This window comes from Streptomyces sp. NPDC058683 (assembly GCF_042716195.1).
Classification (GTDB): Bacteria; Actinomycetota; Actinomycetes; order Streptomycetales; family Streptomycetaceae; genus Streptomyces.
Genome location: NZ_JBHXSK010000006.1, coordinates 230,585 through 287,464 on the forward strand (window position 1 = coordinate 230,585; position 56,880 = coordinate 287,464).

The following is a 56,880-nucleotide window of genomic DNA, read 5'->3' on the forward strand; positions in this document are numbered from 1 at the left end:
TGGGTGGCCGATCTTCGACACGGCCGATGCGAAGGAAGGTGCTCGCGCCTTCGCGGAGAAGCGACCGGCCGTCTACAAGCGCGAGTGATGCCCGGTGCGTCGGACGCTGCGGGCCGTATGCGGCTGGTCGCGCCCGCGCGGCGGAGTCGCAGATGTGCGCGCCCCGCGCCCCTGAAAGAAGGGGCGGTCACCCGCACCGACCTTAAGGAGGCAAGCCCCCCATGCCCGAAGTCCTCAAAGCCCCCCTCGTCGTCGAGTTCCCCTTCACCCGGTCCCTCGGCCCGGTCCAGAGCGCCTTTCTCACCGGACTGCGCGAACGCGTCGTCCTCGGCGTGCGGACCGGCGACGGCCGCACCCTCGTCCCGCCCGTCGAGTACGACCCCGTCACCGCCGAGGAGATCCGCGACCTGGTCGAGGTCGCCGCCACCGGCACCGTCACCACCTGGGCCTGGAACCACGAACCCCGCCGCGGCCAGCCCCTGGACACCCCCTTCGCCTGGGTCCTGGTCCGCCTCGACGGCGCCGACACCGCCCTGCTGCACGCCCTCGAAGCCCCCGGCCCCGAGGCCGTCCGCACCGGCATGCGGGTCCGTGTCCGCTGGGCCGAGGAGCGGTCGGGCGCCATCACCGACATCGCCTGCTTCGAACCGTACGACGGCGAAGCGGCCGAACCGGCCGGTCACAGCGGCGAGTTCGAGGACGCCGTGCACGGCATCGTCGCCCACGCCCGCCTCGACTACACCTACTCGCCCGGCCGCGCCCAGTCCGCCTACATCGACGCGCTGTCCACCCGGCGGACCTACGGCGAGCGCTGCCCCTCCTGCCGGAAGGTGTACGTCCCGCCGAGGGGCGCCTGCCCCACCTGCGGGGTGGCCACAGCGGAACAGGTCGAAGTGGGCCCCGGGGGCACGGTCACCACCTTCTGCATCGTCAACATCAAGGCGAAGAACCTCGACATCGAGGTGCCGTACGTCTACGGGCACATCGCCCTGGACGGCGCCGGCCTCGCCCTGCACGGCCGGATCGGCGGCATCCCCTACGACCAGGTGCGGATGGGCCTCAGGGTCGAGCCGGTGTGGACCGAGGGGGCCCGCTATCCCGACCACTACCGGCCCACCGGCGAACCCGACGCGGACTACGACACCTACAAGGAGCTGCTGTGACCGCACCGACGCGGGACATCGCGGTCGTCGCCTTCGCGCAGACCGACCACCGGCGCACCAGCGAGGAGCTCTCCGAGGTGGAGATGCTCATGCCGGTGCTGCACGGCGTCCTCGAACAGACCGGGCTGCGCACCGCCGACATCGGCTTCACCTGCTCCGGATCCAGCGACTACCTGGCCGGCCGTGCCTTCTCCTTCACCCTCGCCCTCGACGGCGTCGGCGCCTGGCCGCCGATCTCCGAGTCGCACGTCGAGATGGACGGTGCCTGGGCGCTGTACGAGGCGTGGACCAAGCTGCTCACCGGGGACGCCGACACCGCCCTCGTCTACTCGTACGGCAAGTCCTCGCCCGGCTCCGTCCGGGACGTGCTCACCCGCCAGCTCGACCCCTACTACCTGGCCCCGCTCTGGCCGGACTCCGTCGCCCTCGCCGCGCTGCAGGCGCAGGCCCTCATCGACGCGGGTCACACCGACGAGCCCGCGCTGGCCGCGGTCGGCGCCCGCAGCCGCGCCGACGCCGGTGCCAACTCCCATGCCCAGCTGCGGGGTTCGGTACCGCAGGGCGACTACCAGGTACGGCCGCTGCGCACCGGCGACTGCCCGCCCATCGGGGACGGGGCCGCCGCGGTGATCCTCGCGGCCGGGGAGCGGGCCCGCGAGCTGTGCTCCCGGCCCGCCTGGATCCGGGGCATCGACCACCGCATCGAGGCGCACGGCCTCGGCGTCCGCGACCTGACCGACGCACCGTCCGCCCGGCTCGCCGCCGAGCGGGCCGGCGCCTTCGACCGGCCCGTCGACACCGCCGAGCTGCACGCGCCGTTCAGCTCGCAGGAGGTTGTCCTCCGCAGGGCGCTGCGGCTCGGCGACGACGTACGGGTGAACCCGTCCGGCGGGGCCCTCGCCGCCAACCCGATCATGGCCGCCGGGCTGATCCGCATCGGCGAGGCCGCCGCCCGCATCCACCGCGGTGACTCCGACCGCGCCCTCGCCCACGCCACCTCCGGGCCCTGTCTGCAGCAGAACCTGGTCGCCGTACTCGAAGGGGATCCGCTGGAGAGCCCCTCTCAGGAAGGGGATCCGCGATGAGCAAGGAGCCCGTGGCCGTCGTAGGGATCGGCCAGACCAAGCATGTGGCGGCCCGGCGGGACGTGTCGATCGCCGGGCTGGTCCGGGAGGCCGCACGACGCGCCCTCGACGACGCCGAGTTGGACTGGGCCGACATCGACGCCGTCGTCATCGGCAAGGCGCCCGACTTCTTCGAGGGCGTGATGATGCCCGAGCTCTACCTGGCGGACGCGCTCGGGGCGGTCGGCAAACCCATGTTGCGGGTCCACACGGCGGGGTCCGTCGGCGGCTCCACGGCGCTCGTCGCGGCCAACCTCGTCGCCGCCCGCGTCCACCCCACCGTGCTCACCCTCGCCTTCGAAAAGCAGTCCGAGTCCAACGCCATGTGGGGGCTGTCCCTGCCGATCCCCTTCCAGCAGCCGCTGCTGGCCGGAGCGGGCGGTTTCTTCGCCCCCCATGTGCGGGCCTACATGCGGCGCAGCGGCGCCCCCGACACCGTCGGCTCGCTGGTCGCCTACAAGGACCGCCGCAACGCGCTCAAGAACCCCTACGCCCACCTCCACGAGCACGACATCACCCTGGAGAAGGTCCAGTCGTCCCCCATGTTGTGGGACCCCATCCGCTACTCGGAGACCTGCCCCTCCTCCGACGGCGCCTGCGCCATGGTCCTCACCGACCGGGCCGGAGCCGCGCGCTCCCCGAAGCCGCCCGCCTGGATGCTGGGCGGCGCCATGCGCAGCGAACCCACCCTGTTCGCCGGCAAGGACGCCGTCTCGCCGCAGGCCGGCAAGGACTGCGCGGCCGACGTCTACCGGCAGGCCCAGATCGCCGACCCGCGCCGGGACATCGACGCCGTCGAGATGTACGTGCCGTTCTCCTGGTACGAGCCGATGTGGCTGGAGAACCTCGGCTTCGCCGCGGAGGGCGAAGGCTGGAAACTCACCGAATCGGGTGTCACCGAACTCGACGGAGACCTCCCCGTCAACATGTCGGGCGGAGTGCTCTCCACCAATCCGATCGGCGCCTCCGGCATGATCCGCTTCGCCGAGGCCGCCCTCCAGGTCCGCGGCCAGGCCGGAGAACACCAGGTGGACGGCGCCCGCAAGGTGCTCGGGCACGCCTACGGCGGCGGCTCCCAGTTCTTCTCGATGTGGCTGGTCGGCGCAGCGGCCCCCGACTCCTGAAAGGACCCCGTCACATGGCCTGTTGAGTGCCGGAACCGAAAGCTAGGCTGGCCGCGGACGACGAATTCGGGAGGAGCACGGACGTGGCCGAGAGCACCATCCAGCAGCAGTCGGTACTGGGCTGGGACAAGCCGGAGCTGGACCTCAGCGAGGCGGAGTGGCAGTCCAGCAGCCGTGGCCTGGGGGATGTCCAGATCGCCTTTGTCGAGGGATTCATCGCGATGCGCAACAGCGGCCGCCCGCAGGGCGCTTCCCTCATCTTCACCCCCGCCGAATGGGGCGCCTTCGTGTCGGGGGCCCGGGAGGGCGAGTTCGACCTGACCTGAGCGCCTGCCCCCGGTTCCGCGGCAGAGAGGCGAACCGGGGGGTGTTCCGCAAGGATTTCCGGACACGTGACCAGCAGCGCCCTTCCGGGGCCGCCGCCTGAGACAGGCTGGCCCCGGACAGGGAAGGTCGTATTCCGGAGGTGAGCAACGATGAGCACTGCGCCGGTCATCGCCGCGGTGGACGGTTCGGACGACAGCCTGCGCGCCCTGGACTGGGCCCTCGACGCGGCCCGGCGACGGGAGGCACCGCTGCGGGTGGTGCATGTGCGCCAGTACGCCGCCTGGGGACAGCCGGACGTCATGGTCGCCGGAGAGCCCGACACGGCCGGCGACCCGGTCCTCGACGAGGTCGGCCGCCGGCTGGCCGCCGACGCCGGGGGACCGGCCGTGGAGTACGTTGCCATGGAGGGCGCCCCGTCCGCGCTGCTGCCCGAACTGGGCTCCGACGCCCAGCTGTTGGTGCTCGGCTCCCGGGGCCGAGGCGGCTTCGCCGGCCTGATCCTGGGCTCCAACGGCATGGCCGCCGCCCGCGACGCCCAGTGCCCGGTGGTCGTCGTACCCAGGCCGGGGCGCGAGGTCCCCGACGAGTTCCCCGCGCGGCCCGGGCCCCGGGTCGTCGTCGGCGTGGACGTGGACAGCCCCGACGACGCCACCCTCGCGTTCGCCTTCGCGGAGGCAGCCCGGCGCGGCGCCCGGTTCCAGGTGATCGCCGCCTACCCGTGGCCGGTCCGGTTCTGGGCCACGGCCGGAGAACTCGCCCCGCCGACCGTCGACCAGGACGAGGTCGAGCAGGAGACCCGCACCCTGGCCGAGGGATTTCTCGCCCCGTACCTCAAGGAGCACCCGAACGTGCCCGCCGAGGTACTCGCGCTGCCCGGCGACGCGGCCGGCGCCCTGGTCGCCGCCTCCAAGGACGCCGAACTGGTCGTCGTGGGGCGGCACCGACGGCGCCTGCTCGCCCCAGCCCGCATGATGGGCTCGGTCACCCAGGCCGTCCTGCTGCACGCGGCGAGCCCGATCGCGGTGATCCCGCCGTCACCGTCCGAAGAGTCCTGAAGTGTCCTGTCAAGCCCCTTGGGTCAGTAACCGTCAGTAGGGAGCGGATCACGCTCATCGGGCGTACGCTGAGCTGCCTGCAAGCCACGGTGCGCGCCCGCTCCCCGCGCTCGCGCATCACCGTGGCAGGGGGTGGTCATGGGACAGCGGGTCCTTCGGAACCGACGGACACTCTACGAACGTGAGAGTGAACTCGCCGTCGTCGACGAGGCGTTGGCCGAACTCACCGGTCTGAGCACGGACGGCGCGGCACCCGCCGACCGGCCGCTCGGCGCGCTGCTGGCCTTCGCCGGCCGCGCCGGGATAGGCAAGACCACGCTCCTCGCCGAGGTCCGCCGCCGTGCCGCCGCCCAGGGCTGCACCGTGCTCTCCGCCCGCGGCGGCGACCAGGAACAGCGCGTCGCCTTCCACGTCGCCCGCCAGCTCCTGCAACCCCGCCTCGCCGGCGCACCGGAGGCCGAACTCCGCGCATCACTGGGCAGTTGGTACGACATCGTCGGCCCCGCCCTGGGCCTGTGCGCCCCCACCGAGGGCGCCCCGCCCGACCAGCAGGGCCTGCGCGACGGCCTCGACTGGGTGCTCACCCACCTCGTGGTACGCCAGGCGCCGATGGTCCTCGTCCTCGACGACGCGCACTGGGCCGACCCCGAATCCCTCGGCTGGCTCGCCGCGTTCGCACCCCGCGCCGAGCAACTCCCGCTGCTCGTCGTCGTCGCCTACCGGCCCGACGAACTCCCGGACCACGCCGAGTCGTTGCGCGGACTGCCCAGCCGGGCCGGCGGCCGCCCGCACGACCTGGAACCGCTCAGCGCCGGCGCCGTCGCCGGCCTGGTCCGCGAGAGCCTCGGCGCGCACGCCGACGACACCTTCTGCCACGAGTGCTGGGCCGTCACCGCCGGCAACCCCTTCGAGACCGTCGAACTGACCGCCAAGGTCCACGACCGGGGCCTCGACCCCACCGAGGCCGGCGCACCCCTGCTGCGCGACCTCGCCGCCGCCGTCAAGGGCAGCGGGCTGATCGCCCGGCTGGAACGCCTCGGCCCCTCCACCGTCCGGTTCGCCTGGGCCTGTGCCGTCCTCGGCACCGAGATCCATCCCGCGCTCGCCGCCGCCGTCGCCGGCCTCGGCCACGAGGAGGCCGCCGACGCCGCCGACGCCCTGCGCGGCGTCCGCGTCCTCACCGGCACCGAGACCCTGGAGTTCGTCCACCCGCTGATCGCCACCGCCGTTTACCGGGCCATCCCGCCCGGCGTCCGGGTCGCCCTGCACGGCCAGGCCGCCTGGTGCGTCACCGACGACGGTCAGAGCGCCGCCACCGCCGCCCGCCACCTCCTGGAAACCCACCCCGAGGGCGACCCCTGGGTCGTCCAGCGACTGCGCGCCGCCGCCGGTGAGACCCTGCGGGCCGGCGCCCCCGACGCCGCCTGCCGCTACCTCGCCCGGGCCCTGCGCGAGCCGCCGCCCGCCAAGGCCCGCGCCGCCGTCCTCTACGAACTCGGCAGCGCCTCCCTGCTCACCGAACCCGCCACCACCGTCAACCACCTGCGTGCGGCCCTCGCGGAACCCATCGCCGAGCCCGGGCTGCGCCAGAACATCGTCTACCGCCTCTCCCAGGTGCTCGCCCACAGCGACCGGCTCGCCGAGGCCTCCGAGACCCTCGCCCGGGAGATCCAGGTGACCGGCGACGCCCGGGTCCGGCTGCGGATGCTCTCCGAACAGTTCATGTGGGACGCCTTCCGCGCCGACGAACCCGACCACCCCTCCCGCTCCCGCCGGCTGGCCCGGCTCGCCGACCGGCTCCAGGGCCGCGACCTCACCGAGCGGTACATCATCGGCCTGCGTACCTGGGACGCCGTCCAGCGCGGCGAACCCGCGCAGGTCGCGCTCCAGCACGCCGAGCGCGCCCTCGCCGGCGGCCTCGGCTGGGCCGAGTCGGACCGCGGTTTCGAGGTGCCCGTCCTGGTCGCCCTCGCCTTCATGTACGCCGACCGGCCCGACCGCACCGAGGAACTCTTCGCCACCGGCACCGCCGACTTCGAACGACAGGGCTGGCGCGGCGCGCACCTCTCCTTCGCGTACACCCTCCACGGTTATGTCCGCTACCGGCGCGGACGCCTCGCCGAGGCCGAGGAACTGGTCCGCTCCGGACTGCGCCTCGCCGAACGGGTCGGCCCCGGCACCCCCGCCCACTGGTACGCGGTCGGCACCCTCATCCAGACCCTGCTCGCCCGCGGTCGCACCGACGAGGCCGCCCAGGTCGCCGAGGACCGCTCCTTCCACGAGCCCTTCCCGGCGGCCGTGGTCTTCCCCGACGCCCAGACGGTCTACGGCGAACTGCTCCTCGCCCGCGGCCTCACCCAGGACGCGGCGGCCGAGCTCGCGGCCGCGGGCCGCCGCCTCGAACCACGCGGTATCCGCAACCCCGCGTGGTGCCCCTGGCAGCTCCACCTGGCCCGCGCCGAGAGCCACGACACACCCGACCGCGCCCTGGCCACGGCCCTGGAAGCGGTGGGCCGCGCCCGCCAGTTCGGTGCCCCGTCGGCGATCGGCCAGGCCCTGCGCACCGCGGCGGAGGTCACGACGGGCCCGGCCCGCCTGACCTACCTGAAGGAGGCCGTGACCCACCTGGAACGCTCTCCGGCAGCCTACGAACTGGCTTGCGCGCTGGTAGCCCTGGGCACGGAACTCCAGGACGCCGACCACCTCCGGCGGGGTCTGGAGACGGCTGAGCGGTGCGGCGCGGACGGCCTGGCGGACGAGGCGCGAGCCAAGCTGGTGGCGACGGAGGCGGCGGCTTTCTAGCAGACGCCGGGCCGGCATGCCAAGGGGCGCGGGGCTGTATCTGATATGCGGCTCCGCCGCCAGGGCGCGAACAGCCACAACGCCGCCGCACCAGCCGCACCACCGCCACCTGCCCCGGCGCCGGCCCTCCACCGCACCACCGCCACCTGCCCCGGCTCCTTCGGCCCAGCCCGGCGCCGTCGACCCGTACCATGGACCGCATGTCGTTCCTCCGTCGCCGCAGCGCCACTCCCGCCGGCCCCGACTTCGACGTACTGGCCATGGACCCGGGCGACTGGCCCGGCAACCTCGGCGCCGGGCTGCTGCCCGCCCCCGACGGCACCTGCCAGGGCGTCTTCCTGCGCTACGACCTCTTCGGAGGCCGTGGCCCCGCGATGATCATCGGCAACCTCCCCGAGGGCTCCCCTGCCCGCGAGGTCGCGGACGACGAGGTCCCCTTCGAGGTCGGCCAGCTCCTGCTCGCGCTGGAGAACGACGAGGACGTCACCGTCGTCGGCACCGAGGACATGCCGGTCCTACAGGGCGACAACCTGCTGATCGTGCGCCGCCTCAAGCTCTCCGAGAGCCGGATCTCCTGCGTCCAGTTCGACCGCAGCGACGGCGTCCTCGTCACCATCGCCGCCTGGGACCGCCCGATCACGGACGACCTGTACGCCCTGCTGAAACCGCTCCCGGCGGAGCTGTTCCAGCAGGGCTGACGACGGTTACCTCCGCCCCCGCCGGCCGGCGGGGGCCACTGTCACGTCGGCCGCGCGGACGAACTCGACCCGGTGGCCGTACTGGATCTCGTAGTACAGGTCCTTGCCGACCACGACCCGGTGCGAGGCGGTGTCGAAGGTGACCGCGTAGTAGTACTCGCCCGGCACCGCGTCACCGACCACGTACTCCTGGCCCGCGGGGATGGTGTACGGCAGCGCCGACACCGCCTGCGCGGGTACCCCGGAGGGGTACGCGGCCGCTTCCGGATAGGCACGGCCGTACACCGGGATGCTGGTCAGGCCCGCCTTCGGCGTCACCACCAGCCCCGTCGCGGTCACCGCCGTCGGCGCCTTCGCCGGGTTCCTGAACCAGGCCTTCTGCCCCAGGTACCAGATCGCCGTCCAGTCGCCCCAGGTGTCCGCCACCGCGTACTGCTGGCCGGTGGAGACCCGCGAGGAGAGATCGTTCACGTCGGTCGTCGGCGTCCTGCCGAGGCCGATGTCCTTGATCAGGGCCGAGCTCTCGTCATGGTCGGAGTACAGCCGTACCTCGCCGGAACCGTGTGCGGCACACGGCTGGCCGCTGGTGACGCAGCCGGTGTACGTCGGCTGGTTCGTGGCGTAGTCCGGCAGGATCGTCACCAGACCGCCCTTCTTGCCCGCCGTGCGCTTGAAGGGGTGCTCGAGCAGCTCGAAGTAGTGCCGCCAGTCCCAGTACGGGCCGGGGTCGGTGTGCATCCCGGGGATGGTGGAGGTGGTCGGCCCCGGCACGTTCTCGTGGCCGAGGATGTGCTGCCTGTCCAGCGGGATCCCGTACTCGGTGGTCAGGTACTTCACCAGCCGGGCCGACGACCGGTACATCGCCTCCGTGTACCAGGCGTCCGGCGCGGCGAGGAAACCCTCGTGCTCGATACCGATCGACTTGGCGTTGATGTACCAGTTGCCCGCGTGCCAGGCCACGTCCTTCGCCTTGACGTGCTGGGCGATCAGTCCGTCGGTGGAGCGGATGGTGTAGTTCCAGGACACATAGGTCGGGTCCTGGACCAGGTTGATGGTCCCGTCCCAGGCGCCCTCCGTGTCATGGATGACGATGTACTTGATGCTCTGCGCGGCCGGCCGGTCGCCGACGTCGTGGTTGCCGTAGTCGTTGTCCCCGAACTCCTCGTAGGGCGCCGGGATCCATTCGCACGACACCGTTGTCGGGCATTCCGTGTCGTCCGCCGCCACCGTGCGCAGCCCGGTCAGCTTCAGCTGCGCGGTGTCGGCCTTCAGACCCGGCTGGGCGGCGAGGGCGACGAGCTCTCCCTCGTCCGTGGTGCGCTCCTGGCCCGTGTGGAGGACGTCGAAGACGTCGTTCGCGTACGCCGCCGCGGTCGCCGAGTCGTCGGCGCCGGAGAAGCGGGCGACCGCGCCGTACCAGTCGGCCGGGTCGGCGCTGAGCGGCTGGTGCAGGGACCGCTGGGCGGCCGCGAGCAGGGCGGCGCCGCCGGCCACGTTCGACGCCGGATCGGTGCGCAGTTCCCCCGCCGGGATGCCGGTCAGCCGGGCGGCCCGGAGGAGGGTCTTGAGACGGGCCGGGAGCGCGGAGTCCGCCGGCACCTTGATGCTGGGGTGCAGGGCCGGCCGGGCACTGTCGCCGCGGGCGTCCTCGGTGCCGTCGGCGAAGTGCTCGGTGGTGGTGGCCAGCGCGGTGTGCGCGTCGGTGAGGTGCATCGGGCCGTAGCCGCCCGTCACACTCGGCGCGCCGTCATGGGTGTCCCAGCGGGACTGGAGGTAGGAGACGGCCAGCAGAACGCTCTGCGGCACGTGGTAGTCGGTCGCGGCGGACGCGAACGCACGCTGGAGCAGTCCGGCGGACGACGCGGCTTCGCCGGGCGGCGGAGCGGCGCCCAGCAACGGCAACAGCAGTGCCGCGGAGCCGACGGCGGCGGCCGCCCTCCGCACAGGTCTGCCGCGACGAGTGGGCGCTGGCTCGGTGACGGATCCTCGCAATGCAGCCTCCAGGGGCGATCGAGCGCGGCGGGGCGTGCGGGGCTGAGCGTGGCTCAGTGGTACCGGCTTGCCGACGATCCGTCAATCATGCCCAGAGGAGGGAGAATTCCCATGTCATACGATGATCGTGGGAGTTTCGCGCCGGAGGCCCCCGGCCTGCGCGGCGTCAGTGGCGTACACCAGTGAGCGGTACGGCCACCCGAGAAATCCGCGGTGCGCGATTGCCCTGTGCGCACCGCGGATTCCTCGTCCCCGTCAGCGAGTGCCGACCGCCGCGCGCACGGCCCGGCGGGCCAGCTGGCAGTCGTCGTGCAGCCGCCGGAGCAGCAGCCGCTGTTCCTCGCCGGTCGGCGCGGCACCCGGGTGGGCCGTACCCTGTGCCGCCGGGGCCGCGTCGTGCATCGAACGCTGCACGGCGGTCTCGTAGGTCCGGATCTCCCGGGTGAGGACCAGCATCAGGTTCACCAGGAAGGCGTCCCGGGACGCGGGCCCCGCCGACTGGGCGATCTGGCTGATCTGACGACGCGCCACCGGGGCGTCCGCGAGGACCGACCAGAGCGTCGCCAGGTCGTACCCCGGCAGATACCAGCCCGCGTGCTCCCAGTCCACCAGCACTGGACCGGCCGGCGACAGCAGGATGTTCGAGAGCAGGGCATCGCCGTGGCAGAACTGGCCCATCCCCTGCCGGCCCGCCGCGACCGCGATGCCGTGCAGCAGCTTCTGCAGGTCACCCATGTCCCGGTCGGTGAGCAGACCCAGCTCGTGGTACCGGGAGATACGGGCCGCATAGTCCACCGGCGCGTCGAAGGTGCCCGCCGGGGGCCGCCAGGCGTTCAGTCGGCAGATCGCGCCCAGGGCGGCCCGGATGTCCGCCCGGGGCGGAGCCTCCGCCGGGTGGCGCTGTACCGCCGCCACCCGGCCGGGCATCCGCTCGATCACCAGTGTGCAGTTGTCCGGGTCCGCCGCGATCAGCCTCGGCACCCGGATCGGCGGCCGGTGCCGGACGAACGAGCGGTATGCCGCTATTTCGTGGCGGATCCGCTCCGCCCAGGCGGGGGAGTGGTCCAGTAGACACTTGGCCACGGCCGTGCTGCGCCCCGTCGTCCCGACGAGGATCACGGACCGCCCGGAGCGCCGCAGCACCTGCACCGGAGCGAACTCCGGGCAGATCCGGTGCACCGACGCGATCGCGGTGCGCAGCTGTGCGCCCTGGGGGCCGGACAAGTCGAGTCTCCCGCTGAGCGGTTGGGTGCCCGGACCCGCGGCGCGCCGCTGCCGGCCCACGACCGGTACGGCGGCCCCGGTACGTGCGGGGTCGAGATAGGGTCCGCTGCCCGCCGGGCGGGGGCGCAGCGTCCGGGGCGGGGCGGACACGGAGGACGATGCTGCGTACATGGGCGATACAGATCCCTTCGTGTACCTGCGGTGCCTGCCTGAGAAGTCCTGCGAGAGGTCCTCGGCGCCCACCCGGCCCGGCCGCCCGGACACACCCTGGGGAGTGTGCCCGTCGAGTGGTGACCGGGTCGGGGTGGCGCGTTCCTACCTGACACCCGTTGCCCAGTGGCACACCATCTGGCGCACCCTGGCGAACCGTGGCGAATAGTCGCCCGGCAATCGTCACGGGGCTACTGTCAAGTCAGCCGAGAACCTGGGGGCTTGACGTGAGCGGACAATCCAACACCCGCCTCTCGGACCTGTTCGGCCTGGCCGGCTGGTCCAAGGGTGAACTCGCGAGGCTGGTCAACCGGCAGGCGGCGGCCATGGGCCACCCCCAGCTGGCGACCGACACCTCCCGGGTGCGGCGGTGGATCGACACGGGAGAGATCCCGCGCGATCCGGTGCCGCGGGTGCTGGCGGCCCTGTTCACCGAGCGTCTCGGCCGTGTCGTGACCATCGAGGACCTCGGTCTGGTACGGCACGGGCGTACGGGAAAACGGCCGGACGACGGGAACGTGGAACATCCCGACGGCATGCCGTGGGCGCCCGAACGAACCGCCGCGGTCCTCACCGAATTCACGGGAATGGACCTCATGCTCAACCGACGCGGCTTGGTGGGCGCGGGTGCCGCGCTCACCGCGGGATCCGTACTCAGCAGCGCCATGCACGAGTGGCTGCACACCGACCCCACCCTGAAGGCCGACGCCCCCGTCCTCGACGACCCTCTGCACGCCGACCCCGCTGGGTTCGACCGTTACGAGGCCGCCCCCATCGGGTCCGAGGAGATCGAGGAACTGGAGATCTCCGTCGAGGTGTTCCGCGCCTGGGACGCGGCCCGCGGCGGCGGGCTGCAGCGCAAGGCCGTGGTGGGACAGCTCAACGAGGTGGGCGGCATGCTCGCCTACCGTCACCCCGACCACCTGCAGCGGCGCCTGTGGGGCGTCGCCGCCAACCTCGCCGTGCTCGCGGGCTGGATGTCGCATGACATCGGCCTGGAGCCCACGGCCCAGAAGTACTTCGTCATCGCCGCTCACGCGGCCCGTGAGGGTGGTGACCGGCCGCGTGCCGGGGAGGCGCTCTCCAGAGCGGCTCGCCAGATGGTGCACATCGGCCGGCCCGACGAAGCACTCGACCTGATGAAGCTCGCCCAGTCCGGCTCGGGCCACGAGGTGCTGCCGCGCACCCAGGCGATGTTCCACACCATCGAGGCGTGGGCGCAGGCGTCGATGGGCAAGGGCCAGGCGATGCGCCGTACCCTCGGCCAGGCGGAGAGCCTCTTCGTCTCGGACCGCAGCGATGTGCCGCCGCCGAGCTGGATGCAGATGTTCAACGAGGCGGATCTGTACGGCATGCAGGCCCTGGCCTACCGCACGCTGGCCGACCATGACCCGAGCGCGGCCGTACACGCCCGGCACTATGCGGAGAAGGCCCTGATGCTCAGGGCCGACAGCAAGCAGGAGCGGTCGAAGATCTTCGACTTCCTCTCCATGGCCTCCGCCTGCTTCATCGCGGACGACCCCGAACAGGCGGGTCACTACGCGCGGTTGGCCCTGATGTCGATGGGGTCCAACTCCTCCCACCGCACCTGGGACCGGCTGCGTCAGATGTACCGGCTCACGGCCGAGTACGCCGGCTACCCGAAGATCCAGGAACTGCGGGAGGAGATCAAGCTCGTCCTGCCCAAGACCAGGAACAGGGGGACGAACAACAGCGCACAGGCATAGGGAGCCTGTGCGTGTCCAAGTGCACCGGTTGATCCGGGTGGCGGCAGCCGCCCTTATTCACTCACCTTGGCGATGAGCACGCAGGCCTCGTCCTCGCGCTCGGTCTCGCCGAATTCCTCGATCACGGCCCTGACACAGTCCTGGGCGGTGCGTGCCGTCCCGAACCGCGGGGACAGGCCGAGGAGCCGGTCCAGGGAGTCCGCCGCGCTGTGCCCGGGCAACAGCCCGTCGGTGTGCAGCAGGAGCAGGTCGCCCGGTTCCAGGGTCACTTCGGCCTGCCCGTAACCGGCTCCCGAGGTGGCGCCGAGCAGGACGCCGTCCGGCGCGCTCAGCACGCACCCCGTCCCGTCGCGGAACAGCAGCGGGGCGGGGTGCCCTGCCTGCGCCCAGGTCAGGGTGCGGGTCGTGGGGCGGTAGCGGCAGCAGACGGCGCTGCCCAGCGCGGGTTGCACGGTGGCGTCGAGCAACTGGTTCAGCAGGGACATGAGTTGCCCCGGCTGGGAGCCGGCCATCGCCATGCCCCGTACGGCGCCGAGGAGCATCGTCATGCCCGAGGTGACGGCGACTCCGTGCCCGGTGAGGTCGCCGACGCTGAGCAGGGTGTCGCCATCGGGCAGCTCCAGCGCGTCGTACCAGTCGCCGCCGAGCAGGGCGCTGGCCCCGGACGGCAGGTAACGGGCGGCGGCATCGAGGGTGCCCGGGCCACGGCAGGGCAGCCGCAGCGTGCCGCGCCCCGGCGGCAGCACGGCTTCCTGCAGTTCGGCCGCGAGCCGCTGCTCGGTCTGGTCCCGCCGGCGCCGGTGCCGCATCGAGTCGCGGGTCTCGCGCACCGTGCGCTGGCTGCGCCGCAGTTCGCTGACGTCCCGCAGCACGGCCCACATCGAGGCGGTGCTGCCGTCGCCGCCGAGTACGGGCTCGCCCATCATGTGCACGGTCCGCACGTTCCCGTCGGGCCGCAGGACGCGGAACTCGCCGTCGATCGGCTTGGCGTCGACCAGGCAGTCGGTGACCATCGCGGTCAGTCCGGGCCGGTCCTCGTCCAGGACCAGGGCGGGCAGTTCGTCGAGGGTGAGCGCGGGCGCGGCCGGGTCGCGGCCGAGGATCTGGTAGAGCTCGCCGGACCAACTGGCCTCGTCCGTCAGGAGGTTCCACTCCGCGCTGCCGACCCGGCTGAGCAGTGAACCGTGCGGGATGCCGGCCGGTGCCGAGGAACGCACCGGCCCGGCGTCCGGGGCGGGCGGCGGCGGCGCGGGGCCGTCCCGCAACTGCGCCAAGTGCTCGTCCAGATCGTTGAGCTGATGCAGCGCCAGGTCGTACAGCGCGCGCTGCCAGCGGTCCCGGGGGTCCGAGCCGTCGCTCCGGGTGTCCCGTCGTACGGCGTCCACATCGCCCTTGAGCCGCCGCGTCTGCGATATCAACGCCTCGACCGAGCCGCGCCCGGGCGGCTGGGCGGCGGGGCGGTCCGCGGAGACATGGGACGGCATGACGCACTCCGATGCGGGGACGGTACGGCCAGGACGGGCGGGGGACCGGTTACGACTGTTGCACAGCCTGCGACGCCCCGTAAGGGATTTGGCAACACACGATACGGTGGTGCTTCTGGCATATGCCAGAGTCTTCACGGGCTGGTGGACCGCTATGAAAGACGTACGCGGCCGGGTGGGGCAAGTCGTAGGCGGACTACGCGGTTTGACCTATTTTCAAGGGTGCTCGTGTCGCGCTCGGGCGACTGTTCGACGTGCCTGTGTTCGTAGTGTCGCGGTCTCGGCCACCCGCGGCAACTCTGTCCGGATTTCGCGTCATGCGAAGGGCACCTATGGAGTCCTACAGGCATGGACATCACTTTCGAGCAACCTGCCCGCGCCCGGCTGATCACCGCCGAGGACCAGGAGGTCCCGGTGCCCGCCACGCTCCGGTACACCTCCGGTGATCCGCTGGCCGTGTTCGTCGACTTCCCCGCCGAGGTCACCCTCGGCGGGGAGGAGGTCACCTGGACCTTCGCGCGCTCGTTGCTGGACCAGGGTCTCGATGTCCCCGCCGGACGCGGGGACGTGCACATCTGGCCCTGCGGCCGGGGCCGTACGGCCGTGGAGTTCCACTCGCCGCACGGGCTCGCCCTGCTCCAGTTCGACACGCAGGCGCTCGTCCGTTTCCTGCAGCGCACCCACGAGGTGGTGGCGCCGGGGGAGGAGGACGTCGAGGCGGTCGTGGAGCGGGGTCTGAGCACGTTGTTCGGGGGTGTGTGAGAGGGATCCGGCGCTACCGACGCGTACTTTGACTTCTGTTCACTCCGCCTCACCGCTCCGGTCCGGACCCTGATGAACGCCCCGTGCACCCTTGCGCGCGGTATGCCACAGGGGCACACCCGTGACGAGGACGGGGCGAATGACACCGATCAGCCGAAGAGGCTTCGTGGGACTGGGCGCTTCCGTGGCGGCGGGCATGGCGATGAGCACCGCCGGCCCACGGACGGCGGCCGCGGCCCAGAGCACGGCGACCGGCACGATCTCGGACGTGAAGCACGTGGTCATCCTGATGCAGGAGAACCGCAGCTTCGACCACTACTTCGGGCGCCTCAGGGGCGTCCGCGGCTTCGCCGACCGCAGCGGTATCACCCTGAGCGGCGGCTACCCGGTCTTCAACCAGCCCAACGGCTCGGGCCGCCAGTATCCCTGGAGGCTCAGCGCCACCCCCGACGCCGGCGGCCAGGACGGCGAGACCCTCGCCCAGTGCAACGGCGACCTGCCGCACTCCTGGTCCTCCCAGCACTCCGCCTGGAACAAGGGCCGCCTGGACAACTGGGTCGCGGGAGTCGGCAACGTGCGGTCCCTCGGCTACCTGGACCGCTCCGACATCCCCTTCCACTACGCGCTCGCCGACAACTACACGATCTGCGACGCCTACTTCTGCTCCACCCTCAGTGCCACCGGCCCCAACCGCACCTACCTGTGGAGCGGCAAGGTCGACCCCGCCAGCTACGACGGCGGCGACGAGTCCGGCCTGACCTGGCAGAACTACGCCGAGGCCCTGCAGAACGCCGGAGTGACCTGGAAGGTCTACCAGAACGCCCAGGACAACTACGGGGACAACGGCTGCGCCTACTTCAAGAACTTCGCCGGCGCGAAGGCGGGCAACCCGCTGTACGACCGGGGCATGGCCTCCGTCCCGAGGGTCACGGGCTCCACCCCCGACGACATCGCCGCCGCCATCAGGGCCGACGCCGTCGCGGGCACCCTCCCGCAGGTCTCCTGGGTGGTCGCCAACCAGGCCTTCTCCGAGCACCCCTACGCCCCGCCGGGTGACGGCGCCCACTTCGTGAACCTGGTCTACCAGGCCCTCGCCGCCGACGAGGACGTCTTCAACTCCACCGTCCTGTTCCTCAACTACGACGAGAACGACGGCTACTTCGACCACGTCCCGCCCCCGGCGCCGCCCGCCGGCACGGCCGGTGAGTTCCTGAACGGCGTGCCGTACGGCTTCGGGTTCCGCGTCCCGATGATCGTCATCTCGCCCTGGACGCGCGGTGGCTGGGTCTCCTCCGAGGTCTTCGAGCACACCTCGGTGCTGCGCTTCCTGGAGACCTGGACCACGGCCCTCGGCAAGCCCGCGAACTGCCCCAACATCAGCACCTGGCGGCGCTCGGTGAGCGGCGACCTGACCGGCGTCTTCGACTTCGCCAACCCGGTCCACGGCGCCGTCTCCCTGCCCGCGACCAGCGTGATCGGCTACTCCACCTGCGGTCCGCTGCCCAACCCGGTGCCCACCACCAACGCCCTGCCCGCCCAGGAGTCCGGCACCCGCCCGGCCCGTGCGCTGCCCTACCAGCCCAACGGGTACCTGGACCACCTGGAGTTCGGGACGCCCGGCACGATCCGCGCCTGGTTCACCATGGCCAACCAGGGCACCCCGGCCACCCGGGCGGCGCACTTCTCCCTCCACCCGAACGCCTACCGGGACACCACTCCCTGGCAGTACACGGTGGCCGCGGGCGGCACCGCATCCGACTACTTCAACATCGGCACGGGGTACGGCGGCGGCAAGTACGACCTGACCATGACCGGCCCCAACCGATTCGTGCGCCGCTTCCAGGGCGACGCCACCAAAGCCGGCAAGTCGGCCGAGGTGAGCACCCGTTACACCGTGGAGCCCGGCACCGGCAAGCTCGCCGTCTGGTTCAAGATGACCAACTCGGGCTCGGCGCCGGTGAAGTTCACCATCGCCTCGAACAACTACCGCACCGACGGCCCCTGGACCTATCAGGTGGCCGCCGGGGCTTCGGTCGAGGACTACTTCAACGCCGTCGCCTACCAGGGTGGTTGGTACGACTTCACGGTCACGGTGGACTCCGACGCGACCTGGTCGCGCCGGTTCACCGGCCACCTGGAGACGGGCTCCGCGAGCGTCAGCGGCTGACGTCCCGGGCGTACAGGTCCGGGCGCGGGGCGAGTTCGACGGTCGTACGGCCGCCGGACTCCAGCGCCCGGACCCCGGCCTCGGCGACCACGGAGGACGCGTAGCCGTCCCAGACGCTCGGTCCGGTGACCCGGCCCTGCCGGGTGGCGTCCACCCAGGACTGCACCTCGCGGTCGTAGGCGTCCGCGAACCGCACCAGATAGTCCTGGGGCACCTCCTCGCGGGCGGCGCCCGCCGAGGTGACCAGCATGGTGTGGTCCTCGCCGATCCGGGCGCTGCCCCGCTCGCAGACCACCTCGCAGCGCACCTGGTAGCCGAAGCCGCAGTTGACGAAGACCTCGACGTCGACGAGGGCGCCGCCGTCGGTCTCGAAGAGCACCAGCTGCGGGTCGAGCAGTCCCTCAGGGGCGCCGGCGGAGGGCCGCGGCCGCAGCACCGTCACCGCGGTCAGCTCCTGGCCGAGCAGCCAGCGGGCCGCGTCGATCTCGTGCGAGACCGAGCTGTTGATCACCATGGCGCTGGTGAAACCGGGCGGCGAGGACACGTTGCGATGGGTGCAGTGCAGCATCAGCGGCCGGCCCAGGCCGCCGCCGTCCAGCAGTGTCTTGAGGCGCCGGTACTCGGCGTCGTAACGGCGCATGAACCCGATCTGGGCCAGCCTGCGGCCGAGCCCGGCCTCGGCCTCCACGACCCGGAGCGCACCTGTGGAGTCCGGCACCATGGGCTTCTCGCACAGCACCGGCAGCCCGCGGGTGAAGGCCGCGAGCAGCGGCTCCTCGTGCGCCGGGCCGGGGGAGGCGATCAGCACGGCCTCGACACCGGGCGCGTCCAGGGCGGCCAGCGGATCCGCGTGGACGGTGACCCCGTCGAGGCCGGCCGCCGCCTCCTTGGCGCGGTCGAGGTCGGGGTCGGCCACAGCCGCCACCCTCGCTCCGCTCACCACTTGGTCGAGCCGTCGTATGTGGTCGGCGCCCATGTGTCCGGCACCCAGTACCGCGACGCCCAGAAGTTCAGCCACGCCCACACTCCCTCTCGGCCGACGATCTCGTCCCAGAGCCTAGACGTCGGCCGGAGAAGCGGTTTCGTCAGTAGCGCAGCACCCCGGCGATGCCGTTCTCGTCGCCCAGCGTGCCGTCCGGGACGAAGCGGACGTCGGCGCCGGTCTCCAGGCACTGCTCGACGATCTCGTCCACGATGTCGTCGCGGGCGTCGAGGTCGCCGCTCGCGGCCGGGACCAGGTGGTCGCCGTCGTCACGGACGGTCGTGCGGTAGTTCTCCTCGACGGCCAGGAGCCGGACGCGGCCCTCACGGGCGCTCTGCCAGACCTCGTCGACACCGGCCGCGAACGTCCGGTGACCGCGGGCCGATTCCAGTTCCCGGGTCACCGACGCGGTGTTGCGGCGGGAGTCCGCGGCCAGCAGCGGCTGAATCACCTGCCACACGGCCTCAGGGCCTGCGTGCGTGAGGCCGCCGTGCTGCACGGGGATGGTGAACCTGGCGACGTTGCCGAACTCCTCCCACAGGGACAGCGCGGCCTGCTCGCCGGTGACGTACAGGCGCCGCGGCTCCTCGCGCAGCAGCGCGGCCATCACCGTGTCCGCGTCCCGCAGGAAGCGTTTGGTGTCCTCGTCGCGGAAGGTGCTGGGCATGTCGCCGATGCGCTGGAGCCGCTCGGCGTCGAAGTTCTCCTGGCTGCGGGTCATCGGGAAGCCGCCGGCCTGGCTCTCGGCGACCCGGTCGACCCCGCCGTTCCACAGCGTGATGCGGTCGGCCGAGATCGACAGTACCCAGAACGGCCGCTCGGAGGCCTGGGCCGAGACCAGGTTGCGGGTGAGGAAGGTGTCCGAGAGCACCACGCGCTCGGGCACGCTGCGGGCCAGTGACCACACCTGGTGCTCACCCGGCGCGGCGAAGATCACCAGACCGTCCTCGGCGTGCGCCAGATCGATCTCGGCGAGAGCCCGGTCGAGCTGGTCGAAGACGTCGCTGCGGCGTTCCCGGGTGACCGCGGGATCGGTTTCCAGCTGCTTCTTCGCCTCGGCCACGACATTGCGCAGCCGGACGGGATCCTGAGCGTTGTGCGGCTCGCGGCGGTGCGTCGGCGTCAGCACGGAGACGGCGGGGTAGGGGCGCGGGCGGCGCAGCTCGGCGAGGGTCGAAGGACTGAGTGCGTGCTCCATATGAGCACCATAGGGCCGATTCGCGACTGGGGCATTTGGGGTAATTCTCTTCATGGGATTCATGGGACCCGTGGGACGCACCCGGCGGGATCCACCCGGTGCGCGGCGGAGGTGAGCGCGATGGCCAAGCTGACCGTCGACGGCGACGAGGTCGTCGTCCGCCTGGGTGGGCGGGAGCGGCTGCTGGCGCACCGCCGCCGGGTCAGGGTGCCGCTCGCCCAGGTGCGCGCGGCCTCGGTGGAGCCCGACTGGTGGCGGGTGCTGCGCGGCGAACCGCATCCCGGCCACTTCCGTCCCGACCGGTTCTGCGTCGGCGCCTGGCAGCACCCGGGCGGGCGGGACTTCGTCGCCGTCCACGACCACGGCCCGGTCGTCCTGGTCGACCTGGCGCCGTCCGCGCGCTTCGCCCGGCTCGCGGTGTCCGCGGACGACGCGGAGGCGGTCGTGGCGGCCATCAGACGCACGCTGTAACCGTGTTGAGGCCGGGATCCCGATGACGGTGGGCGGAGCGGCCGGTTACCGTACCCGGCAGTAACCGGATCACGCCCCAGGAGGCCCCCATGCCGCAGCTCGAAGTCGACGGAGCGGCGCTGACGTACGACGACGAGGGCCCCCGGGACGGCGCCGCCGCGCCCCTGGTGTTCATCCACGGCTGGACCGCCGACCGGCACCGCTGGGACCACCAGATGGCGCACTTCGCCGAGGACCGCCGGGTGATCCGCCTCGACCTGCGCGGTCACGGCGAGAGCACCGGGGCCGGCGTGAAGACGATCGCCGAACTCTCCCAGGACGTCGTCGCCCTGCTCGACCATCTCGAGGTGGATCGTTTCGTCCCCGTCGGTCACTCCATGGGCGGCATGATCTCCCAGACCCTCGCGCTCACCCGCCCCGAGCGGGTCGAGCGGATGGTGCTGGTCAACTCCATCGGCAAGATGGCGTACAGCCGCGGCCGCGGCCTGCTGATGGCGGCCTCCACCCTGGTGCCGTTCAAGCTGTTCGTCGCCGCCAACATCCAGCGCGCCTTCGCCCCGGGGTACCCCCGTGAGGAGATACGCGGGTACGTCCGCGCCTCCGCGGACACCCCGCGCGAGGTCGTCATGACGCTGTACGGCGCCATGCGGGCCTTCGACGTCCTCGACCGGGCCGGGGAGATCTCCGCGCCCACCCTGATGGTGCACGGCTACCACGACATCCAGCTGCCGGTGGGGCAGATGCTGCGGATGGCCAAGGCCTACCCGGACGCCGAGGTCCGGATCATCGACGCCGGCCATGAACTCCCCGTGGAGCGACCGGCGGAGCTGACGGCGGTACTGGACCGCTTCCTGACGGCGGCGTCGTCGCGCGAGGAGCGTGCGGAGCGCGAGGACGCGTAGAGCGAGGTCGCGACAGCGGCAGGTGACCGGCGCCCCGGTGGAAAACCGGGGCGCCGGTTCCGTTTGGGGAACTTTTTGCGCTTGGCCTGTTCCGGGCGGGCGGGGCCCGGTGCGGGGCGGGTTCGCGGGCCTCGCGTGGGCAAAGCGCGGCCGAAAGAGTGAGGCGGGGCGGCCATTCGTGTTACGGCCAGGTTGACCGGCTCGGGTCCCGGGCGCACGCTCGTTATATAGGTGCTGAATACAAGTGGTTCGCTCGGGCAATCGCCTTTCGTCGTGGAACCGCAGGTGGCGGGTGTTGTCCGAGGGACCGGTAGCAGGAGGTAACGCATGTGTGGCATCACCGGCTGGGTCTCCTTCGACCGTGACCTGACCACCGAGACGCACGCATTGGATGCAATGACGGAGACCATGGCCTGCCGCGGTCCCGACGACCGAGGTACCTGGAGCGAGGGTCCCGCAGCCCTGGGACACCGCCGGCTCGCGATCATCGACCTGCCCGGCGGCCGCCAGCCCATGACCGTCCGCACCCCGGACGGCACCGTCGCGATGGTCTACTCCGGCGAGGCCTACAACTTCACCGAGCTGCGCCGCGAACTGACCGACCGCGGCCACGAGTTCACCACCGACTCCGACACCGAGGTCGTCCTGCGCGGCTACGTGGAGTGGGGCGACACCGTCGCCGAGCGGCTGAACGGCATGTACGCCTTCGCCGTCTGGGACGGCCGCCACGACAAGCTCGTGATGATCCGCGACCGCATGGGCATCAAGCCGTTCTACCTGTACCCGACCCCGGACGGCGTCCTGTTCGGCTCCGAGCCGAAGGCGATCCTGGCCAACCCGATGGTGCGCCCCCGGGTCGGCCTGGACGGGCTGCGCGAGCTGTTCACCATGGTCAAGACCCCCGGGCACGCCGTGTGGGAGGGCATGCGCGAGGTCGAACCCGGCACCGTCGTCACCGTCGACCGCCACGGACTGCGCACCCGGACCTACTGGCGGCTGGAGACCCGCCCGCACACCGACGACCGCGACACCACCGTGGCCACCGTCCGCGAGCTCCTCGACGACATCGTGCGCCGCCAGCTGGTCGCCGACGTGCCCCGCTGCACCCTGCTCTCCGGCGGCCTCGACTCCTCCGCCATGACCGCCCTGGCCGCTCAGCAGCTCGCCGTGCAGGGGGAGAAGGTCCGCAGCTTCGCCGTCGACTTCGTCGGCCAGACCGACAACTTCGTCGCCGACGAACTGCGCTCCACCCCCGACACACCCTTCGTGCACGACGTGGCCCGGCTCGCCCGCACCGACCACCAGGACATCGTCCTGGACGTCAACAGTCTCGCCGACCCCGCCGTCCGCGAACGGGTGATCCGGGCCCGCGACCTGCCGGCCGGGTTCGGGGACATGGACGCCTCGCTGCTGCTGCTCTTCCGGGCCGTCCGCGACCAGTCCACCGTCGCGCTGTCGGGGGAGTCCGCCGACGAGGTGTTCGGCGGGTACCTGCAGTTCTTCGACGAGGACGCCCGCACCGCCGACACCTTCCCCTGGCTGTACCTGGCAGGCCGGCACTTCGGCGACGACACCGACGTCCTGCGCACCGACCTCACCAAGTCCCTCGACCTGGAGTCGTACATCGCCGACGGCTACCACTTGGCCGTCACCGGCGTCCAACGCCTCGACGGGGAGAGCGACTTCGAGTTCCGGATGCGCCGGATGAGCTATCTGCACCTCACCCGCTTCGTCCGCATGCTGCTCGACCGCAAGGACCGGATGAGCATGGCCGTCGGCCTGGAGGTCCGGGTGCCGTTCTGCGACCACCGGCTGGTCGAGTACGTCTACAACGCGCCCTGGGCCCTGAAGTCCTTCGACGGCCGCGAGAAGACCCTGCTCCGGGAGGCCACCCGGGACGTCCTCCCGCAGTCCGTGTACGACCGGGTCAAGAGCCCCTACCCGTCCACCCAGGACCCGGAGTACGGGCGGGCCCTCCAGGACCAGGTGAAGGACCTGCTGACCCGGCCCGACCACCGGGTCTTCGACCTCGTCGACCGCGACAAGGTGGACCGTGCGGCCCACCGGACCGGGCTGAACAGCCAGGTCGCCCGGCGCGGCCTGGAACGCACCCTCGACCTGGCGCACTGGCTCGACCTCTACGCCCCCGAGCTGACCCTGTCCTGAGCCTCAGCCCGCCGAGCCCGTGCCGGCGCCGCGGCCGTCGGCGTCGGCCGGGCAGGAGCTGCCGTCGGCCGGCAGCGTGCCGTACAGCAGGAAGTCGTCGACCTTGCCGTGCACGCACTTGGAGGACGTGTACCCGGTGTGGCCGTCGCCCCGGTTGTCCAGCACCACGGCCGACGGCCCGAGCCGCTTCGCCGTCTCGATCGCCCAGCGGTACGGCGTCGCCGGGTCGCCGCGCGTGCCCACCAGCAGCATCGGGGCGGACGACACGTCCTTCACCTCGTCGCGGATGAAGTCCGTGCCGCGCGGCCGGCCGTAGCAGAGCAGCACCTGGGTCAGCCGGAACCGGCCGAAGACGGGGGACGCCTGCTGGTACTCCTTGCGGAGCCGGTCGACGTCCTGGGTGAGCCGCCCGGCGCTCGGCCGGTCGGGGTCGTCGGCGCAGTTGATCGCCATCAGAGCGGCCGACAGGTTGTCCACGGGGATGTCGGCGCTGTCCACCAGTCCGCTGCCGCGCCGCTGCCCGACGGGGAGGGCGTAGCCGCCGGACGCGACGTTCTGCACCCCCCGGGTGTCACCGTCCTCGATCAGGGAGGCCAGCCCCCGCTCCAGCAGCGGCCACAGGTCCCTGCTGTACAGCCCCTGCCCGATGGCGCCCACCAGGTCCTGGCCGGAGAAGGGGCCGCCGAAGTCGGACGGCACCGGGTTCTCGTCCAGTGAACGCACCAGCTCCACGACCGCTTCGCCCGCCTTGCGCCGGTCCTGCCCGAACGGGCACCCGCGGTCGGTGACGCACCAGTCCAGGAAGTCGTCCAGCGCCTGCTGCTGCCCCTGGGCGCCCGCCACTCCCTGCTCGGCCAGCGACTCGGTCAGCGTGTCCACGCCGTCCAGGGCCATGCGGCCCACCTTGTGCGGGAACTGCGCCGCGTAGACCGCGCCGAGCTTGGTGCCGTACGAGAAGCCCAGGTAGTTCAGCTTCTTGTCGCCGAGCGCCTGGCGGATGACGTCCAGGTCCCGGGAGGCGTTCACGGTGCCTATGTGGGGCAGCACGGGCCCGGAGTGCTCGGTGCACCGGACCGTCAGCTGCTTGAGGATCTTCATCAGGGCCTGCGGATGGGCGACGTCGGGGACCTTGTCGGTGCTCGTGTCGTCCGAGGGCTCGTCCAGGCCGTCGCCGCAGCTGACGGGGGAGGAGCGGCCGACCCCGCGCGGATCGAAGCCGACCACGTCATAGCCGTTGGTCAGGCTCATGAAGTCCTTGCCGTCCTGCCCGAGCCCGCTGACTCCCGAGCCCCCGGGGCCGCCGAAGTTCAGCAGCACCGAGCCCTGCGACTTCCCGGTCGCCCGGTAACGGGACAGCGCCAGGTCGATGGTGCCCTTGGCCGGTTTCGCGTAGTCGAGCGGCACGGTCACCCTGGCGCACTGCATGTCCTTGGGCAGCTCCACGTCCTTGCATGCCGTCCAGTGGGCCTTCTGCCGGTAGAAGCGGCTCAGGTCCGGTTCCTTGCTGCTCGGCGTCGCCACGGCCGCGGGCAGTCCCGCGCCGAGCAGGGCCAGCGCGACGGCTCCGGCGCCGGCGCAGCGACGCACGGCGGGCCGGTTACGGGGCATGGCCGGCATCGAGGGCCTCCAGGGACGCTCCGTGGCGGACCGAAAACAGGGCTTTCGATCACCATAAGCGGGTCCCGGTGGGCACGCCTCCCGACGAGCGGGCCGGACCGGAATGCCGTAGCCTGCCGCGATCATCGGCTTCAGGTCCCCTACACGGTTTTGCCCCGGGTTCGATATCGATGTCACTCGATGGGGTGAAATGTGGATAAGCCATAACTCACATGGTGCGGCCGCGGTTTAACCGGTGCGGGCGAGCGCCCGCAACAATGTCTGGAAGGCAGGGAACCTATGAAACGGGTTACCCGAAACGGTGTGATCGCCGTCGCCGCCGCCTCCGGTGCGATGGCCGTGGCGGCCCCGTCCTGGGCCGACTCGGGCGCGGACGGCGTCGCGGCCGGTTCGCCCGGGGTGATCTCCGGCAACGGCATTCAGCTGCCGGTGCACATTCCGGTGAGTGTGTGCGGGAACACCGTCAACGTGGTGGGGCTCCTGAACCCGGCGGCCGGCAACACCTGCGTGAACGAGGGCGGCGGCGCCGGTGACGGCAAGTCCGGCGGCTCGGCCACCACCGGCGGCGCGCACGCACAGGGCACCGAGGAGGACTCGCCCGGAGTGATCTCCGGCAACGGCATCCAGTTGCCGGTCGACCTCCCGGTGAACGTGAGCGGCAACAGCGTGAACGTGGTCGGAGCACTCAATCCGGCCACCGGCAACACCTCGGTGAACACCTCCGGCGACCACCCGAGCACGCCGGAGACTCCGCCCTCGCCCCCGGAGCCGCCCGCACCGACCCCGGTCAAGACGGTGCACCCCGCCCCGCCGCCGGCCGCGACGACCACGCTCGCCCACACCGGGACGGACCTCACGGGTGCCGCCGCCGCGGGCAGCGCGGCGCTGCTGCTCGCCGGGACTGTGCTGCACCGGCGCTTCCGGCCGGGCCGTATGCGCTGACCGGCCGGAGCGCCACCGAGGAGGCGCCCCGAGAAACGTCCCTGCAGGCCCCACCGGACCCCGACCGGTGGGGCCTGTGCCGTGTGCGTGACCCGGCGGGTCGCTTCGGTCGACAAGCGCACCGAAGCGTCCTGTTGAGCATGCCGACGGCTTGATCCCGGCGTGGTGCGGCGCCCGGTGATCGGGAAGGATGCTGCGGACGCGGCGCCGCCCGCCGCGCTGTCCGGCCGCACCGAGCGGGCGGCCCGGGCCGCCCTGACCAGCCGCTGAATGGAGCGCATCGATGACCTCTCCGGCCCCCCAGGACCTCGTCGTCACCCAGGCCACGCCCGACGACTGGCCCGTGGTCCGCGGCTGGGCCGCGGACGAGGGCTGGAATCCCGGGCTGTCGGACGTCCCCGCCTTCTTCGCCCAGGACCCCGAAGGGTTCTTCATCGGCCGGATCGACGGCGCACCGGTGTCGGCCGTCTCCGTCGTGAACTACGACGCCGACTACGCCTTCCTGGGCTGGTACCTGGTCCGCCCCGACCTGCGCGGCCGCGGCCACGGTCTCGCCACCTGGAAGGCCGCACTGGCGCACGCCGGCACCCGTACGGTCGGCCTCGACGGCGTGGTGGCCCAGCAGGACAACTACCGCCAGTCGGGCTTCGAACCGGCCTACCGCACCGCCCGTTTCGTGGGTTCCGCCCCGGCCGCCGGGATTCCCGCGGGCGTCCGCCCGGCACGCGCCGCCGACCTGCCGGCCGTCACGGCGTACGACAGCGCCTGCTGCCCGGCCGACCGGCCGCGGTTCGTGGCCGCCTGGCTGACCGGCGCCGGCCACCGGGCCTTCGTCCGCCACGACGGCGACCGCCTCACCGGCTACGGCGTGATCCGCCCCGGCCAGGACTGCCTGCGCGTCGGCCCCCTGTTCGCCGACACCGCCGAGGACGCCCGCGCCCTGTTCACCGCCCTCGTGGCGGAGGCGGCCGGCCGCCAGGTCGCCGTCGACGTGCCCGAGACCAGCACGGCGGGCGTCGCCCTCGCCGAAGAGGCCGGATTCACCCCCTCCTTCGAGACCGCCCGCATGTACACGGGCCCGGTCCGCGACTACGCCCTGGAGCGGGTCTTCGGGGTGACCACGCTCGAACTCGGCTGACCGGACGGGCGGGCGCGTCCGGTGCCGTACCGGCCGCCCGGAAACGCGTGCCGCCGGCCCAGCGCGACGACCACGAGGGCGGCCGACACCAGCGGCAGCGCGGTCCAGGGCAGCGCGGCCGCGCCCAGCCGGTCCAGGGCGAGGCCGCCGGCCAGCGAACCGGCGGCGACGCCCGTGTTGTAGACGGTGGTCTGCAGCGAGGTCGCCACCTCGGCGTCGGCGGGTCCCGAGGCGTCCACCAGTGCCGTCTGGATCAGGGTCGGTGCCCCGCCGAAGGCCACGCCCCACAGGGCGACGGCGCCGACCAGCACCGCGGGCGTGCCGGCGTACCGGCCGAGGACCAGCAGCACGGAGGCGAACAGCGCCAGCGCGGTGAGCAGCGTGGCCCGCGCATGCCGGTCGACCAGGACGCCCGTGACCCAGATCCCGGCGACCGTGGCCGCGCCGAACACCGCCAGCAGCAGGCCCGTACGGCCGCCGCCGAACCCGGCGTGCCGGGCGAACGGCGCGAGGTAGGTGTACATCACCTGGTGTCCGAGCAGCAGGAAGAGGGTCACGGACAGCACCGGGCGGATGCCCGGCCGTGCGGCGGCCTTCAGGAACGGCACGCGGGCGGGCGGCGGTTCACCGGGGAAGGCGGGCACCCGCCACCGCACCCAGCCCACCAGCGCCAGGGCGCACCCGGCCAGGGCGGCGAAGGCGGCACGCCAGCCCACCGCACCGGCCAGCGCCGTACCGGCGGGCACGCCCAGCGCCAGCGCCAGGGTGATCCCGGCGAGGACGATGGCGATCGCCCGGCCGCGCCGCCCGGCCGGCACCATCCGGGCCGCGTACCCGGCGAGCATCGCCCACAGCGTCCCGCCCATCGCCCCGGCCAGCAGCCGGGCCGCGAAGCTGAGCGCGTAGGACGACGACAGCGCCACCAGCGCGTCGCTCACCGCCAGGCCGATCAGCGCGCCGCTCAGCACCGGCCGCCTCGGCAGTCCGCGCAGGGCGGCGGTGAGCGGGATCGCGGCCAGGAAGGAGGCGGCCGCGTAGCCGGTGACCAGGAAGCCGATCCGGGGCTCGGACACCCCGAGAGCCGGGGCCATCGAGGGCAGCAGGCCGGCCGGGAGGAGTTCGGTCAGCACGGCGGTGAAAGCGGTCGCGGACAGGGCGAGCAGCCCGGACCAGGGCAGCGCAGCGCCCTTGACCTGGGAAGAGGGGGTCATGCCACCATGGTCGAACCCTGCCATCAGTGTGAAGGCAAGCATGTGCCGCGGAGGCCGCGATGAGGATCGGTGAACTCTCCCGCCGCACCGGCGTCCCCACCCGGCTGCTGCGCTACTACGAGGAACAGGACCTGCTCCACCCCGACCGCGCCGACAACGGCTACCGGTCCTACGGCGAGGCCGCCGTCCAGGACGTCCAGCAGATCCGCGGCCTGCTCGACTCGGGGCTGACCACGGAGATGATCCGCGCGATCCTGCCGTATCTCTCCGGGCCGGAGCAGATCCATCCGCCGCGCGAGTGCGTGACCCCGGAGACGACCGCGCTGCTCAGCGGGCACGTCGAGCGCATCCAGGCGCGTATCGACTGCCTGGCCCGCAACCGGGACCGGCTCGCCGCGTACCTGGCGGCCGTGCGGCCCCACGGGAGCGGGTAATTGCGTTGCCGCGGTGGCGCGCGGATGGTGGAGTGCTCGGATGGATCATCAAGCGGTGCTCGCGCTGTACGACCGTGACATGCGCGAGGGCGCCCGGCCCGACGGTCCCGGCGCGCGTATCGAGCGTGCCGGCGCCGTGGTGCGCCAGGTGGCGGACAGCGAGGGATGGAACGGCGTCGTCTGGTCGGCGCTGGACGAGACGACCGCGGATCGTGCGATCGCCGAGCAGATCGACCGCTTCCGGGGGCTGGGCCGCGACTTCGAGTGGAAGCTCTACAGCCATGACCTCCCGTCGGACCTCGGGTCGAGGCTCCTCGAGGCCGGGTTCCGGCCCGAGCCGGAGGAGACGCTGATGATCGCCGAAGGTGCCGGACTGACTGTCGACGCCGAACTTCCGGACGGTGTGCGGGTGGTGCCCGCCCTGGACGCGGCGGGCGTCGATCTCGTGGTGGACGTCCATGAGAAGGCGTTCGGCACGGACGGCTCGTCGTTGCGGCACCGGTTGCTGACGCGGCTCGCCCAGCAGCCCGACACTCTGGTCGCGGTCGTCGCCCTGGCCGGGGACGAGCCGGTGAGCGCCGCCCGTATGGAGCTGGTGCCGGGGACGCGATTCGCCGGGCTGTGGGGCGGCGGCACGGTGGAAGGGTGGCGGGGACGCGGTGTCTATCGCGCCCTCGTGGCCCATCGGGCCCGTGCCGCCGCGGCTCACGGCTACCGGTATCTGCAGGTGGACGCGTCTCCTATGAGCCGGCCGATCCTCCAGCGACTGGGTTTCCACGCGCTGAGCACGACCACGCCGTACCTCTACGCGATGTGACGGGCGCGACCTCTACGCGATGTGACCGGCGCGCTTCGGCTACCGGCGTGCCCTGGTCCGGTCGAGTGCCGCCACTCCCACGGCCGCCAGTGCGATCTGGATGAACCACTCGATCCAGTCCGGCCCCTTCGTGTCCGCCACGCCGAAGCCGGCCGCGATCGCCGAGCCCAGCAGCGCCGCCACGATGCCGACGACGATGGTCAGCAGAATGCCGATGTGCTGGCGGCCGGGAACGACCAGGCGCCCCAGCACACCGATGATGATACCGATGATGATGGCACTGATGATGCCCGAGATCTCCATGTCCGCCCCTCTTCGTCTGAACTCCGCTGAAGTCCAATCTGCCCGCTCAATTCGCGGGCAGTCCCCTCGGGTTGTTACAGCGGTTTTCTGTTCATCGATCTGACATGCCATGTACCTTTCAATGAGTCGACGCGTGTAGAAATCTCAACCAGGTTCTACGCGCGAAGAGTTGGCGCCCCCACCGCCTCTACCCCACCCCCTCATGGAGGTTCGCCGGATGTTTGGATCCAGCAGATCCCGCCACAGAATCACCACCGCCCTGGCCGGGTTCGCCCTGCTCACCACGGGAGCCGCCCTCCAGGTCGGCACCGCGGCCGCCCCCGCTCACGCGGCCACCACCTACCGCGTCCTGTTCGACGACGGCCATGCCGAGGAGGCCGGCAACGCGGACTGGATCATCTCCACCAGCAAGCCCGACCCGCTCTCCCAGGACTCCTCCCCCTCCTCGGAGACGGACTGGACCGGCGCCCTCTCGTCATGGGGCGTCGCCCTCCAGAAGACCGGCAGCTACAGCCTCAAGACCGCCACCAGCGCCCTGACGTACGGCGGTTCGTCGACGACCGACCTGGCGAACTTCGACGCGCTCGTGCTGCCCGAGCCGAACACGCTGTTCACGACCGCCGAGAAGACGGCCATCATGAACTTCGTGAAGAACGGCGGCGGCCTGTTCATGGTCTCCGACCACACCGGCGCCGACCGCAACAACGACGGCGAGGACGCCGTCGAGATCTTCAACGACCTGATGACGAACAACAGCGTCGACTCGACCGACCCGTTCGGCTTCTCCGTCGACACCCTCGACGTCAGCTCCGGCTACCCGGCCGCGATCAGCGACAGCACCGACCCGGTGCTGCACGGTTCCTTCGGCACGGTCACCAAGAGCCTGATCGCCGACGGGACCACGGCGACCCTCAAGCCCTCCGACAACTCCGCCGTCAAGGGCCTCCTCTACCGCAGCGGTTACTCCGGCGACACCGGTGCCTTCTTCGCGACCAGCACCTTCGGCAGCGGCCGCGTCGCTTTCTGGGGCGACACCTCGCCCGTCGACGACGGCACCGGCCAGTCCGGCAACACGCTGTACGACGGCTGGAACGACAGCGGCGCCACCAACGCGGCCCTCGCGCTGAACGCCACCGCCTGGCTCGCCGGGGGCGGCAGCAGCGACGGAGGCGGCGGTGGCGGCGGTGACGGCACCTGCACCGCCGCCCAGCTGCTCGGCAACCCCGGCTTCGAGTCCGGCAACACCACCTGGACCGCCAGCAGCGGGGTCATCACCAACTCCAGCAGCGAGGCCGCCCGCACCGGTTCCTACAAGGCCTGGCTCGACGGCTACGGATCAGCCCACACCGACACCCTGTCCCAGTCGGTGACCATCCCGTCCGGCTGCTCCGCGACCCTCAGCTTCTACCTGCACGTGGACACCGCGGAGACCACCACCAGCACCGCCTACGACAAGCTGACGGTGACCGCCGGATCCACCACCCTGGCCACGTACTCCAACCTCAACGCGGCCTCCGGATACGTCCTGAAGAGCTTCGACGTCTCCTCTCTGGCCGGCACCACGGCCACCATCAAGTTCTCCGGCGTCGAGGGTTCGACCCTCCAGACGTCCTTCGTCATCGACGACACCGCGCTCAACGTGAGCTGAGCCGGGCGGACGGTTCCGGCGCGGCTGCCGGAACCGTCCGTTCCGCCGCATTCCAGCCGGAGACCCGCACCCGAGGCTCCGAGCCGTGCAGATCGGCGGTGCGGTAGGTGGCCGTGAGGGTCGCCGACTCGCCCGGCCACAGGCTCACCTCGTTGTCCGACCAGCGCACCGGCAGGACCGGCCTGCCGTTCGCGTCGACGAGATGGACGTCCGTGAGCAGGGCCGGGGTCTTGTCCGTACCCGCGTTGCGGACCGTCACCGTGGTGGTCGACATGCCGTCCGCGGCCGTGGTCGACGCCGTGGCCGTGACCGGCACCTGGGCCATCGACGTCAGCCCCTTCAGGTCCGCGTAGCTCGTCGTCGGTGTGTAGTACCAGTCCGTGCCGGCCCAGTCGAGGGTGTCCGCCTTGGTGGAGAGCCAGTAGACGTTGCGGCTCACCTCCTGGCCGGCCGAGTCGGTCAGGACCAGCCGTACCAGGTATGTGGACGACAGTCCGCTCACCGACGCCGGCAGGGTGAGCGCGGTGGTGTGCGCGCCGTCGCCCTTGACCGAGACACCGGTGACCGTCTTGTCGTACCTCTGCGTGCCGTCCGGGTCGAAGAGCGTCGCCCGCGCGGTGAGCCCGGACGCCTCCGTGTGCCGGTTGTTCACCACGGCGACCGTGCGGTCGTCGTACGAGTACTGGACGTGCAGCGGCTCGTTGGCCTTCTTCGCGCCGAAGTAGGCGCCGCCCTGGTCCAGGTAACGGTCCATCAGCTGCCAGTGCAGCGACGTCCAGCCGCTGTTGAACATCCAGTAGACGACCCCCGTGGACGGCTTGGAGGCGTCGGTCTGGTTGCGCCCGTACGCCTCGTACTGGGCGCGGACGTTCTCGTACTGGGCGAGCTGCGCCTTGCGGACGTAGTCGGTGAGGCTCTTCGGGGCGCCGTAGCGGCCGGTGAGGGCGGCGTCGTAGATCTTCAGGGTGCCGAAGGTCGCGGACGGCGAGCGGTGGTACTGCTTGGCGTCCGGGTTCTTCCAGAGGGTGTCGAGTTCGGCCGGGGTCATCATCCGGCGCAGGGTGTCGAGGGTGGGGATGTCCGGGCCGGCGCTGGTCTCGGAGTTGAAGCCGGTGGCGCCGCCCTCGCGTTTGGCGTACCAGTAGCCCGGCGGGACCCAGTCGTAGGGGCCGGTCATCTTCATGCCCGAACTGCCCAGCTGGGGAGCCGACTTGTCCGAGGCGGCGGGAACCACCGGGACGGCCCAGTCGGCGGCGTCCAGGGCGTCCAGATAGCTCTTCTCGATCTTCGCGTCGGGCGCGGCGTCGCTGCCGATCAGGAAGGAGATCACGCTCGGGTGGTCACGCAGCCGGGCGGCCTCGGCGGCCATCGAGGCCTGGGCGACCGGGTAGTCGGCGGCGGTCCACTTCTCGCCGCTCTCGCCGCTGTTGGTCTGCCCCTCCCACTTGTCGCAGCACTCCCAGCCGGGCAGGGTGAGGACGCCGAGACGGTCGGCGAGGTCGAAGAACTCGTCGGGCTCGATGTGGCCTTCCAGCCGGATGGCGTTGAGGCCCAGGTCCACGGCGTACTTCAGGCGGTCCTCGGCATAGGCGCGGTCCCAGCGCAGGAACTCGTCCGGTGACCAGCCACCGCCCTTGATCAGCAGCCGGCGGCCGTTGATCGAGTACTGGCGGGCGCCGTCGGAGTTCAGCGGGGCCTGGACGTCACGGATGCCGAAGCTCTCGTGCGCGGTGTCCGACGCCGTGCCGGCGACCGAGGCGGTGAGGTCGAGGTCGTAGAGCGGCTGCGCGCCCATCCCCGCGGGCCACCACACCTTCGGGGAGGTCAGGTGCAGCCCCGGGGTGTCGGCGGGGGTGAAGGTGACGGTCCTGGTCTGGTGGGCCGCGAGCTCGACCGACCTGGTGAGGGTCACCCCGGCGACGGTGCCGGAGACCTCGGTGGTGACCGGGGTGTCCGAGTCGTTGCGGGCCTGTGCCTTCACCGTCAGGTCGGCCGTCGCGAGGGACGGCACCGCGAGCTTCGTCACCACGTGCGCGTCGCGCAGCGCGACCGGGCCGCCGCGCCGGACCAGGACGTCACGGACGATGCCCATGTTCTGGTCGGGCGGGGGCTGGAGCCAGTCGAGCCAGCCCATGGTGAGGTTCTTGTTCGGGTTATTGGGCTGGATGCGGAAGGCGACCGTGTTCGTGCCGGCCGTCACCAGGGAGGTGACGTCCAGTTCATGGTGGGTGTAGGCGCCGGTGACGTCGGCGGTCGTCGCGACCCGGTGGCCGTTGACGTACACGTCGGCCGCCGAGATCACCCCGCTGAAGTCCAGATAGGTGCGCTGCGAAGGGTCCGCCACGGTGAAGTCGCTGCGGTACCACCAGGGCACCTGGAAGGGCGACTTGGGGATCTTCTGCAGGTTGGTGGAGACGAACGGGTCGTCGTACTGGCCGTCGGCGAGGAGCGCGGCCAGCACCGTCGAGCGGGGGCCCGCCGGGTACCAGTCCTTGGCCGGATAGCCGGGGGAGGAGACCGCCGACGCCGAGTCGCTCACGTCGGCCGTCGACCGGATCGCGTAGCCGGACAGCGGGGTCTCGGACCCGGCGGTGGACGGCACACGGGTGATCCGGGCCGGCCCGTGGGCCGGGTCGCGGGCCCCGGCCCAGGCGCTGGTGTTGAGTGAACCGAGCAGGCCCAGGGCCACGGCGGCCGTGGCGAGGCGGTGTCCGGGGGCACGGCGAGGGAACACGGTGGTCTCCAGGCTCGTAAAGTTAGGAAACTTTACTAACCCGGCTCAAGCTAGGGTTCCGAAAGGGTGGTGTCAATCACCGGGGCGCCCGGGCGAGTTGGCGGCGCCGGATTCAGGATGTGCCCGATCTGCGCTCGAAGACCAGGTCACGGGCGGTGTCGAGGGCCGTGGCCACCGCGCCGAGCAGCACCGCGTCCTCGCCGAGCCGGCTGGGCGCGAGCTTCGGGCGCAGCGGGGTGAGCGTGCGCAGATGCTCCCGTACCGGGCGCAGCAGGAGGTCGACGCTGTGGCCGACACCGCCGCCGAGCACCACCAGGTCGGGGTCGAGTACGGCCGCGGCGGCCGCCACCGTGTGGGCGATGCGCTCGCCCTCGAGACGTACCGCCTCGACGGCCGCCGGGTCGCCCTGGCGGGCCGCGTCGAACACGGCCTTCGCGGTGAGCTGGCCGGTCATCCCGAACCGGCGGGCCGCCTCGACCACGGCCTCCCCGGACACCGCGTCCTCCAGCCGCTCGGGCTTGCGCTGCCGCCCGGGCCAGGGCAGGAAGCCGATCTCCCCGGCGAGCCCGTGCGCCCCCGTGAACAGCCGACCCTCGCTGACGACCCCCATCCCCAGACCGGTGCCGATCATGATGTACGCGAACAGCCGGCTGCCCGCCCCGACGCCGTACGTGTACTCGCCGAGCGCCGCGAGATTGGCGTCGTTGTGCACCTCCAGCGGGATGCCCAGCTCCTCGTGCATCCGGTCGAACAGCCCGGCGCGCCCCCAGCCCGGCAGATGCATCGCGTACCGCACCCGCCGCTGCCGCTCGTCGTACACGCCGGGCGTACCCACCACCCCGTGCACCACCTCGGCCGGATCGACCCCGGAGTTGGCGACGACCTGCCGTGCGGTGGTGACCAGCAGGTCGGCCATCGCGCCCGAGCCGCGGGCCCGGTTGCGCACGTCGGAGCGGGCGACCAGGGTGCCGTCCAGGTCGGCGACCGCCACCCGCAGCCAGCCGCGGCCCACGTCGACGCCGAGCGCGTACCCGGCCGCCGGGTCGGGCGCGTACAGCACGGCGGTGCGGCCGCGCTCCGGGGCGTGGGTGCCGACCTCGTGGACCAGGCCCGCCGATTCCAGTGCCGCGAGCGCGCTGGACACCGTCGGCTTGGACAGGCCGGTCTCGCGGGCGAGTTGGGCGCGGGAGGCGGAACCGAGCCGGCGCAGCCGGTCCAGCAGCAGCCGCTCGTTGGTGCTGCGCAGTCGCTGCCGGCTCCAGGGCTGTTCCTGCTGCTCTACGACGTCGCTGGCGGCCATCACACCATTCTCGCCGATTCCTGACGCATACTTGACGCGTCTAGTAAGGCTCCTTAACTTTATCGGCCATCCCGCCGAATCGGCCGCCGTCTGTCGTCCGAGTCCCGCCTCCTCCCTCAGTGCCTCGCTCAGGAGCCCCCATGTCCGGTAGTCCCGGTAGTCCCGGTAGTCCCCTCGGCCCTGGTAGCCCGCCGTCCGAAGGCGGTTTCGTCCGGCGCGTCGGCCTGTTCCAGGCCACCGCCATCAACATGAGCCAGATGTGCGGCATCGGCCCGTTCGTGACCATCCCGCTGATGGTGTCCGCGTTCGGCGGCCCGCAGGCGGTGATCGGCTTCGTCGCGGGGGCCCTGCTCGCGCTCTGCGACGGCCTCGTCTGGGCCGAACTCGGGGCCGCGATGCCCGGCTCCGGCGGCAGTTACGTCTATCTGCGCCAGGCCTTCCAGTACCGCACCGGACGCCTGATGCCGTTCCTGTTCGTCTGGACCGCGATGCTCTTCATCCCGCTGATCATGTCCACGGGCGTGGTCGGCTTCGTGCAGTACCTGGGCTATCTCGCCCCCGGCCTCGGCCAGACCTCCGGCGACCTGATCGGGCTCGGCATCATCGCCCTGGTGGTGCTCCTGCTCTGGCGGGGCATCGAGCACATCGCCCGGATCACCGCCGTGATGTGGACGGTGATGATCGCCTCGGTGCTGCTGGTGATCGTCGCCGCGGCGAGCGACTTCAGCCCGCACCTGGCGTTCACATACCCGGCGCACGCCTTCGACCTGACCGGCGACCACTTCTGGCTGGGCTTCGCGGCGGGCCTGACCATCGGCATCTACGACTACCTCGGCTACAACACCACCGCTTACATGGGCGCCGAGATCAAGAACCCCGGCCGCACCCTGCCGCGCTCCATCCTCTACTCGATCGCCGGCATCATGGCGATCTACCTGCTGCTGCAGATCGGCACGCTCGGCGTCATCGACTGGCACCGCATGACGAACCCGGACGACATCGCCTCGACCTCGGTCGCCTCCGCGGTCCTGGAGAAGACCTGGGGCAAGGGCGCCGCCGACACCGTGACCGTGCTGATCCTGATCACGGCCTTCGCCTCGGTCTTCACCGGCCTGCTCGGCGGCTCCCGGGTGCCCTACGACGCGGCCCGCGACCGCGTCTTCTTCCGCCCCTACGAGAAGCTCCACCCCAAGCACCGCTTCCCGATGCTGGGCCTGGCCACCATGGGCGTGATCACCGCGATCGGCTTCCTGATCGGCCGCCACACCGACCTGGCCACGCTGATCCAGCTGCTCACCACCGTGATGGTGATCGTGCAGGCGCTGGCCCAGATCGTGGCGCTCACGGTGCTGCGCCGCCGCCGGCCGACCTTGAAACGGCCGTACCGCATGTGGCTCTACCCCGTCCCGAGCATCGTCGCCTTCGCCGGCTGGTGCGTGATCTACGGCTACGCCGACAGGAACTCCCCGGGCCGCCACCCCATCGAGTGGTCCCTGGCCTGGCTCGCCCTCGGCTGCGTGGCGTTCCTGATCTGGGCGCGTCTGGAGAAGGTGTGGCCGTTCGGGCGCAGGGAGATCAGTGAGGAGTATGTGACACCCGAGAGCCCGGTCGCGGTGTAGTCTCCGGAACGCACGTCAGCCTCTCCCGGCGGGGTCAACTCCCGTCGGGTGAGGCTTTTTTCATGTCCGACACCACAGAAACCGACGTCGTCGTCCGCCCGGCCTCCGTCGAGGACCGCCCTGCCGTCGAACGGTTGTGGCTGATGTTCCGCCACGACCTGTCCGAGTTCCGCCGGCTCCTGCCGAGCCCCGACGGGACGTTCCGCAGCGAACGCGTCGAGGACGCCTTCTCCTCGCCCGACTGGGCGCCCTACCTGTTCGTACAGGGCGAGCATCCGGTCGGCTTCGCGTTCGTCCGGGGTCTGGACGCGCCCGTGCGCGTGCTCAACAGCTTCTTCGTGGTCCGCGGTGCCCGCCGGACGGGCCTCGGGCTGCGTACCGTCCGTGAGGTCCTCACCCGGCATCCGGGCAGCTGGGAGATCGCGTTCCAGTACGAGAACCCGGGCGCCGTCGCCTTCTGGCGGCGGGTCGCGGCCGAGCTCGCGGGCGACGCCTGGACGGAGGAAACCCGCCCGGTGCCGGGCCTGCCGGAGCTGCCGCCGGACGTGTGGATCTCGTTCGGCGTGGGGGTCTGAGTGCGCGCCGCATGCTGCCGGCATTGACATGCAAGTATTTGCCTGCATAACGTTGAGTGTGCGATCAGAGGATGACGGTGGGATGGACCAGGTCTTCAAGGCGCTGGCCGACGACACGCGCAGGCGGTTGCTGGACCGGCTGCACGAGCAGAACGGGCTGACGCTGGGTGAGCTGTGCGAGCGCATCGCGATGACCCGGCAGTCGGTGACCCAGCATCTGGCCGTCCTGGAGGCCGCGAATCTGATCAGCACGGTGCGGCGGGGGCGGGAGAAGCTGCACTACCTCAACCCGGTGCCGCTCCACGAGATCCAGGAGCGGTGGATCGACAAGTTCGAGCGCCCGCGGCTGCGTGCGCTCGGCGACCTGAAGCGACGAGCCGAGGAAGCCATGAGCGACAAGCCCAGCTATGTCTACGTCACCTACATCGCCGGCACTCCCGAGAAGGTCTGGGACGCCCTCACGGACGCCGACCTGACCGCCGTCTACTGGGGGCACTCCAACGTCTCCGACTGGCGGCCCGGCTCCCGCTGGGAGCATGTGCGCACCGACGGCTCCGGCATCGCCGACGTGGTCGGCACCGTCGTCGAGAGCGAGCGCCCGACCCGGCTGGTCACCAGCTGGGCCGCGCCGGAGCACGAGGGGGAGCCGGACCGGCATTCCCGGGTCACCTTCGACATCCAGTCGCACGCCGACGTCGTCCGGCTCACCGTCACCCACGAGGACCTGGGCGGCGAGGACGAGCTGCGCGCCATCTCGGCCGGCTGGCCTGCCGTGCTGTCCAACCTGAAGTCCCTCATCGAGACCGGCAGCCCGCTCCCGCAGGAGCCCTGGCTGGTGCCCGGCCGGTGAACACACGGCGGGGCCGGTCCGCCGTCACCGGACCGGTCCCGCGTCCTCCCTTCCAAGGGGGAGTTCGGTGGGGCTACGACATGGGCGTCCGCCGGGCCGCCGAAGCGGCACACACCAGCCCGAGGCAGAGTGCCAGCGCGCCGATGATCACGTTGTTGATGATGACGCCCGTGTCCGGGCTGCGGCCGACCACCCAGGGTGCGATGATCATCCAGATGCCCAGGGCGCACATGGCCCAGCTGAGGCCGTACATGCGCTCCGGAGCCCGGGTGAACCCCAGCGCCAGCAGGCCTATCGCTATGCCCATGATCAGGTTGTGGGTCATCAGTGCCGGCTGGCTCGCCGTGTAGTGCAGGATCCACGGGGAGGCCGCGCAGTACAGACCGAGCAGGAACACCGGTCCGTCCACGAGGGCCACATCACGACCGCCGAGCATGCGGTCGTAGCGCTCCCGCATCTCGCCTACATCGGGGTGGCTCGATATGTCGCTTCTGCCGTGCGAGACGTTGGCCATGAGTCGTCTCCTTTGACTGTGCAGGCCTGACCGCGTCTGGTGCGTGCGTTATACGCCGCTACTGAACATTCTGCCCTTATTTCCCCTTTATGTGTAGGTCGGGGTGCCGGAGCGGGCGCGAGCGGGGCGTCCCTTCTTCTGCTCTCTCCCGGTTCGCGGGTGCGGTGCGGGCCGGGACCTGCCGCGGTGTTCCGCAGCGTTTCTGCATCGATAGGACGTACGGAAGGCGAACCGGTGAGCGGTTCAGTCTCCCGCCTCCTGCTGGAGACCACCGCGCAGCCGGCACAGGCCACGGCGGGCGTGACTCTTGACCGTGCCCAGCGGCCAGCCGGTGCGTTCCGCGATCTGGGTGTGGGTGAGGTCCTCGTAGAAGGCCAGCCGGAGCACCCGCTGCTGAGGGGCGGGCAGCTTGGCCAGCTCGTGCAGGACGACGACCCGGTCGAGAGCCGCGTCGGGCTGCCGGGCCGTGGGATCGGCCAGGGCGAGCGCGGAGCCGGCCGACGCGATCACGGCGAACCTGCGGGTCCGGGCGGCCAGCGCGTCGGCGACCTTCCGCCTGGTGATCCCCGTGATCCAGCCGCCGATCGAGCCGCGCTCCGGACAGAAACTCCGGCGCCCGCGCCACACCCCGAGGAACACCAGCTGGGTCACGTCCTCCGCCTCCCTGGCGTCGCCCAGAGAGCGCCAGGCCAGCGTGTGCACCAAGGCCGACCAGCGGTGATAAGCCGCCTCCAGACAGTCCTCGTCACCCGCCACGAGCCCGCGCGCGAGCTCCTCGTCGGTGCGGGACCCCGCCGTCGGCGCCGATGCGACGGCACTGTCCTGCGGGATCATGACGGCGGCTCCTCTGGTGGCACGGCGCTCCTCCGGGGGACTCGTGGCCCGGCCGGGCGGTTTCCGGAAGGGCGGCCTCGGGACGGCCGCCGACGCGAGCCCTGGCACAGCCATCGTCCGAGGGCCGGAACCAGGTCATCAACTCGCATCGTTTCTGCGTCGTATAGTCGCTGCCATGACTCAGCCATCCGCGCACGGGGACTCCCCGCACGGCGAGGTGCCGGACCGGCCGGGACGGTCCGCGAAGGCGGCAGACATGCCGCTGACGACCGGTGCACTGGCCCGTCGGCTGGGGGTGTCGCCCACCACGCTCCGCTCCTGGGACCGCCGTTACGGCATCGGGCCCGCGGTCCGCGCCGACGGACGGCACCGAAGGTGGACCCCGCAGGACGTGGCCGTGCTCGAGGAGATGTGCCGGCTGACCTCCTCGGGGGTGCCGTCCGCCGAGGCGGCCCGTGCCGCCAGGGAGACTGCCGAGGCGCCGCCGGGGACGGCCGGGACGACGGCCCGGCAGCCGGACCGTGGCTCTTCGCACGAGGCCGGCGCACTGTCGCCCGCCGACGTGCGCCAGGAGTGCCGGGGGCTGGCCCGTGCGGCCGTACGGCTGGACGCCCCGGCGGTCGAGGAGCTGCTGACCGCCGCCGTGGAGCAGTACGGCATCACCGTCGCCTGGCAGGAGGTGATGGTGCCGACCCTGCACGCCGTGGGACGCAAGTGGCTCTCGTCGGGCGACCGTTACGTCGAGGTCGAACACCTGCTGTCCTGGCACGTCTCCACCGCCCTGCGCCGTCGCACCCCGCCGCCCGAGCGGCAGGGCGCCGGACCCGTCGTCCTGGCCTGCGTACCCGGCGAGCAGCACACCCTGCCGATCGAGGCGCTCAACGCCGGACTGGGCGAACTGCGCCTGCCCACACGCATGTTCGGCGCCGCCGTCCCGGCGGAGGCGCTCGCGGCGGCGGTGCGGCGGCTGGGCCCGTCGGCCGTGGTGCTGTGGGCGCAGGCGCGCTCCACGGCCAGCCTGCCGCTGGCCCGGCATGTCGCCGACACCCAGTGGGGGGTGACGGGCGCACGCCGCCGTCCCCTGGTCGTGCTGGGCGGACCCGGCTGGTCCGGTCCGTCGGCGGAGCGCGGGATGCTCCGGCCGCCGAGCCTGCAGCACGCCCTCGACATCCTCTCCGCCGCGTACCGGGAAGGAGCCTCCGGCGAGGTGTCCTGACGATCACTCCCGGGGGAGACCAGGCAGCGGCCTCTGCATCCGGGGTACGCGGGCGGACGGGACGTCGTTCACACACGCGTGCGCCATCGCGCGCGGCCGACGCCGGCCGTCTCCGACAAGCCGGTGGGGGCCATGCGCGGGGTTCCTTCAGTCGCGGGCGCGGGCCCGCCTGAAGCGGGCGAGGCCTTCGGAGAGCTCGACGACCGGGTCCGGGTAGTCGTCAAGGCCGGCCCGGTCCGGACCCCGCAGCTTCCAGGGCTCGTGCACCGCGGGACCGTCGAGCGCGGCGAGTTCGGGAACCCAGCGGCGGACGTACGCCCCGTCGGGGTCGTAGCGCTTGGCCTGGGTCACGGGGTTGAGGACGCGGTTGGGGCGGGTGTCGGTGCCGGTGCCCGCCATCCACTGCCAGTTGAGCTGGTTGTTGGCGACGTCACCGTCGACCAGGAGGTCCAGGAAGTGGCGGGCGCCCACGCGCCAGTCGACGTACAGGGTCTTGGCGAGGAAACTCGCGGCCAGCAGCCGGCCCCGGTTGTGCATCCAGCCCTCGTGGCGCAGCTGGCGCATCGCCGCGTCGATCACCGGGTATCCGGTGCGTCCCTCCTTCCAGGCCCGGATGTCCTCGCGCGCGGCGTAGGCGGAGCGCCAGCGGTCGCGTTTGGTCCGGTAGTCGGCGGTGGCGGCCGCGGGCCGGGCGGCGAGCACCTGGCGGTGGAAGTCACGCCAGGCGATCTGCCGGACGAAGGCCTCGGCGCCGGGCCCGTCCGCCCTGCGTGCCCGGTGGACCAGTTCCACGGGGGAGAGCGTCCCGAAGTGCAGATGGGGCGAGAGACGGGAGGTGGCGTCGCCCGCCAGGTCGTCGTGGCGGTCCTCGTACCCGTCGATCCCGCCGCGCAGCCAGGCGGACATGCGGCGGCGGCCCACCGTCTCCCCGCCGGCCGTCAGGCCCTCGGACACTCCGGAGAGGTCCGCGCGGGAGGGCAGGTCCTCGGAGCCGACCCCGTCCGGGACCCGCACGGTGCGCGGCGCGGCCAGCACGTCGCGCAGCCGCACCCCGGACCACTGGCGGAAGTACGGGGTGAAGACGGCGAAGTGGTCCGAGGAGGCCGGGGTGAGGTCGCCGGGCGGCACGGCGGTGGTCACGGTGTCGTGCACGTGCAGCCGCCGCCCCTCCGCCTCCAGCGCCCGGCGCAGCCGCCGTTCCCGCAGCTGGGCGTAGGCGCTGACGTCGCCGGCCAGATGAACCTCGTCGGCGTCCGTCTCGGCGGCCACCTTGCACACCTCGTCGACGACGTCGCCGGAGCGCACCACCAGCCGCCCGCCGCGCTTGCGCAGACCGCCGTCGAGGTCCTTGAGGCAGTCGGCGAGGAACGCCAGCCGGTTGGGCACGGCGAACCCGGCGTCCGTGACGCCCGTGTCGCGCACGAACAGCGGGACCACCTCGCGGGCCTCGTTCCCGGCCCGCAGCGGCGGATGGTCGTGCAGGCGCAGGTCGGCGGTGAACAGGACGACCGAGACGTTCATGGTGCTTCTCCGGGGTCGAGGGGCGGGCGGCCGGTGAGGTACTTCCGGTCCGGCGGGCACCGCGGATGCGGCCGTCACCCGCCGGGTGCGGACTCCCTCGCGAGGGTGGCCGGGACGCGGGACGCGGCGAGCGCGATGTTGCGGGCCATGCCGCCGAACACGACCGCGTGGAAGGGGGAGACACTCCACCAGTAGGCGTGGCCGAGCAGCCCGTGCGGATGGAACATGGCCCGCTGGCGGTAGCGGGTACGACCCCCGGGGTCCGTGTCGGCGTACATCTCCAGCCAGGCGAGACCCGGCAGCCGCATCTCGGCCCGCAGCCGCAGCAGACGGCCGGGCTCGATCTCCTCCACCCGCCAGAAGTCCAGCGAGTCGCCGGCCCGCAGCCGCGCCGCGTCCCGCCGCCCCCGGCGCAGCCCCACCCCGCCCACCAGCCGGTCCAGTCCGCCCCGTACCGCCCAGGCCAGCGGGAAGGAGTACCAGCCGTTGTCCCCGCCGATCCCCTCGATCACCCGCCACAGGGCCTCCCGCGAGGCGTCCACGGTCAGCTCCCGCCGGTCCGTGTACAGGCTGCCGCCCGCCCAGTCGGGGTCGGTGGGCAGCGGGTCGCTGGGCGCGCCCGGCACCGCCGCCGACGACCAGCGGGTGGTCACCTGCGCGTCCTGGATGCGCTGCAGGGCCAGCCGTACCGCCTCGTCGAAGCCGAACGGATGCCCGGGCGGGTCCGGCACGTACCGCGCGATGTCGTGCTCGTGGCAGACGACCTCGTGGCGCAGCGACTCGGTCAGCGGCCGGGCGATGGACGCGGGGACCGGGGTGACCAGCCCGACCCAGTGACTGGACAGGCCGGGGGTCAGCACCGGCACGGGGAGGATGACCCGGCGGGGCAGTCCGGCGACCGCCGCGTACCGCAGCATCATGTCGCGGTAGGTCAGGACGTCCGGTCCGCCGATGTCGAAGGCGCGGCTGACGCCGGCCGGCATCCGGGCACTGCCGACGAGATACCGCAGCACGTCGCGGACCGCCACGGGCTGGATACGGGTGCGCACCCAGCTGGGGGTGATCATGACCGGCAGACGTTCGGTGAGATAGCGCAGCATCTCGAAGGAGACGGAGCCCGAACCGATGACGACGGCGGCACGAAGGACGGTCGTGGGCACGCCGGAGTCCAGCAGGATCCGGCCCACCTCGGCCCGTGACCGCAGATGCGGCGACAGCTCGGATTCCGGCACGCCCGACGGCGTCAGACCGCCGAGGTAGACGACGCGCCGCACCCCCGCGGCACGGGCCGACTCGCCGAAGATCCGCGCCGCCCTGCGGTCGGTCGCCTCGAAGTCGGCGCCGGTGCCCAGCGCGTGGACCAGGTAGTAGGCGACGTCGACGCCCCGCATGGCCTCGGCGACGCGGGCGGCGTCCGTGACATCGCCCCGCACCACCTCCGCCCGCCCGGCCCAGGGGTGGTCGCGCAGCTTGCCGGGGGAGCGCGCCAGACAGCGCACCCGACAGCCCTCGGCGAGCAGCTCCGGCACCAGCCTGCCGCCGATGTATCCGGTCGCCCCGGTCACCAGGCAACGTGGGCCGGGGGCGTGGTCGTCAGCGTTCATCGGCTCTGCGTCCTCCGCGTAGGCCCCCCTGGAGAGCACTTCCACATGTGCCGTCGTTCCGGATGCGGCGGATTCCATGGTCTGCCCGCCGGCGACAACGGTCGACCCGGAGCGGCGGACGGCGGGCCCGGCCCGCTCCTTGGGCATGTCCGCGCCCATCGCGGGCAGGCGAACCGCAGGACAGGAGCCGTATCCGGCCGAAGGACGGACGCTGGAGGTGTCTGCCGCCATGAGCGCGAAGGTGTTGGAACGTTTCCCCGCCGGAGCTCCGCGGGGATCGTGGCCGGCGGAGGAGTACGCGGCGAAGCGCCGCGCCGAGGGCGAGCCCGCGACGGTCGTGATGGATCTGCGGACGGACGCCTTCCTGGTCGTGGTCCCCGGCCCGGACGACGACTGACCCCCTTGTCCGGCCGCGAGCGGTCGGTCCGGGAAGTGGCCGTTCCGGCTCTCCGGTGGTCCCGGCGGTGTTGTCGGCGCACACCGCCGTGCGGGTCACGAGTACCTCGGCCGGCAGGACGTCTTCGGAACTCGCACCGGCGGGGCTGCGGGAGCGGATGAGGACGGTGGTGTCTCTGACCGCCGTTTCGGACTCCGAGATCCCGTGTCGTGCCGGCTGCGGGGTGATGGCGGGCTTCGGCGCCGCCGCGCTCCTCGGCCCGGATCCGGCCGGGGCGGCGAGGCGCATCGCCGTGGACGGCGACGACCGCGAGCCGGCCACGGCGCACGGGCTCGGAAGCCACCCACACCGTCAACTCCCCGGAGACCAAAGGCGTCGACGCGGCGCGGGAGCTGCCGGCCGATTCGGGCCCGACGCGGTGATCGAGGCGGTGGGGCGGCCGGAGACCCGCCGTCAGGCCTGCTGTGCCCGTGACCTCGCCGGGACCGTGGTGCCGGTCGGCGTCCTCACCCCGGAGATGAGGCTGGAGCTGCCGCCGCCGGACGCCTTCGGCACCGGGACCGTCGCCCTGGACGAGGTCGAGAAGGCCGTCGAAAGGATGCGCCACGGTGACGTCCCGCGTTCGGTGACGAGCCAGATGCGGATCGACCGCGGTTTCTGACCGCCCCGCGTCGTCACACCGAAGGACGCCCGTTTCTCCTGTTCACCCTTGCCTTCGAGGGCACTTCGGCACGCCCGGGAGCCGCCGCCGCGGCCTGCGCAGACCGGCGAGTGAACGCCTTGACAACGCTTCGGAGACGCCCTCAGACTGACGTTGCGCTCATCGCAATCCGTTTCGCTATACGCACCGAGGTGTCATGATGATTCCCGCGTGCCGTCTCGCGGATCTGCCGCGAGGCGAGGCCCACCGGCTCGATATCGACCCGCCCGTCTCGGTGTTCCACACCGACGACGGCGAGCTCTTCGCCATCGACGACACGTGCACCCACCAGGACGCCTCGCTCGCCGACGGCTGGCTGGAGGGCCGCGAGGTCGAATGTCCCCTGCACGCCTCGAAGTTCGACCTGCGGACCGGCGCCGTGGACGCACCCCCGGCCAAGCGCCCGGTCCGCACCCACCAGGTCGTCGTCGAGGACGGCACCGTCTACGTCCGGCTGTCCGCCGACGCACCCAACCTGCCGCCGTGCGTCGCCGCCCGGCTCGCCGGAGGCGCGGCGTGAGGACGGTGGCCGTGGTGGGCGCCTCGCTGGCCGGGCTGTCGGCCGCGCGCTCGCTGCGGCAGCGGGGGTACGACGGCCGGCTGGTCGTCATCGGCGACGAGCCTCATCGCCCCTACGACAGGCCGCCGTTGTCCAAGGAGTTCCTGGCCGGCACCCTCGGCGAGGCGGACCTGGCGCTGGAGCGGGACGACGAGGAACTCCGCGCGGAGTGGCTGCTCGGGGCGTGCGCCACCGGGCTGGACCGCGCCGGACGGGCGATCCGGCTCGCCGACGGCCGGGAGGTCCGCGCCGACGGCGTGGTGATCGCGACCGGCGCCGCCGCCCGCACCCTGCCCGGCACCGGAGGTCTCGCCGGGGTCCATGTACTGCGCACCCTCGACGACGCCCGCGCCCTGCGGGACGACCTCGCCCGGGGTGGCCGCCTTGTGGTGATCGGCGGCGGGTTCGTCGGCGCCGAGGTCGCCTCCACGGCGTACGCCCTCGGGCTCGACGTGACCGTGGTCGAGGCGGCGCCGACCCCGCTGGCCGGACCGCTCGGCCCGGCCATGGGCGCCGTCGTCTCCGCCCTCCACGCCGACCACGGCGTACGGCTGTTGTGCGGGGTCGGGGTCAAGGGGCTGAGCGGCGAGCGCCAGGTGGAGGCCGTACTCCTGGAGGACGGCCGCAGCGTGCCCGCCGACACCGTCGTCGTCGGGGTGGGGGCGCGCCCCTGCGTCGAGTGGCTGGAGGGCTCCGGCGTCGCGCTCGACAACGGGGTCAAGTGCGGCGCCGACGGGCGGACCAGCGTGGCCGGGGTGGTCGCCGTCGGCGACTGCGCCAACTGGTACGACCCGCACGCCGGCGGCCATCGCAGGGTCGAGCACTGGACCGGCGCACTGGAACGGCCGGCCGCCGCCGTCGCCGCGCTCCTCGCCTACGGGGCGACGGAACCGGGCGTCCCCAGGCCCCCGTACTTCTGGTCCGACCAGTACGGCGTGAAGATCCAGTTCGTCGGGCACGCCGCCGGGGCCGACGACGTGACGGTCGAGGAGGGCTCGACCGACGACCGCAGCTTCCTCGCCGTCTACCGGCGGGCGGGCCGGCCGGTCGCCGTGCTCGGGATGAACCAGCCGCGGCTCTTCACCCGCCTGCGCAAGCAGTTCGGCACCACCGCGTCCTGACCCGGCGCCCGCGCCGCCCCATCGATCCACGACGTTCTCCGAGGAGTGCACCGTGACCTCGACCAGCCTGCCGGACAGCCTGATCGCCACCCTCCCCGGTTCCGCCTACACGGATCCCGGCATCTTCGCCCAGGAGCAGGAACGCATCTTCGAGACGATGTGGTTCTGCGTCGCCCGCGCGGCGGACCTGCCGAAGCCCGGCGCGTTCCGCACGGTGGACGTGGGCCGCGAGAGCATCCTCGTCACCCGGGCCCGGGACGGGTCGGTCCGCGCCTACTTCAACGTCTGCCGGCACCGCGGGGCCAGGCTGTGCACCGAGGACGCCGGCGAGGTCAGGCGCGCCTTCCAGTGCCCGTACCACGCCTGGACCTACGACCTGGACGGCAAGCTGGTCGCGGCCCCCAACCTCACCAAGATGCCCGACGTCGGCCGTACCGAGTACGGCCTGGTGAGCGTGGCCGTGCGGGAATGGCTGGGCTATGTGTGGGTGTGCCTGGCCGAGGAGCCGCCCTCCTTCGAGGAGGACGTGCTGGGGGCCGTCGTCGAGCGGCTGGGCGACACCGCGTCGATCGAGCACTACGACATCGACCACCTGGCGGTGGGCCGGCGGATCGTCTACGACGTGCGGGCGAACTGGAAGCTCATCGTCGAGAACTTCATGGAGTGCTACCACTGCGCCACCATCCACCCCGAACTCACCGAGGTGCTGCCCGAGTTCGCCGACGGCTACGCGGCGCAGTACTACGTGGGCCACGGCGCCGAGTTCGGCGCGGACGTCCAGGGTTTCACCGTCGACGGTTCCGAGGGGCTCGACCGCATCCCCTCGGTCGCCGCGGACCAGGACCGGCGGTACTACGCGATCACCGTGAGACCGCAGGTGTTCATCAACCTCGTGCCCGACCATGTGATCTTCCACCGGATGTACCCGGTGGCCGTGGACCGGACGGTCGTCGAGTGCGACTGGCTCTACCTTCCGCACGTCGTGGAGAGCGGCAGGGACGTCAGCCGGTCCGTGGAGCTCTTCGACCGGGTCAACCGCCAGGACTTCGACGCCTGCGAGCGCACCCAGCCCGGGATGAGCTCACGGCTGTACGCCAAGGGCGGTGTGCTGGTGCCCAGCGAGCACCACATCGGCGCCTTCCACGACTGGGTCCACGAGCGGCTCGGTACCCGGCGGCCGGAGTGACAGGACCGGCAGGACTGGCAGGAGAGGGAACGCCCGTGGCCCGCGCGGAACGCGGACGCGGGCCGTACGGCGGTCGTCCTCGGGGCGCTCAGCCCAGGAACCCCATCCGGTGGCTGATCTCGGCGGCGCCCTTGACCAGCACCGGAGCCAGCTCGTGCATCCGCTCCTCGGTGAACCGGTAGGACGGCCCGGAGGCGCTGATCGACGCGGCGACCTTGCCCTCCCGGTCCCGGATCGGCGCGGCCATGGCGTGCAGCCCGATCTCCAGCTCCTCCAGCGTCCAGGCGTAACCGCGCTCCCGGGCCTCGGCGAGGTTCTTCTCCAGCTTCGCCTTCGTGGAGATGGTGTGCGGGGTGAGCTTCTTCAGGCCCCCGTCCGAGATCAGCGCGGCCCGTTCCTTCGCCGGCAGATGGGCCAGCATGATCTTGCCGCTGGAGGTGGCGTGCAACGGGGTCAGCTGGCCGACCCAGTTGTGCGCGGTGACGGCGGCCGTACCGCGTACCTGGTAGAGGTTAATCGCGTAGTGCTCCTGCATCACGGCGATGTTGACCGTCTCACCGATCTCCTCGGCCAGCCGCTCGCAGACCTGACGGCCCTGCTGGGTGACGTCGATACGCCCGGTGACGGCGCCCGCCAGACGTACGATGCCGAACCCGAGCGCGTACTTGCCCCGTTCACCCGCCTGCTCCACCAGACCGCGCGCCTCCAGGGCGCCGAGCAGGCGGAACGCGGTCGACTTGTGTACCTCGATCTCGGCGGCCACCTCGCTCACGCCCGCCTCGCCGCGCTGGGCGAGGATCTCCAGGACGCTGATGGCGCGGTCGACGGACTGCACGCCGCCGGAGGATGAGCCGTTCGTTTCTGTGTCCGGACTGTAGTTGCTCATAGCGGAACTATACGCGGAGTAAACAACAGCACCCAAGAAACGTGGTGTGAACAAAGATCTTACAAGTTGCGTTGTTCGCAACCTGGTGCGCATAGCGATACCCGTACTAGCATGCCGCGCACATCGACGGCGCGAGCGGGACGAGGCGGTATGGCTCCCTTGCAAGACGTGCAGTACGACTTCGTCATCGTCGGCGGCGGATCGGCCGGCAGCGCACTGGCGAACCGGCTCTCGGCCGACCCGGGCAACCGGGTGCTGGTGCTGGAGGCAGGCCGCCCGGACTACCCGTGGGACGTGTTCATCCATATGCCCGCGGCGTTGACGTACCCCATCGGAAGCCGTTTCTACGACTGGAAGTACGAGTCCGAGCCGGAGCCCCACATGGGCGGCCGCCGTGTCTACCACGCCCGCGGCAAGGTGCTGGGCGGCTCCAGCAGCATTAACGGCATGATCTTCCAGCGCGGCAACCCCATGGACTACGAGCGCTGGGCCGCCGATCCCGGCATGAAGACCTGGGACTACGCCCACTGCCTGCCGTACTTCCGCCGGATGGAGAACTGTCTGGCCGCCGACCCCGACGACGAGTTCCGTGGCCATGACGGACCGCTCGTGCTGGAACGCGGCCCGGCCGAAGGCCCGCTCTTCTCCGCCTTCCTCAAGGCCACCGAGGAGGCGGGCTACGCGCCCACCGACGACGTCAACGGCTACCGGCAGGAGGGCTTCGCCAGGTTCGACCGCAACGTGCACCGCGGCCGGCGGCTGTCCGCGTCCAAGGCGTACCTCAAACCCGCCAGGAATCGGCCCAACCTCACCGTGCGGACCCGCGCTCTCGTCACCCGCGTCCTCTTCGAGGGGAAGAAGGCCGTCGGCGTCGAGTTCCAGCGCGGCAAGGGCGCCCTCCGGCAGGTCCGGGCCGCCGAGGTCATCCTGTGCGGCGGCGCCGTCAACTCCCCGCAGCTGCTCCAGCTTTCCGGCGTCGGCAACGCCGAGGAACTGCGTGCCCTCGGCGTCGACGTCGTCCACGACCTGCCGGGCGTCGGCGAGAACCTCCAGGACCACCTGGAGGTGTACATCCAGTACGCCTGCAAGCAGCCCGTCTCCGTACAGCCGTACCTGGCGAAGTGGCGGGCCCCCTTCATCGGCCTGCAGTGGCTGTTCCGCAAGGGACCGGCCGCCACCAACCACTTCGAGGCCGGCGGCTTCTGCCGCAGCAACGAGGACGTGGCCTACCCCAACCTGATGTTCCACTTCCTGCCCGTCGCGGTCCGCTACGACGGCTCCGTGCCCGCCGGCGGCCACGGCTACCAGGTCCATGTCGGGCCCATGTACTCCGACGCCCTCGGCTCGGTGAAGATCCGGAGCAAGGACCCGCGCGAACACCCGGCGCTGCGCTTCAACTACCTCTCCACCGAACAGGACCGCCGCGAGTGGGTCGAGGCGGTCCGGGTGGCCCGCGAGCTGCTCAACCAGCCCGCGCTCGCCCCCTACAACGACGGGGAGATCTCGCCCGGCCCGTCCGTGGCGACGGACGAGGAGATCCTCGCCTGGGTCGCCAAGGACGGCGAGACCGCCCTGCACCCGTCCTGCACCTGCAAGATGGGCACGGACGCGATGTCCGTCGTCGACCCGCTGACCCTGCGGGTGCACGGGGTGGACGGACTGCGCGTGGTGGACGCCTCGGTGATGCCGTACGTCACGAACGGCAACATCTACGCCCCGGTGATGATGATCGCCGAGAAGGCGGCCGACCTCATCCTCGGCAAGGAACCGCTGCCGGCCTCCGAGGCCGTCTACTACCGGCACCGCGGCGCCCGGAAACAGGCCGGGTAGCGCACTCTCCCCGGACTTGACGGCGGTCGGTCCGTTCGTCAGGGTGTTCCACCAAAAGCAATCCAATGCACAATGCGCAACGAATTCGGCCTCGAAGGGCGCGACCGTGGCAGATCTGTACGTGGATGGTGAATGGCGCGCGGCGGTGGCCGGCGGCCGGCGCGAGATCCGCTGTCCGGCGGACGGCACCCTCGTCGCCACGGTCTCGGAGGCGACCCGCCCCGACACCGAGGCCGCGATCGCCGCGGCCCGGCGCGCCTTCGACGACGGCCCCTGGCCGCACACCCCCGAGCGGGAGCGCGGCGCGCTGCTGCTGCGCACCGCCGGCATCATCGAGCGCGACGCCAAGGAGTTCGCCCGCGCCGAGTCCCTCGACACCGGCAAGCGCCTGGTGGAGAGCGAGTACGACATCGCCGACGTCGTCTCCTGCTTCCGCTACTACGGCGGCATCGCCGGCACCAGCGCCGGACGAGTGGTCGACACCGGCCGCGACGACGCGCTCAGCTGGGTCACCTACGAACCCGTCGGCGTCTGCGGCCTGATCACCCCCTGGAACTACCCTCTCCTGCAAGCCTCCTGGAAGGTCGCACCCGCGCTTCTCGCGGGCAACACCGTCGTCCTCAAGCCCAGTGAGCTCACCCCCTCCACCTCGGTCCTGCTGATGAAGGCACTCGAGGAGGCGGGCCTCCCGGCCGGCGCCGCCAACCTGGTGCTGGGCGCCGGCCCCGAGGCGGGTGCGCCGCTCGCCGAGCACCCGGCCGTCGACATGGTGTCCTTCACCGGCGGACTGCACACAGGCCGGCGCCTCATGGCCACCGCCGCCGCCACGGTGAAGAAGGTCGCCCTCGAACTCGGCGGCAAGAACCCCAACGTCGTCTTCGCCGACGCCGACTTCGCCACCGCCGTCGACTTCGCGCTCACCGCCGTCTTCCTGCACTCCGGGCAGGTCTGCTCGGCCGGCGCCCGGCTGATCGTCGAGGACACGATTCACGACGCCTTCGTCGACGAGGTCGTGCGCCGCGCCCGACTCATCCGCCTGGGCGGCCCCTTCGACCCCGAGGCCGAGACCGGGGCACTGATCTCCGCACAGCACCGCGAGAAGGTCGAGGCGTATGTCGCCGCCGGTCTCGCCGAGGGCGCCGTACTGCGCTGCGGCGGCGCGCGCCCCGACGCCCCCGCCCTGGCGAACGGCTTCTACTACCCGCCGACCGTCCTCGACGAGTGCCGGCAGGACATGCGGGTGGTGCACGAGGAGTCCTTCGGACCCGTGCTCACCGTGGAGCGCTTCCAGGACGAGGACGACGCCGTCCGCATCGCCAACGACACGGAGTACGGCCTCGCCGGAGCCGTCTGGACGCAGGACGCGGGCAAGGCGCAGCGGGTCGCCCGCAGGCTGCGCCACGGAACCGTGTGGATCAACGACTACCACCCCTATGTGCCGCAAGCGGAATGGGGTGGCTTCGGGCACTCGGGCGTGGGCCGCGAGCTGGGACCGACCGGCCTGGACGAGTACCGAGAGCCCAAGCACGTCTGGCAGAACATCCAACCCCGGCCGCAGCACTGGTTCCGCGGCTGACGCCGAAGAGAGGTCCCCACCATGACCCCAGCCCAGACCGAGGTGTCGCAGCGGCGCGACACGTCCGAGGATCCCCGGGACCGCACCCCGGTCATCTCCGTGCGCCGGCTGTGGAAGGTGTTCGGGCCCAAGGCCGACCAGGTGCCGGGCTCCGAGGAGTTGTGCGGGCTGACCCGCCGCGAACTGATGGACCGCACCGGCTGCACCGCCGCCGTACGGGACCTAAACTTCGAGGTGTCGCCCGGCGAGGTCTTCGTCGTCATGGGCCTGTCCGGGTCCGGCAAGTCCACCCTGGTGCGATGTCTGACCCGGCTGATCGAACCCACCGCCGGAGAGGTCGTGTTCGAGGGCGAGGACATCCGGGGCGCCGACGCCCGGCGGCTGCGGGAGCTGCGGCGCAGCAAGTTCTCCATGGTCTTCCAGCACTTCGGTCTGCTGCCGCACCGCAAGGTCGTCGAGAACGTGGCGTTCGGCCTGGAGATCCGGGGCATGGGCCGGGCCGAACGGACGAAGAAGGCCATGGAGGTCGTCGAACTGGTGGGCCTCGCCGGATACGAGAACTCCTACCCCGACCAGCTCTCCGGCGGCATGCAGCAGCGCGTCGGCCTCGCGCGCGCCCTCGCCGGCGACCCCGACGTCCTCTTCTTCGACGAGCCGTTCTCCGCACTCGACCCGCTGATCCGCCGTGACATGCAGAGCGAGGTCGTCCGCCTGCACCACGAGGTCGGCAAGACCATGGTGTTCATCACCCACGACCTCTCCGAGGCACTGAAGCTCGGCGACCGCATCCTGATCATGCGGGACGGCAGGATGGTCCAGTGCGGCACCGGCGACGAACTCGTCGGCGCCCCGGCGGACGACTACGTACGGGACTTCGTCAAGGACGTGCCGCGCGGCGACGTCCTCACCCTGCGCTGGATCATGCGGCCCGCCACACCCGAAGACGCCCTGGACGGGCCGGAGTTGGGCCCGGACGTCGTGGTCCGCGAGGCCACCCGGGCGGTGCTCGCGGCCGAGAAGCCGGTCAAGGTCGTCGAGCACGGCAAGCTGCTCGGCATCGTCGGCGACGAGGAGATCCTCACCGTCGTCGCGGGAGCACCCGTCGCCGGAGCACCCGTCGCCGGAGCGGCCGTCGCGGGACAGGAAGGCGGCGCCTGATGGCCGCCGTCGCCGACGCCACCGTGCCCGGCGCCGCCCTGCGTCACAAGGTCAGCCGCCCCATGGTGGTGGCGGCCATCCTGATCGTCTGGCTGGTGCTCTTCACCGTGCTGCGCGGCCGGCAGACGCTGACCCTGGCCGCCGCCGACCTCACCGGACTGCACCGCTGGCTGAACGACGTCAACGACAGCATCGGCGCCAACCGCAACTCCAACCCGGTCTTCCTCTACTTCTTCAACGAGATCCGGCTGGTCATCGACAACCTGGTGACCTTCGTCCAGTCCCTGATCTCCCAGCCCACCGGCTCCCGCCCGGTTCCGCAGATCGGCTGGCTCGGCGTCGTCGGACTCGCCGGTTACGTGTCCTGGGCCGTGGGCAACTGGCGGGTCGCGCTGCTGGCCGCGGCAGGCTTCACCTTCTTCGGGCTCCAGGGCCTGTGGCAGGAGAGCATGGACACCCTGGCGCTGACCCTGTCGGCGGTCCTGGTGGCCCTGCTCATCGGCATTCCGCTGGGGGTGTGGGCGGGGCTCTCCGACCGGTTCAACCGGATCATGACGCCCTTCCTGGACTTCATGCAGACGATGCCGACCTTCGTCTACCTCGCCCCGCTGACCCTGATCTTCCTCATCGGCGGGGCCTCCGCCGTGATCACCACGGTGATCTACGCGGCACCGCCCGCCATCCGGATCACCGCGCACGCCATCCGCTCGGTGCCGGAGACCACCGTCGAGGCGGCCGACTCGCTCGGCGCGACACGGATGCAGCAACTGCTGAAGGTGCTGCTGCCGATGTCCCGGCGCACGGTGGTCATGGGCGTCAACCAGACCATCATGGCCGCCCTGGCCATGGTCACCATCGCCGCCCTGATCGACGCGCCCGGCCTCGGCAAGACCGTCGTCCAGGCCCTGCAGTCCCTCGACGTCGGCACCGCCTTCAACGCCGGACTCGCCATCGTCGTCATGGCCATCGTGCTCGACCGGGTCACCACGGCGGCGGCCGCCCGCACCGAAGTCCGCCGTACCGGCGGCCCGTTCCTCAAGTGGCGCCGCCTCCTGCTGGCGGCCGGCGGGATCGCGGCCGCCGTCCTGGTCTACCTCTCCCACACCTACGTCTGGGCCGCCGAGTTCCCCGGCGACGGCACCGTCGGCACCCATATCGCGAGCGCCGCCGACACCGCGACCACCTGGCTCCAGGACCATCTCTCCGGCCTGACCAACGCCCTGCGGGACGTCCTCACCAACGGCCTGCTCAACCCGTTCCAGACGCTGCTCACCGACTCCCCGTGGTGGCTCGTCGGTGCCACCCTGGTCGCGCTCGGCGCGGTCCTCGGCGGCCGGCGGGCCGGGGTGACGGCGGCGGTGTGCGTCGGGCTGCTGGTCGGCACGGGCCTGTGGTCGGACAGCATGACCACGCTCGCCTCGACCGCCGTGGCCACCGTGCTGGTGATGCTGCTCGGTGCCGTCGTCGGCGTGTGGATGGGCCGTAGCGCGCGGGCGGACCGGCTGATCCGGCCTGCCCTGGACGCCGCCCAGGTCATGCCGCCCTTCGTCTATCTCGTGCCGTTCCTGGCGCTCTTCGGCGCCACCCGCTTCACGGCGATCGTCGCGGCCGTCGTCTACGCGGCACCCGTCGCGATCAAGATCATCGCGGACGGGGTGCGGAACGTGCCCGAGTCCACCGTGGAGGCGGCCACCTCGGCCGGGTGCAACACCTGGCAGATCATCACCAAGGTCCAGCTGCCGATGGCACGCGGCGCCCTGACCCTCGCGACCAACCAGGGCCTGATCTACGTGCTGTCGATGGTTGTGGTGGGCGGCCTGGTAGGCGCGGGCGCCCTCGGCTACGACGTCGTGGCCGGTTTCTCGCAGGGCGAGCTGTACGGCAAGGGGCTGGCGGCGGGGCTCGCCATCGTCCTGCTCGGAGTCATGTTCGACCGGATCACTCAGGCTGCGGCGCGACGCACCCGGGCATAAGGAGCACCGACACCATGGCACAACACTGGCGCATAGGCGCGGCCGGCCTGGCCGTCCTCGGCCTCACCCTGACGGCCTGCGGCGGGGCGAAGGTCGGCGAGGACACCTCGGCCGGCTCGAAGTCCGCGGACGGCAAGTGCGGCACCTTCAACCTGGCCGTCAACCCGTGGGTGGGCTACGAGGCGGACGCGGCGGTCGTCGCGTACGTCGCGGAACACGACCTCGGCTGCACGGTGGAGAAGAAGGACCTCAAGGAGGAGATCGCCTGGCAGGGCTTCGGCACCGGCGAGGTCGACGCCGTCCTGGAGAACTGGGGCCACGACGATCTGAAGAAGAAGTACATCACCGGGCAGAAGACGGCCGTCGAGGCCGGCTCGACCGGCAACAAGGGCGTGATCGGCTGGTACGTCCCGCCGTGGCTGGCCAAGGCGCACCCGGACATCACGAACTGGCAGAACCTCGACAAGTACGCCGCCCAGTTCAAGACGTCCGAGTCGGGCGGCAAGGGCCAGCTGCTCGACGGCGACCCGTCGTACGTCACCAATGACGCCGCCCTGGTGACGAACCTGAAGCTGGACTTCAAGGTGGTGTACGCGGGCAGCGAGACCGCGCTCATCCAGGCCTTCCGGACGGCCGAGAAGAACAAGCAGTGGCTGATCGGCTACTTCTACGAACCGCAGTGGTTCCTCTCCGAGATACCGCTGGTGAAGGTGGACCTGCCCAAGTACACGACGGGCTGTGACGCCGACGCGGCGAAGGTCGCCTGCGACTACCCCGTCTACGACCTGGACAAGATCGTCAGCACGAGTTTCGCCAAGTCGGGCAGCCCGGCCTACGACCTGGTGAAGAAGTTCAACTGGACCAACGACGACCAGAACACCGTGGCCAAGTACATCGCCGTGGACAAGATGTCCGACGACGCGGCGGCCAAGAAGTGGGTCGACGCCAACCGCGACAAGGTCGACGCCTGGCTGAAGTAGCGGGGGGCGTCACAAGGCCGGTCCAGTACGCCCGGCGGGCGGTGCGCAGCTGTGCGCAC

The 56,880-nt window shown here is 71.7% G+C and carries 48 protein-coding genes (1 of these 48 running past the window's edge); 33 read left to right on the forward strand and 15 right to left on the reverse strand.

Translation table 11 applies throughout. The features are described from left to right. The 8 genes from ACFWXC_RS09010 to ACFWXC_RS09045 form a co-directional block, all read left to right on the forward strand. Positions 1 to 88, forward strand: partial view of a crotonase/enoyl-CoA hydratase family protein gene (locus tag ACFWXC_RS09010; protein WP_384475388.1) — the 3' end only. The gene continues 713 nt to the left of window position 1, outside the view; 88 of the gene's 801 nt are visible here — the last part of the coding sequence; its start codon lies off the left edge, out of view; its stop codon occupies positions 86 to 88. Between the two features lie 133 nt (positions 89 to 221). Beyond that, a complete protein-coding gene (locus tag ACFWXC_RS09015; protein ID WP_384475391.1) occupies positions 222 to 1,163 on the forward strand; it encodes a Zn-ribbon domain-containing OB-fold protein in 942 nt (313 codons plus the stop codon). Then, positions 1,160 to 2,248 (forward strand): thiolase domain-containing protein, encoded by a 1,089-nt coding sequence (locus tag ACFWXC_RS09020; RefSeq protein ID WP_384475394.1) that lies wholly within the window; start codon positions 1,160 to 1,162, stop codon positions 2,246 to 2,248. Before ACFWXC_RS09015 ends, ACFWXC_RS09020 begins: the two co-directional genes overlap by 4 nt. Beyond that, positions 2,245 to 3,411 (forward strand): thiolase domain-containing protein, encoded by a 1,167-nt coding sequence (locus ACFWXC_RS09025; protein WP_384475397.1) that lies wholly within the window; start codon positions 2,245 to 2,247, stop codon positions 3,409 to 3,411. The genes ACFWXC_RS09020 and ACFWXC_RS09025 overlap by 4 nt, the downstream gene beginning before the upstream one ends. Positions 3,412 to 3,494: 83 nt before the next feature. Beyond that, positions 3,495 to 3,737, forward strand: a complete 243-nt coding sequence (locus ACFWXC_RS09030; protein WP_384475401.1) for a DUF397 domain-containing protein — start codon at positions 3,495 to 3,497, stop codon at positions 3,735 to 3,737. 150 nt (positions 3,738 to 3,887) lie between these two features. Next, entirely contained in the window at positions 3,888 to 4,793 is a 906-nt protein-coding gene (locus ACFWXC_RS09035; protein ID WP_384475404.1) for a universal stress protein, read from the forward strand. Between the two features lie 138 nt (positions 4,794 to 4,931). Further along, positions 4,932 to 7,595, forward strand: a complete 2,664-nt coding sequence (locus tag ACFWXC_RS09040; RefSeq protein WP_384475407.1) for an ATP-binding protein — start codon at positions 4,932 to 4,934, stop codon at positions 7,593 to 7,595. 200 nt (positions 7,596 to 7,795) lie between these two features. After that, positions 7,796 to 8,293 carry a hypothetical protein gene (locus tag ACFWXC_RS09045; RefSeq protein ID WP_384475410.1) on the forward strand — a complete coding sequence of 166 codons (498 nt, stop codon included), beginning with the start codon at positions 7,796 to 7,798 and terminating at the stop codon, positions 8,291 to 8,293. Between the two features lie 6 nt (positions 8,294 to 8,299). Here ACFWXC_RS09045 and ACFWXC_RS09050 read toward each other — a convergent pair whose 3' ends face one another. Beyond that, complete coding sequence (locus ACFWXC_RS09050; protein WP_384475413.1) at positions 8,300 to 10,285, reverse strand: N-acetylmuramoyl-L-alanine amidase; 1,986 nt, start codon at positions 10,283 to 10,285, stop codon at positions 8,300 to 8,302. Positions 10,286 to 10,540: 255 nt separating this feature from the next. Continuing rightward, the gene (locus ACFWXC_RS09055) at positions 10,541 to 11,680 is read right to left on the reverse strand and encodes an aminoglycoside phosphotransferase family protein (RefSeq protein WP_384475416.1); all 1,140 of its coding nucleotides are present in this window, start codon (positions 11,678 to 11,680) and stop codon (positions 10,541 to 10,543) included. A 266-nt stretch (positions 11,681 to 11,946) separates the two neighbouring features. Here ACFWXC_RS09055 and ACFWXC_RS09060 point away from each other — a divergent pair, with 266 nt between their 5' ends. Continuing rightward, positions 11,947 to 13,446, forward strand: a complete 1,500-nt coding sequence (locus tag ACFWXC_RS09060) for a hypothetical protein (RefSeq protein ID WP_384475418.1) — start codon at positions 11,947 to 11,949, stop codon at positions 13,444 to 13,446. Between the two features lie 53 nt (positions 13,447 to 13,499). Here ACFWXC_RS09060 and ACFWXC_RS09065 read toward each other — a convergent pair whose 3' ends face one another. Then, positions 13,500 to 14,930 carry a PP2C family protein-serine/threonine phosphatase gene (locus ACFWXC_RS09065; RefSeq protein WP_384475420.1) on the reverse strand — a complete coding sequence of 477 codons (1,431 nt, stop codon included), beginning with the start codon at positions 14,928 to 14,930 and terminating at the stop codon, positions 13,500 to 13,502. A 348-nt stretch (positions 14,931 to 15,278) separates the two neighbouring features. On the opposite strand from ACFWXC_RS09065, the gene ACFWXC_RS09070 reads away from it, so the two are divergent. Then, entirely contained in the window at positions 15,279 to 15,692 is a 414-nt protein-coding gene (locus tag ACFWXC_RS09070) for an SsgA family sporulation/cell division regulator (protein ID WP_351707504.1), read from the forward strand. A gap of 139 nt (positions 15,693 to 15,831) precedes the next feature. Then, positions 15,832 to 17,859: a phosphocholine-specific phospholipase C gene (locus tag ACFWXC_RS09075; RefSeq protein ID WP_384475423.1), complete on the forward strand. Its 2,028-nt coding sequence runs from the start codon at positions 15,832 to 15,834 to the stop codon at positions 17,857 to 17,859. Here the strand turns inward: ACFWXC_RS09075 and ACFWXC_RS09080 are convergent. Together ACFWXC_RS09080 and ACFWXC_RS09085 are read right to left on the reverse strand one after the other, a co-directional pair. After that, positions 17,849 to 18,877: a Gfo/Idh/MocA family protein gene (locus ACFWXC_RS09080; protein ID WP_384475426.1), complete on the reverse strand. Its 1,029-nt coding sequence runs from the start codon at positions 18,875 to 18,877 to the stop codon at positions 17,849 to 17,851. The two genes, ACFWXC_RS09075 and ACFWXC_RS09080, sit on opposite strands and share 11 nt — an antisense overlap. A 67-nt stretch (positions 18,878 to 18,944) precedes the next feature. Then, the gene (locus ACFWXC_RS09085; protein WP_384475429.1) at positions 18,945 to 20,039 is read right to left on the reverse strand and encodes a chemotaxis protein; all 1,095 of its coding nucleotides are present in this window, start codon (positions 20,037 to 20,039) and stop codon (positions 18,945 to 18,947) included. A 120-nt stretch (positions 20,040 to 20,159) separates the two neighbouring features. Between ACFWXC_RS09085 and ACFWXC_RS09090 the strand changes: the two genes are divergently transcribed. The 3 genes from ACFWXC_RS09090 (at position 20,160) to asnB (ending at position 23,578) form a co-directional block, all read left to right on the forward strand. Then, a complete protein-coding gene (locus ACFWXC_RS09090) occupies positions 20,160 to 20,510 on the forward strand; it encodes a hypothetical protein (protein ID WP_384475432.1) in 351 nt (116 codons plus the stop codon). Between the two features lie 89 nt (positions 20,511 to 20,599). Continuing rightward, a complete protein-coding gene (locus ACFWXC_RS09095) occupies positions 20,600 to 21,412 on the forward strand; it encodes an alpha/beta fold hydrolase (protein WP_384475435.1) in 813 nt (270 codons plus the stop codon). Positions 21,413 to 21,739: 327 nt separating this feature from the next. Then, a complete protein-coding gene (gene asnB, locus ACFWXC_RS09100) occupies positions 21,740 to 23,578 on the forward strand; it encodes an asparagine synthase (glutamine-hydrolyzing) (protein ID WP_384475438.1) in 1,839 nt (612 codons plus the stop codon). Between the two features lie 3 nt (positions 23,579 to 23,581). Here the strand turns inward: asnB and ACFWXC_RS09105 are convergent, their stop codons facing one another. After that, positions 23,582 to 25,195 carry an alpha/beta hydrolase gene (locus ACFWXC_RS09105; protein ID WP_384475441.1) on the reverse strand — a complete coding sequence of 538 codons (1,614 nt, stop codon included), beginning with the start codon at positions 25,193 to 25,195 and terminating at the stop codon, positions 23,582 to 23,584. A gap of 279 nt (positions 25,196 to 25,474) precedes the next feature. Here ACFWXC_RS09105 and ACFWXC_RS09110 point away from each other — a divergent pair, with 279 nt between their 5' ends. Both ACFWXC_RS09110 and ACFWXC_RS09115 read left to right on the forward strand, forming a co-directional pair. Next, on the forward strand, positions 25,475 to 26,137 hold the full coding sequence (locus tag ACFWXC_RS09110; protein ID WP_384475444.1) for a chaplin: 663 nt from the start codon (positions 25,475 to 25,477) through the stop codon (positions 26,135 to 26,137). 283 nt (positions 26,138 to 26,420) lie between these two features. Next, on the forward strand, positions 26,421 to 27,275 hold the full coding sequence (locus ACFWXC_RS09115; protein ID WP_384475447.1) for a GNAT family N-acetyltransferase: 855 nt from the start codon (positions 26,421 to 26,423) through the stop codon (positions 27,273 to 27,275). Here the strand turns inward: ACFWXC_RS09115 and ACFWXC_RS09120 are convergent. After that, the gene (locus ACFWXC_RS09120) at positions 27,227 to 28,486 is read right to left on the reverse strand and encodes an MFS transporter (protein WP_384475450.1); all 1,260 of its coding nucleotides are present in this window, start codon (positions 28,484 to 28,486) and stop codon (positions 27,227 to 27,229) included. The genes ACFWXC_RS09115 and ACFWXC_RS09120 overlap by 49 nt on opposite strands. 59 nt (positions 28,487 to 28,545) lie before the next feature. On the opposite strand from ACFWXC_RS09120, the gene ACFWXC_RS09125 reads away from it, so the two are divergent. Next, the gene (locus tag ACFWXC_RS09125) at positions 28,546 to 28,920 is read left to right on the forward strand and encodes a MerR family transcriptional regulator (protein WP_384475453.1); all 375 of its coding nucleotides are present in this window, start codon (positions 28,546 to 28,548) and stop codon (positions 28,918 to 28,920) included. Positions 28,921 to 28,960: 40 nt separating this feature from the next. Beyond that, complete coding sequence (locus ACFWXC_RS09130) at positions 28,961 to 29,737, forward strand: GNAT family N-acetyltransferase (protein ID WP_384475456.1); 777 nt, start codon at positions 28,961 to 28,963, stop codon at positions 29,735 to 29,737. Positions 29,738 to 29,776: 39 nt separating this feature from the next. Here ACFWXC_RS09130 and ACFWXC_RS09135 read toward each other — a convergent pair whose 3' ends face one another. After that, positions 29,777 to 30,040, reverse strand: coding sequence for a GlsB/YeaQ/YmgE family stress response membrane protein (locus tag ACFWXC_RS09135; RefSeq protein WP_384475458.1), 264 nt, complete (start codon positions 30,038 to 30,040; stop codon positions 29,777 to 29,779). A gap of 217 nt (positions 30,041 to 30,257) precedes the next feature. On the opposite strand from ACFWXC_RS09135, the gene ACFWXC_RS09140 reads away from it, so the two are divergent. Continuing rightward, on the forward strand, positions 30,258 to 31,688 hold the full coding sequence (locus ACFWXC_RS09140) for a hydrolase (protein ID WP_384475461.1): 1,431 nt from the start codon (positions 30,258 to 30,260) through the stop codon (positions 31,686 to 31,688). Here ACFWXC_RS09140 and ACFWXC_RS09145 read toward each other — a convergent pair. Together ACFWXC_RS09145 and ACFWXC_RS09150 are read right to left on the reverse strand one after the other, a co-directional pair. Next, positions 31,675 to 34,422, reverse strand: a complete 2,748-nt coding sequence (locus tag ACFWXC_RS09145) for a sugar-binding domain-containing protein (protein ID WP_384475464.1) — start codon at positions 34,420 to 34,422, stop codon at positions 31,675 to 31,677. The two genes, ACFWXC_RS09140 and ACFWXC_RS09145, sit on opposite strands and share 14 nt — an antisense overlap. Before the next feature lie 112 nt (positions 34,423 to 34,534). Beyond that, on the reverse strand, positions 34,535 to 35,722 hold the full coding sequence (locus tag ACFWXC_RS09150; RefSeq protein WP_384475466.1) for an ROK family protein: 1,188 nt from the start codon (positions 35,720 to 35,722) through the stop codon (positions 34,535 to 34,537). A gap of 140 nt (positions 35,723 to 35,862) precedes the next feature. On the opposite strand from ACFWXC_RS09150, the gene ACFWXC_RS09155 reads away from it, so the two are divergent. From ACFWXC_RS09155 to ACFWXC_RS09165, 3 genes are all read left to right on the forward strand, one after another. Further along, positions 35,863 to 37,341: an APC family permease gene (locus ACFWXC_RS09155; protein ID WP_384475469.1), complete on the forward strand. Its 1,479-nt coding sequence runs from the start codon at positions 35,863 to 35,865 to the stop codon at positions 37,339 to 37,341. Positions 37,342 to 37,403: 62 nt separating this feature from the next. Continuing rightward, complete coding sequence (locus ACFWXC_RS09160; RefSeq protein ID WP_384475472.1) at positions 37,404 to 37,916, forward strand: GNAT family N-acetyltransferase; 513 nt, start codon at positions 37,404 to 37,406, stop codon at positions 37,914 to 37,916. A gap of 82 nt (positions 37,917 to 37,998) precedes the next feature. After that, a complete protein-coding gene (locus tag ACFWXC_RS09165) occupies positions 37,999 to 38,766 on the forward strand; it encodes an ArsR/SmtB family transcription factor (RefSeq protein WP_384475475.1) in 768 nt (255 codons plus the stop codon). 73 nt (positions 38,767 to 38,839) lie between these two features. Here the strand turns inward: ACFWXC_RS09165 and ACFWXC_RS09170 are convergent, their stop codons facing one another. Together ACFWXC_RS09170 and ACFWXC_RS09175 are read right to left on the reverse strand one after the other, a co-directional pair. Then, positions 38,840 to 39,280, reverse strand: a complete 441-nt coding sequence (locus ACFWXC_RS09170; RefSeq protein WP_351707555.1) for an SPW repeat protein — start codon at positions 39,278 to 39,280, stop codon at positions 38,840 to 38,842. Between the two features lie 243 nt (positions 39,281 to 39,523). After that, complete coding sequence (locus ACFWXC_RS09175) at positions 39,524 to 40,114, reverse strand: sigma-70 family RNA polymerase sigma factor (protein WP_384475478.1); 591 nt, start codon at positions 40,112 to 40,114, stop codon at positions 39,524 to 39,526. 256 nt (positions 40,115 to 40,370) lie between these two features. Here ACFWXC_RS09175 and ACFWXC_RS09180 point away from each other — a divergent pair, with 256 nt between their 5' ends. Then, on the forward strand, positions 40,371 to 41,330 hold the full coding sequence (locus tag ACFWXC_RS09180) for a MerR family transcriptional regulator (RefSeq protein WP_384475521.1): 960 nt from the start codon (positions 40,371 to 40,373) through the stop codon (positions 41,328 to 41,330). Between the two features lie 147 nt (positions 41,331 to 41,477). On the opposite strand, the gene ACFWXC_RS09185 is transcribed toward ACFWXC_RS09180, so the two are convergent. Both ACFWXC_RS09185 and ACFWXC_RS09190 read right to left on the reverse strand, forming a co-directional pair. Further along, positions 41,478 to 42,851 carry a cryptochrome/photolyase family protein gene (locus tag ACFWXC_RS09185; protein WP_384475481.1) on the reverse strand — a complete coding sequence of 458 codons (1,374 nt, stop codon included), beginning with the start codon at positions 42,849 to 42,851 and terminating at the stop codon, positions 41,478 to 41,480. Positions 42,852 to 42,925: 74 nt separating this feature from the next. Next, complete coding sequence (locus tag ACFWXC_RS09190; protein WP_384475524.1) at positions 42,926 to 44,455, reverse strand: SDR family oxidoreductase; 1,530 nt, start codon at positions 44,453 to 44,455, stop codon at positions 42,926 to 42,928. A gap of 229 nt (positions 44,456 to 44,684) precedes the next feature. Here ACFWXC_RS09190 and ACFWXC_RS09195 point away from each other — a divergent pair, with 229 nt between their 5' ends. The 5 genes from ACFWXC_RS09195 (at position 44,685) to ACFWXC_RS09215 (ending at position 48,418) form a co-directional block, all read left to right on the forward strand. After that, a complete protein-coding gene (locus ACFWXC_RS09195) occupies positions 44,685 to 44,852 on the forward strand; it encodes a hypothetical protein (RefSeq protein ID WP_351737705.1) in 168 nt (55 codons plus the stop codon). Positions 44,853 to 45,021: 169 nt separating this feature from the next. Next, positions 45,022 to 45,513, forward strand: a complete 492-nt coding sequence (locus ACFWXC_RS09200; protein WP_384475485.1) for a hypothetical protein — start codon at positions 45,022 to 45,024, stop codon at positions 45,511 to 45,513. 196 nt (positions 45,514 to 45,709) lie between these two features. Then, positions 45,710 to 46,072 (forward strand): bifunctional 3-phenylpropionate/cinnamic acid dioxygenase ferredoxin subunit, encoded by a 363-nt coding sequence (locus ACFWXC_RS09205; protein ID WP_384475488.1) that lies wholly within the window; start codon positions 45,710 to 45,712, stop codon positions 46,070 to 46,072. Further along, positions 46,069 to 47,232, forward strand: coding sequence for an NAD(P)/FAD-dependent oxidoreductase (locus ACFWXC_RS09210; RefSeq protein WP_384475491.1), 1,164 nt, complete (start codon positions 46,069 to 46,071; stop codon positions 47,230 to 47,232). Before ACFWXC_RS09205 ends, ACFWXC_RS09210 begins: the two co-directional genes overlap by 4 nt. 52 nt (positions 47,233 to 47,284) lie before the next feature. Next, positions 47,285 to 48,418, forward strand: a complete 1,134-nt coding sequence (locus ACFWXC_RS09215) for an aromatic ring-hydroxylating dioxygenase subunit alpha (RefSeq protein ID WP_384475494.1) — start codon at positions 47,285 to 47,287, stop codon at positions 48,416 to 48,418. Positions 48,419 to 48,506: 88 nt separating this feature from the next. On the opposite strand, the gene ACFWXC_RS09220 is transcribed toward ACFWXC_RS09215, so the two are convergent. After that, positions 48,507 to 49,304: an IclR family transcriptional regulator gene (locus ACFWXC_RS09220; RefSeq protein ID WP_384475497.1), complete on the reverse strand. Its 798-nt coding sequence runs from the start codon at positions 49,302 to 49,304 to the stop codon at positions 48,507 to 48,509. Positions 49,305 to 49,454: 150 nt separating this feature from the next. Between ACFWXC_RS09220 and betA the strand changes: the two genes are divergently transcribed. The 5 genes from betA (at position 49,455) to ACFWXC_RS09245 (ending at position 56,821) form a co-directional block, all read left to right on the forward strand. Next, positions 49,455 to 51,134 (forward strand): choline dehydrogenase, encoded by a 1,680-nt coding sequence (gene betA, locus ACFWXC_RS09225; RefSeq protein WP_384475500.1) that lies wholly within the window; start codon positions 49,455 to 49,457, stop codon positions 51,132 to 51,134. Between the two features lie 106 nt (positions 51,135 to 51,240). Beyond that, positions 51,241 to 52,710 carry an aldehyde dehydrogenase family protein gene (locus ACFWXC_RS09230; RefSeq protein WP_384475503.1) on the forward strand — a complete coding sequence of 490 codons (1,470 nt, stop codon included), beginning with the start codon at positions 51,241 to 51,243 and terminating at the stop codon, positions 52,708 to 52,710. A gap of 21 nt (positions 52,711 to 52,731) precedes the next feature. Further along, positions 52,732 to 53,868 (forward strand): glycine betaine/L-proline ABC transporter ATP-binding protein, encoded by a 1,137-nt coding sequence (locus ACFWXC_RS09235; RefSeq protein WP_384475506.1) that lies wholly within the window; start codon positions 52,732 to 52,734, stop codon positions 53,866 to 53,868. Further along, positions 53,868 to 55,841, forward strand: a complete 1,974-nt coding sequence (locus ACFWXC_RS09240) for an ABC transporter permease (RefSeq protein ID WP_384475509.1) — start codon at positions 53,868 to 53,870, stop codon at positions 55,839 to 55,841. The genes ACFWXC_RS09235 and ACFWXC_RS09240 overlap by 1 nt, the downstream gene beginning before the upstream one ends. A gap of 14 nt (positions 55,842 to 55,855) precedes the next feature. Continuing rightward, a complete protein-coding gene (locus ACFWXC_RS09245) occupies positions 55,856 to 56,821 on the forward strand; it encodes an ABC transporter substrate-binding protein (RefSeq protein WP_384475512.1) in 966 nt (321 codons plus the stop codon). Positions 56,822 to 56,880: the final 59 nt, after the last annotated feature.

Coding starts and splice junctions, on each gene's coding strand:
- ACFWXC_RS09165 (WP_384475475.1), top strand. CDS start 37,999: ATGGACCAGGTCTTCAAGGCGCTGGCCGACGACACGCGCAGGCGGTTG.
- ACFWXC_RS09120 (WP_384475450.1), bottom strand. CDS start 28,486: ATGACCCCCTCTTCCCAGGTCAAGGGCGCTGCGCTGCCCTGGTCCGGG.
- ACFWXC_RS09195 (WP_351737705.1), top strand. CDS start 44,685: ATGAGCGCGAAGGTGTTGGAACGTTTCCCCGCCGGAGCTCCGCGGGGA.
- ACFWXC_RS09125 (WP_384475453.1), top strand. CDS start 28,546: ATGAGGATCGGTGAACTCTCCCGCCGCACCGGCGTCCCCACCCGGCTG.
- ACFWXC_RS09130 (WP_384475456.1), top strand. CDS start 28,961: ATGGATCATCAAGCGGTGCTCGCGCTGTACGACCGTGACATGCGCGAG.
- ACFWXC_RS09160 (WP_384475472.1), top strand. CDS start 37,404: ATGTCCGACACCACAGAAACCGACGTCGTCGTCCGCCCGGCCTCCGTC.
- ACFWXC_RS09085 (WP_384475429.1), bottom strand. CDS start 20,039: ATGGAGCACGCACTCAGTCCTTCGACCCTCGCCGAGCTGCGCCGCCCG.
- ACFWXC_RS09220 (WP_384475497.1), bottom strand. CDS start 49,304: ATGAGCAACTACAGTCCGGACACAGAAACGAACGGCTCATCCTCCGGC.
- ACFWXC_RS09190 (WP_384475524.1), bottom strand. CDS start 44,455: ATGAACGCTGACGACCACGCCCCCGGCCCACGTTGCCTGGTGACCGGG.
- ACFWXC_RS09115 (WP_384475447.1), top strand. CDS start 26,421: ATGACCTCTCCGGCCCCCCAGGACCTCGTCGTCACCCAGGCCACGCCC.
- ACFWXC_RS09095 (WP_384475435.1), top strand. CDS start 20,600: ATGCCGCAGCTCGAAGTCGACGGAGCGGCGCTGACGTACGACGACGAG.
- ACFWXC_RS09075 (WP_384475423.1), top strand. CDS start 15,832: ATGACACCGATCAGCCGAAGAGGCTTCGTGGGACTGGGCGCTTCCGTG.
- betA (WP_384475500.1), top strand. CDS start 49,455: ATGGCTCCCTTGCAAGACGTGCAGTACGACTTCGTCATCGTCGGCGGC.
- ACFWXC_RS09170 (WP_351707555.1), bottom strand. CDS start 39,280: ATGGCCAACGTCTCGCACGGCAGAAGCGACATATCGAGCCACCCCGAT.
- ACFWXC_RS09040 (WP_384475407.1), top strand. CDS start 4,932: ATGGGACAGCGGGTCCTTCGGAACCGACGGACACTCTACGAACGTGAG.
- ACFWXC_RS09235 (WP_384475506.1), top strand. CDS start 52,732: ATGACCCCAGCCCAGACCGAGGTGTCGCAGCGGCGCGACACGTCCGAG.
- ACFWXC_RS09025 (WP_384475397.1), top strand. CDS start 2,245: ATGAGCAAGGAGCCCGTGGCCGTCGTAGGGATCGGCCAGACCAAGCAT.
- ACFWXC_RS09070 (WP_351707504.1), top strand. CDS start 15,279: ATGGACATCACTTTCGAGCAACCTGCCCGCGCCCGGCTGATCACCGCC.
- ACFWXC_RS09240 (WP_384475509.1), top strand. CDS start 53,868: ATGGCCGCCGTCGCCGACGCCACCGTGCCCGGCGCCGCCCTGCGTCAC.
- ACFWXC_RS09110 (WP_384475444.1), top strand. CDS start 25,475: ATGAAACGGGTTACCCGAAACGGTGTGATCGCCGTCGCCGCCGCCTCC.
- ACFWXC_RS09245 (WP_384475512.1), top strand. CDS start 55,856: ATGGCACAACACTGGCGCATAGGCGCGGCCGGCCTGGCCGTCCTCGGC.
- ACFWXC_RS09205 (WP_384475488.1), top strand. CDS start 45,710: ATGATGATTCCCGCGTGCCGTCTCGCGGATCTGCCGCGAGGCGAGGCC.
- ACFWXC_RS09135 (WP_384475458.1), bottom strand. CDS start 30,040: ATGGAGATCTCGGGCATCATCAGTGCCATCATCATCGGTATCATCATC.
- ACFWXC_RS09175 (WP_384475478.1), bottom strand. CDS start 40,114: ATGATCCCGCAGGACAGTGCCGTCGCATCGGCGCCGACGGCGGGGTCC.
- ACFWXC_RS09185 (WP_384475481.1), bottom strand. CDS start 42,851: ATGAACGTCTCGGTCGTCCTGTTCACCGCCGACCTGCGCCTGCACGAC.
- ACFWXC_RS09065 (WP_384475420.1), bottom strand. CDS start 14,930: ATGCCGTCCCATGTCTCCGCGGACCGCCCCGCCGCCCAGCCGCCCGGG.
- ACFWXC_RS09155 (WP_384475469.1), top strand. CDS start 35,863: ATGTCCGGTAGTCCCGGTAGTCCCGGTAGTCCCCTCGGCCCTGGTAGC.
- ACFWXC_RS09150 (WP_384475466.1), bottom strand. CDS start 35,722: ATGGCCGCCAGCGACGTCGTAGAGCAGCAGGAACAGCCCTGGAGCCGG.
- ACFWXC_RS09045 (WP_384475410.1), top strand. CDS start 7,796: ATGTCGTTCCTCCGTCGCCGCAGCGCCACTCCCGCCGGCCCCGACTTC.
- ACFWXC_RS09090 (WP_384475432.1), top strand. CDS start 20,160: ATGGCCAAGCTGACCGTCGACGGCGACGAGGTCGTCGTCCGCCTGGGT.
- ACFWXC_RS09180 (WP_384475521.1), top strand. CDS start 40,371: ATGCCGCTGACGACCGGTGCACTGGCCCGTCGGCTGGGGGTGTCGCCC.
- ACFWXC_RS09015 (WP_384475391.1), top strand. CDS start 222: ATGCCCGAAGTCCTCAAAGCCCCCCTCGTCGTCGAGTTCCCCTTCACC.
- ACFWXC_RS09055 (WP_384475416.1), bottom strand. CDS start 11,680: ATGTACGCAGCATCGTCCTCCGTGTCCGCCCCGCCCCGGACGCTGCGC.
- asnB (WP_384475438.1), top strand. CDS start 21,740: ATGTGTGGCATCACCGGCTGGGTCTCCTTCGACCGTGACCTGACCACC.
- ACFWXC_RS09035 (WP_384475404.1), top strand. CDS start 3,888: ATGAGCACTGCGCCGGTCATCGCCGCGGTGGACGGTTCGGACGACAGC.
- ACFWXC_RS09105 (WP_384475441.1), bottom strand. CDS start 25,195: ATGCCGGCCATGCCCCGTAACCGGCCCGCCGTGCGTCGCTGCGCCGGC.
- ACFWXC_RS09140 (WP_384475461.1), top strand. CDS start 30,258: ATGTTTGGATCCAGCAGATCCCGCCACAGAATCACCACCGCCCTGGCC.